The organism is Microcoleus sp. B5-D4, from assembly GCF_036705145.1.
Lineage (GTDB): Bacteria > Cyanobacteriota > Cyanobacteriia > Cyanobacteriales > Microcoleaceae > Microcoleus.
Window position 1 is genome coordinate 73183 of record NZ_JAUBTV010000006.1, and the last position, 57671, is coordinate 130853.

The following is a 57671-nucleotide window of genomic DNA, read 5'->3' on the forward strand; positions in this document are numbered from 1 at the left end:
GTTTATAGCTTCTCAGGAGCAATCAGCGGAAAAACCGTAACATTTGATTATCAAAAGGGTCAAGCTTTAAAAGTCACTTATAAGGGAGACCTGTCTATCGCTGACCTGCTGAAAACTGTTGGAGTGACCGACACCGAAACCCAAGGGATTGCGATATTAACCACCTCTATAACCGCTCCCAGCTTCACAGTGGACACCAGCAAGCCAAATTCCGCTTATAGCTTCTCAGGAAAAGTCAGCGGAAAAGACATAACATTCAAGTATCAAAAAGGTCAAGAGTTAAAAATTACCTATGAGGGAGAGACCTCGCTAGTTGATATCTTCAAAGGAGTTCCTAGTGTAGAAACAATTGCGACAGCATTATCCGTACCTATAACCAATCCCAGCTTCGGAATAGGGAAACTTGATACCCCCAATAAAACTTATGAAATCTCTGGACTTGCCAACTTTAACAAGAGCACAGAGGGTATCGGAAAATTCATTAACGATAAACTGGGAATTCAACAATTAGACCTAACCACAAAGGTAGATTCAAACGGAGCCAGCCTCAAAGGAAAGTTTACAACTGATATTTCGCTTTTTGGAGATAAAAACTCGCAGACAGACTTCAGTGCCACCCTCACCGGCGCCGCCTTGGGATTAGGGGTTGACAAAAAGGCGAAACCCAGTTTTGGTATTGAGGGAAATATCCTCCTCAAAAACTACGATCCTTTCCAAAAAGATGAACCAGACTTAACGCTTAAAGGCGGACTTAATTTAGATCCAAAGTCACTCACAGCAAGCTTTCAACTAGGTTCAGGTACGCCTTGGAAAGACCCGTTTGGTTTGCGTAACTCAGAAGTCAGAAATTTATCGTTTCAGCTTGGCGGCACTTATGTAGTGCCCTACATAGATAATATTGGACTCCTTGCAGATATCAAAGTTGGCGGCTTGGATGTCAAGTCTGTTTTATTCATGGCTCCCAAAGAACCAGATAAATTTGGGATGGAATTAACCGTCTATCAACCAATTGGCTTAGTGGACATTTTGTCCGTGCCCCTTAGTGTTGCAGGAGTTGATAACTCAGGTTTTGTCGAAAAAACCAAGAAATTTTTGAAAGAGACCTTAGATGTCACCATTGTATCTATCGATGGCCCAGATGCAGGTACCGAGCTCGATCCCCTCCTCAAGTTTGTGCCGGTGACAACCACGTTTGGGAAGACTACCTTAACGCAAGGAATTGCAGTCAATGGCAAAATAAATCTTTGGGGTAAAGAAGCCAGTATAAATTTGGCAGCAAATCCATTCTCTACCGATCCCAGCTTAAGCGCAACTTTGAAGATTCCTGAAATTGACTTAGGATTTTTGAAAATCACCAGCGGCAAAAATTCTACAGGCAAAGATTCTACATTAGGTGTAGACCTGAAATTAAACTCGAAAGAGCAATCATTAAAAGCCGATGCCGGGTTAGAAATTTTTGGCAAAAAAGTAGCTAACTTCGATTTGAGTCTTAGCCCAAAAGAAATCAGCCTCAAAAACTTTCAGTTGGGTTTTTCAGACGTTCTAGCAATTAAGTTAGATAAATTTACCTTGAATCCCTCAGACCTGAGCGGGTCAGCATCCGGTGGAATTAAGCTGTTTGGCATGGATCTAGCCAGTGCAAGCTTCTCTCTTAACAACGGCAATCTTTCTATATCCGGTAAGCTAGGGGTTAGTGTAGCAGGCTACAACCTTGGTATTGATGTTGGGCTCACTTTAGGAAAAGAAAATCGCATTCGTATGGATGTAGATTTCTTGAAAGATCGGTACAATATCGTTGATTTATCGGTAGATCCCTTTGTTAATGAGTTTAAAAGTCTCGGTAGTTTAACGACTAAAGTTAAAGACAAACTCTTGGGGGCTGTCGGCGACGTTGTTGGCTATGCAAAAGACCTTTTAAAAGAAGGTTTAGGTGGAGTTAGCAAAGTAGGAAGTTATGTTGTTGATGTTGCTTCAGATTTGTATAAAAGCGCTGAGAATTTTGTCTCTGGTTTGTTTACCAGCAAACCTGGGAGGTTTTTTGGGGGTGATGGGAATGACTCTAAAGATGGAAATGATAACAACGATTTTCTCTTTGGTAATGGAGGTGATGACTACCTACACGGTCGTCTTCGTTCTGACGTAATTGATGGGGGTACTGGCAACGATCAACTTTATGGCGGAAACGACCCAGATACTATCTCTGGTGGCGATGGTAATGACCGGATATACGGACAAGGACACAGCGATAAGCTCTACGGCGGGGCCGGTAACGACTACATTGATGGAGAAGGAGATGACAACCAGCGGGATTGGGGAGATGATGAAATTTACGGCGGATTGGGTAACGATACCGCCTATGGAGGACACGCCAAGGATCGTATCTTTGGGGATGGTGGCGACGATCTGCTTGATGGTAACGGTGGGGAAGACTACGTTGCAGGCAATGATGGAAACGATAAACTTTATGGTTCGGATGGAAACGACACCCTCGTAGGAGCTGATGGAAACGACGAGCTACACGGCTGGACTGAAGCCGATAAGCTTTTTGGTGACGACGGAAATGATACCCTCTATGGTGAGCAACACAACGACGAGCTTGACGGCTGGAATGGCAATGATTTGCTTTTTGGTGGTGACGGAAATGATGTCCTCAAGGGTCAGGAAGACAACGACACTCTTTCTGGTGGAAGTGGCTATAATTTGCTTATTGGAGGAGACGGAAGCGATTGGGCCGACTATAGCTCTTTGAATAGCGGGGGTGTTACAGTTCAAGAAACAAGCTCCAACGAATCCCCCCTATTCGCCAGTTTTTCTGGTGGTGCTGATAACATTAGATCCATCGAAAATGTAATCGGTTCAAGTGGAAATGACCAAATCACCGGCGATAGTCTAAATAACATTCTTTCTGGTGGTAAAGGTGGCAACGATCGCCTTTCGGGTAATGCCGGTGATGATTCGCTCTATGGTGGCGTTGATGGTAAGGATTCGCTCTATGGTGGCAACGGCAATGATACGCTCAACGGAGGGCCAAAAAGTGGGTTAGATTTAGATTTTCTTGATGGAGGAGATGGGAGCGATTTTGCCGACTATAGCTATCTGATGACTAGTGGTATTCAAGCTAATTTATCCCAGAAAAAACTCACTTTCTCAGGAACCAGTGCTGAAGAGCAGTTAGTTTCAATTGAAAACGTCATTGGTGGAAATGGTTACGACAGGTTCGATGGCGCTTATGAAAAGAACATCTTTTTTGGGAATGCCGGCAACGATACCCTCTATGGTGAGCAGGGCGATGATTCGCTCTATGGTGGCGATGGCAACGATTTCCTCAACGGCGGTCAAGGCTACGATCTGCTGGATGGAGGAGCCGATAACGATACGGTTGACTATAGCTTTTGGGATGGTGGAATTGTCGCTAATTTAGCTCAACAAAAACTCACTTTTCCCGGTAACAGCGGCGAAGAAAAGTTAGTTTCAATTGAACAAATTATTGGTTCCACTGGCAACGACTCAATCATAGGCGATGCTCAAAGTAACTCATTAGAAGGTGGAGTGGGTAATGATTCGCTCTTTGGTGAGGATGGCGATGATTTCATTTTGGGACAAGCCGGCAATGATTTTATCCAAGGCGGAAATGGAAAAGATTTATTGGGAGGTATGGAGGGAAATGACGACATCGCAGGTAATGCGGGTAATGATTACATTGCAGGTGACGAAGGCGATGATAAGCTTTCTGGTGATGGCGGCAACGATGAAATTCATGGGTTTAGTGGTAATGACACTCTCTCTGGTGGCGAAGGCAATGATTTCTTAGATGGCGGGATTGGGGACGATATCTTAAGAAGTGGCAGCTTAGAGTTTGGCGATTTAGATAACGATACCATCGATGGAAATTCTGGTAACGATACCTTAATTTTGAGGGGTAATAAGGATGACTATACCTTTACCAAGACAGGAGATAGAACGTGGAGAATTACTCGTCAAAATAGTGACAAAATGGTCAGCGATGTTGAGAATTTTGAGTTTGATAATTCGGTGCAAGTTCTGAACCCAAGTAGTTTTGCCGGCACTTCAGGTAGCAATTCAGGCAGCAATTCAGGCAGCAATTCAGGCAGCAATTCAGGCAGCAATTCAGGCAGCAATTCAGGCAGCAACTCAGGAAGTAACTCAGGAAGTAACTCAGGAAGTAACTCAGGTAGCAATTCAGGTAGCAATTCAGGTAGCAACTCAGGTAGCAACTCAGGTAGCAACTCAGGTAGCAACTCAGGTAGCAACTCACGAACCAACGTACAAAATATCTCTTTTGACCCTGTTTTAGAGAAGGCCTTTCGCAGTCTCTTTCGCCGTTTCTCCAACGGCCCGTTAGCAGGCGCCACAGTATTCATAGATACCAACGGCAACTTCAAACCGGATGAAGGCGAACTGCAAACCACCACCGACAACAACGGAGAATACAACTTTGACGAGTCGAAAATTGCCGCATTAGATATCAATAAAGACGGAGAAGTTGACTCGAAAGAAGGACAAATTGTAGGAATTGGCGGCATCGACACAACCACCGGCTTGCCTGCAACATTACCCCTAATTTCTCAAGTCGGTTCGGGAACAGAAGGGACAACCACGACACCCTTAACCACCCTCCAAGCAGTTCTTTCAAGCCAAGGAATTGCGGCGGAAGAAGTCGAAACTTTGCTGGAAAAAATCTCAGGACTTCCCTTAGCTTCCCTGACTCAACCCTTAGAAAACTTTGACCCCTACGCCGCTATTGGAAAAGACGACACCACCGGCATTAACATCGCCTCCGGTCACATCAAAGTAATGAACTTGTTGCTCAATGGCACAGCATTCCTGAAAGTGGCAAAATATCAAGGTTCAGATGCGGAAATTCAGGTGATTGTTGCCCTCGGTGAAGTCTTGCAAAAGGTTGACACCTTTGACTTGAGCAAGGGCGATGACCTGCAAAAACTCTTTACTCAATTAACCGAAAAACACAATCTCTCTATTGCCAGCGAACCTGTAAAAGCAGTCGCCGAATTAGTTGCCCAAAGCAACCACTTAGTTGACGACTTAGTAAGACAGGCGCTGACTCGTTCTGTTTCAGACGTTCTACCAAGTATCAGCCCAATCAAAAAAGCCGTCTATAGCACCCTACCCGAAGTCACTCAACAGCTAATCGAAGGAAAAATTACCGCCCAAGAATCCCAAACTAAACTCCAAGAATTATTGAAGGCAGACACCTTCTTAGTGCAGTACGCACTGAACGAAAAGCGTACTGTGAAAGTAACCGCCAGCCCAACCATCACCGAAGGCGATAGCAACAGCCAAGGAAAATTTACCATCACTCTGGGTGAAGCAGCCCCCGCTCAAGGGCTGAAAATCCTCTACACCCTCTCCGGTACTGCCTCTCTGGGACAAGATTACAGCAGCAATGGCGGTCAATTTGGGGAAATTAACATCGCACCTGGAGAAACTGAAGCTGTTATCGACCTCTCGGTGTTAGACGATACCCTCCCAGAAAAGCCGGAAGCCTTAACCCTCAACCTCAAATATGTCGGCACTGGCTACGCCCTCGACCCGCTGTATCAAACCGCTGTCCTGAAAATTGCCGATAACGACCAACAGAACAGCGCTAATAGCCAAAACGGGACGCCCCAAACCGGAACCTTCGGCAACGATACCCTCACCGGAACCGAAGGCGACGATAATCTCTCTGGCAATGAGGGTAACGATGTTCTGCAAGGACTCGCTGGTAACGACCAACTGAGCGGCGGTGCAAGCGATGATAGCCTGCTCGGAGGAGAAGGCAGCGACAAATTAGAAGGAAACTTCGGTGCAGACATCCTCCAAGGCAACGCCGGAGATGATGTGATGGCAGGCGGTGCAGAAAACGACACCCTGGAAGGAAACGAAGGAAACGACCAACTGCAAGGAAATGCCGGACATGACCAACTGAAAGGAAACACCGGAAACGACTTACTAGCAGGCGGTCTCGGCAACGATACCCTCGAAGGCAACGAAGAAAACGATTGGTTAGTGGGTGACGCGGGACAAGACATCCTCATCGGCGGTGCGGGTGTGGACTTACTCAATGGCGGAGACAGTGCCGATGTCTTCTACTTCAACGCACCCTCCGACGGCGGCGACTTAATCCTCGACTTTGACCCCACCCAAGGAGATAAAATTCAAATCTCCGCCACTGGGTTTAATACTAAATCCCTAGCCGACTTTAGCGTCCTCGCTGGGACTCTGGAATTCAAAGGACAAGAAATCGCGCTGATTCAAAACAACGGGCAAACCTACAATAACTTTCCTAACTTAGGTGAAATCCTTGAAATTGTAGACGCACCCACAGCCCAGCCTGCCCCGACTGCCGGTGAAGTTTCCGCTCAAACCACCCCCAGTGTTGCCAATCCCGATTTAGTAAAAAAACCAGAAAAGACGATTCTTGATGACATTATCAAGCGGGGTCAGATTAAACTCGGCACCTCTTCTTCTGGGTCAGAATTTGACTTTGAATTTGTCCGTACTTTGGCAGCAGCGTTATTTGGGGATGCTAGCAAAGTAGAACGGGTAACAACCACGTTTGAAGAAGCCTTTGAACAGGTAGCGGATGGGACTGTAGACATCGCTGCCCAACGCTCTACCCACCAGCTAGAAGCGGATGCAGAGGGGAACATCGATTTCAGTCCAATTTATTTCTACGATTACCAAGCGGTCGTCGTTCGCAAAGATAGCGGCATTGAGAATGCTTTAGACCTCCAGGACCGTACCATTGGCATTATTGAAGGCACTAACTCATTAGACGATTTACAAAATCAATTAAGCCCTGAAGGGGTTAAGTTTACACCCAAATTGTTTGACACCCTTGAAGAAGTTGTTGCCGCCTACGAGCGAGGTGAAATTGATGCCTACGCCACTGACCGCGCCCTGATTCTGGAGCGCCTCGCTGACCCGGAAAATCACCGTCTGTTAGACGTAGAATTCTCCAAAGAACCTATTGCCCTGGCCTTACCCGAAAATGACTCGCAATGGGTCGATGTGGTGCGTTGGGTTAATTACGTCCCGATTCAAGCGGAAGAATTTGGGATTAGCTCTGAAAACATTGACGAAATTATTGCGGCTAATACCGATAAGAATCCGAATAATGACTCCCGTCCTGCGATTCGTCGTTTCCTGGGCTTAGAAGGCGATTTAGGAGCTTCTCTGGGGCTTCCCAAGGACTTCGCCGTAAACGTTATCAAACAAGTGGGCAACTACGCAGAAATATACGATCGGCACTTCCCTGGGGTAGAGCGCGATCGCAACCTCCTCTGGAATGAGGGAGGTTTGTTGTATTCTCCACCTTTCTCTGGTACTAAGGTTGATGCGACTTTAATTGATAACGACGATCGCACTTTGCTGGCAGATGTTTTGCAGCGCGGCACCCTAAAACTAGGACTTCCCGGTAACAACCCCGGCTTTGCCGTGAAGCAAGCGAATGGCGAATATGTGGGCTTTGACGTTGACTTAGGACGTGCTATTGCTGCGGCTTTATTTGGCGATCCTACTAAGCTTGAAATTGAGGTTCAGTCGTTTAAGGATAGTTTCGCCAATACTGCTAATGGTGTGGTTGATGTCTCAGCAATGGGAATAACTCAAAACCTGGTGCGCGATGCGAGTTTGGGTGTTGATTTTAGTCCGACTTATCTTTACACCGGTCAAGGTGTTTTAGTCAGAGATAATACCGGTATAAGCGTTTTACCGGCTCTCAATGGTCGCCTAGTTGGTATTTTGGAAGGAGCAACTTCTTTACAAAATCTCCAAGATGCTTTAAGCAAATACGGGGGTACGTTTATCCCTGTTAAGTTTGCAACAAATGATGAAATGTTTGCAGCTTACGACAAAGGAGAAATAGATGCTGTCTCAACTGACCTGACTATTCTCAGTGCCCGAATTCCTACCTTATCCAATCCCGCACAGCATCGGATTCTCGATGAAGTTCTTTCTAAAGAACCTTTGGGCTTAATAACTGACGAAAATCAATCCAAGTGGGCAGATGTAGTACGTTGGGTTTATAACACCTTAGTTCAAGCAGAAGAATATGGCATTACTTCAGGCAATATTGAGGATTTGATCACCCAGAATACTGACTCTAACTCCGCGAATGACTCTAACTCCGCCATTCGCCAATTCTTAGGCTTGGAAGGGAATATAGGTGAAGCGCTAGGTTTGCCAAAGGACTTTACTGTGAAGGCGATCGAAGCAGTAGGGAACTATGGAGAAATGTACGATCGACATTTCAATTCCAACGTTCTCCGTCGCGACAGTAACGCACTTGCTGCCGACTTTGGCTTGCAGTATTCGCCACCTTTTTCTGGTACGACTGGGAACAATACAGTGGTGGGCACTGAAGGCAATGACTTACTCAATGGCAACTCCGGCGACAATTTCCTCAATGGTAATCAAGGGAACGATACTCTCTATGGCGGTCAAGGCAATGATACCGTTTGGGGCGGCAAAGGCAATGACTTTGTTTCTGGTAGCAAAGGCAATGACATTCTCTTTGGCGGCAAAGGCAGTGATACTCTCAATGGAGATGCCGATGACGACTTGCTCAATGGTGGCAAAGGCAAGGACATTCTCTTTGGCGGTAAAGGCAATGATATTCTCAATGGAGGTGCGGGTGACGACTTGCTCAATGGTGGCAAAGGACGCGATACTTTTGTTTTAACGCCGGGAAATGGAACTGATACGATCGCAGATTTTACTATTGGCCAAGACTTATTAGAATTAGCAGGCGGCCTCAAATTTGAGCAGTTAACTATTACCCAAGGTACAGGCACTCAAGCCCGGGATACCCTGCTCCGTCTTGTTAGCACTGGGGCAGTTTTAGCATCTCTGACTGACTCATCAGCTAGTTCTATCACTCCGGCAATGTTCACCTTAAACTAATAACGAACTTTCATAAAAAAGAAGGAACAAATTATTTAATCTTTGTTCCTTCTTTCCGAGTTTTCGATAAGTCAATCTACAGCTTGACTTCGATATCTACGCCGGCTGGCAAATCCAGTTTCATCAAAGCGTCAATTGTTTTAGCCGATGGCTGGTGAATGTCGATGATGCGGCGGTGCGTGCGGGTTTCAAAGTGTTCGCGAGAATCTTTGTCTACGTGGGGCGATCGCAGCAAGCAGTAAATCCGCCGTTTTGTCGGTAGGGGAATCGGGCCGATCGCTGTGGCTGCTGTCCGATTTGCTGTATCTACAATCTTTTCGCAGGATGCGTCTAGAATTCGGCGATCGAAAGCTTTGAGGCGAATGCGAATTTTTTGCTGTTGAATTGTTGCCATTTTTGTTTCTTTAATTTTCTAGGTTCAGTTTATTTTTAGTCATTAGTTATTAGTTATTCGTCATTAGTTATTAGTCATTAGTTATTTAATCGTTAACTACTAACCGCTGACTGCTGACTGATGACTACTGACTGATGACTGCTGACTACTCACTAAATAGCAGAAAAGCCTGATTAAATTTGGCGGCTTTTCTGCTATTTAAGCTGTTATCGGAGTCCTACTTGAGGATTTTGGAAACAACGCCAGCGCCGACGGTGCGGCCGCCTTCGCGGATAGCGAAGCGCATTCCTTGTTCGATCGCGATCGGGTGAATCAACTCAACAGTCATTTTGATCCGGTCACCTGGCATCACCATTTCTGCTTCACTACCGTCATCAGCGGTGAACTGGTTGATCGTGCCGGTCACGTCAGTGGTACGGACGTAGAATTGAGGGCGATATCCAGAGAAAAAGGGCGTGTGCCGGCCGCCTTCTTCCTTCTTGAGGATGTACACTTCAGATTCAAACTGAGTGTGAGGACTGATGGATTTGGGCTTGGCAATTACCATGCCTCTTTCAATATCCGCCTTTAAAATCCCCCGCAGCAGTAGACCCACGTTGTCGCCAGCAATGCCTTCATCCAACGACTTGGTGAACATTTCCACACCAGTCACCGTAGTGCTGCGAGTGTCCTTAATGCCAATCACTTCTACTGTTTCGCCGACTTTGATTGTGCCGCGCTCAATCCGACCAGTAGCAACAGTACCCCGACCAGTAATCGAGAATACGTCTTCAACTGCCATCAAGAAAGGCTTGTCAACTTCGCGTTCTGGTGTGGGGATGTAAGAATCTACTTCTTCCATCAGCTTGTAGATTTTGTCAACCCACTCATTTTCGCCCTTGACAGTCTTGGGATTAGCAAGCATCGCTTCGAGAGCTTTCAATCCCGAACCTGTGACGATGGGGATGTCATCGCCCGGAAAATCGTAAGAGCTCAAAAGTTCGCGAACTTCTAGTTCTACCAATTCCAACAGTTCAGCATCATCCACCATGTCTTCTTTGTTCAAGAAGACAACCAGGCTAGGAACGCCAACTTGCTTAGCTAGCAGGATGTGTTCGCGAGTTTGAGGCATGGGGCCGTCTGCTGCTGACACTACTAGGATGCCGCCGTCCATTTGAGCTGCACCGGTGATCATGTTTTTCACATAGTCAGCGTGTCCGGGGCAATCTACGTGGGCATAGTGCCGAGTTGTGGTTTCGTATTCCACGTGAGCAGTATTAATCGTAATACCCCGTGCTTTTTCTTCAGGCGCAGCGTCGATGTCGGCGTAGTTCTTAGCCTTTGCTTGACCTAGTGCAGAGAGAGTCATCGTAATCGCGGCGGTCAAAGTTGTTTTGCCGTGGTCAACGTGACCGATCGTGCCGATGTTTACGTGGGGTTTATTCCGTTCAAATTTTGCGCGTGCCATTCTTGATTTGTTCCTTGTTTCTTTTAGCGATTTTAGACTTGAGATTTTAGATTCTAGACTTTGGATTCAATCCAAAATCCAAAATCTAAAATCCAAAATCATTAGTTCCCTTTGTTCTTAGCGATAATGGCTTCAGCCACGTTTCGCGGCACTTCTTCGTAATGGCTGAATTCCATTGTGAAGATGCCTCGACCTTGGGTTTTCGAGCGGATGTCGGTGGCGTAACCAAACATTTCTGCTAGTGGAACTTTTACAGAAACTTTGGCTATCCCCTGATCCGTCTCTTGACCTTCGATCTGACCCCGACGCGAGTTGAGGTCTCCGATGACGTTCCCGATGTAATCTTCGGGAACTTCAACCTCTACTTTCATCATAGGCTCTAGCAGCACTGGCGACGCCTTCATCACGGCTTCTTTGATCGCCATTGAACCGGCGATCTTAAATGCCATTTCTGAGGAGTCTACGTCGTGGAAAGACCCGTCTACCATAGTAGCTTTGAGGTCAATCACGGGATACCCTGCTACAATACCTGATTCGCAGGCTTCTTTCATCCCTTGTTCTGCAGGGCCGATGTACTCTTTGGGTACAGTGCCACCAACAATTTTGGAGACAAATTCAAAGCCGCTTCCGACTTCGGTGGGTTCTAGTTCGATCACAACGTGACCGTACTGACCTTTACCGCCACTTTGGCGGATAAATTTACCTTCGGCGCGGACGGATTTGCGAATGGTTTCACGGTAGGCTACTTGTGGCTGACCCACGTTGGCTTCTACTTTGAATTCCCGCAGCATCCTGTCTACCAGGATTTCCAGGTGCAGTTCGCCCATGCCGGCGATGACTGTCTGGTTGGTTTCTGGGTCAACGTTGACTCGGAAGGTGGGGTCTTCTTCCGAGAGTGACTGGAGGGCTTTGGAGAGCTTCTCCATGTCTTGTTTGGTTTTGGGTTCGACAGCCACGGAGATGACTGGCTCTGGAATAAACAGAGATTCCAGAATCACTGGTGCTCCTTCTTCGCAGAGGGTGTCGCCGGTGAAGGTGTCTTTCAAACCCAAGGCTGCTCCCAAGTCTCCGGCTCGGAGTTCCTCAACTTCTATCCGATCGTCCGCTTTGAGTACAATTAGGCGAGAAACCCGCTCTTTTTTGTCTTTGGTGGAGTTGAGGACGTAGGTTCCTTTTTTGAGGATACCGGAGTAGACGCGAACAAAGGTCAGGCGACCGTAGGGGTCAGCCATGATTTTGAATGCCAGGGCTGACAGGGGGGCGTTGTCGTCGGCAAACCGCTCTGCTGTGTCGCCGTTGGGTAGGAGTCCTTGAATTGGAGGAACTTCCAAGGGCGACGGCAGATAGTCGATGACTGCATCCAACAACAACTGAACGCCTTTGTTTTTGAAGGCCGAACCGCACAACATGGGGACGATCGTACCTTCGACAGTGCCATGACGCAGGGCCAAGCGGATTTCGTCTTCCGTTAACTCTTCGCCTTCGAGGTATTTCTCCGTGAGGGCGTCGCTGGTTTCTGCTACGGACTCTATCAGCTTGGTGCGGTATTCTACGGCTAGATCCTTTACTTCATCGGGGATTTCTACTTCCTCGATATCGGTGCCGGTGTTGTTGTTGTAGATGTAGGCTTTCATTTGCACTAAATCTACAATTCCCCGGAAGTTTTCTTCGCTGCCGATCGGGATTTGGATGGGTACGGCGTTCGCTCTCATTCGATCGCGAATTTGGCCGTAGACTTTGTAGAAGTTTGCCCCCATCCGATCCATTTTATTGACGAACACGATCCTCGGTACTTTGTACCGATCAGCCTGTCGCCAAACTGTTTCGGATTGCGGCTGCACTCCCCCTACCGAGCAGAACACTGCGATCACTCCGTCGAGCACTCGCATCGAGCGTTCGACTTCGATCGTGAAGTCTACGTGTCCGGGAGTGTCGATGATGTTGATTTTGTAATCTTTCCAACTGGTGGTGATAGCAGCGGCAGTAATCGTAATTCCCCGCTCCCGCTCTTGCTCCATCCAGTCAGTGACTGCTGTTCCCTCGTGCACTTCACCCATTTTGTGAACCATGCCTGAATAGAACAGAATTCTTTCAGTTGTTGTTGTTTTGCCCGCGTCTATGTGGGCTGCGATGCCGATGTTGCGAGTTTTTTCTAGCGGGACGGTACGTGCCACAGCTACCTCCTTAATCTTGTGTTGCTGTTATAATACTATTATACTACACAGTAACCCTATTTTGCACTCCCCAGTGACTTACAAAAGTCTCTGGAGCTTATTGTTACATTTTAATATTTTTTGCAAGATTTGTTTACAAAAATATTAAGGATGCGACATGGAGGATTCAGAGAGTGCATGAATTTTGAGTGCATGAATTTTGATTTTGAGAGTTTTGAGTTTGCTTCACGAATCGCAAGTGCGCCAAGAGAAGCAATCTCAACACTCAAAACTTACACTTTCCAATTTCTCACCCGATGCTTTTATACCGCACGATCGCGCCCTTCTCCATGCCCGTTGTTGCAGTTAGTAGCGGTAGTGAGCAAAAGCCTTGTTAGCTTCAGCCATCCTGTGAGTTTCTTCGCGCTTGCGAATAGCACTCCCTGTTTCGTTAGCTGCATCCATCAGTTCGTTGGCTAGCTTGGCTGCCATCGAGCGGCCGGTGCGGGCGCGGGCAAATCTGATCAGCCAGCGGAGGGCGAGGGTTGTACCGCGATCGGAACGCACTTCCATTGGCACTTGGTAGGTGGCGCCACCTACCCGGCGGGCTTTGACTTCGACCAGGGGTGTCGCGTTTTTGACTGCTTTTTCAAACAAGTCTAACGGTTCAGCCCCTGTGCGTTCTTGGATGGTTTTGAGGGCGTCGTAGACGATGCTGGAGGCAACGGATTTTTTGCCGTGCTGCATGATCCGTCTCACCATCATGCTTACCAACCTGCTGTTGTAGGTTGGATCTGGTGGAACTGGACGTTTTTGAATAACTGTGCGGCGAGACATAGTTCTATTTGGGATTTTTGATTTTGAATGATTGAGTTTGGGGTTTTGGGATCACATCTCGATTTATGACGATCGAGCGTGCAATTGAGCGGCGCGATCGGATTTATTTTTGCTTCCCAACCCCGACGATCGGGCGAGTTCCGTGTTATTTTTTCTCTTTAGGACGCTTGGCCCCGTATTTGGAACGACCCTGCTTGCGGTCTTTCACCCCAGCGGTGTCTAATGTACCCCGAATGATGTGGTATCTAACTCCGGGCAGATCTTTTACCCGACCGCCCCGGATCATTACTACCGAGTGTTCTTGCAAGTTGTGACCGATCCCTGGGATGTAGGCGGTGACTTCAAAACCAGAGGTCAGCCGTACCCGAGCCACCTTCCGCAGCGCCGAGTTGGGTTTTTTCGGGGTGGTCGTGTACACTCTGGTGCAAACTCCGCGGCGCTGCGGGCAACTCTTGAGAGCTGGCGATTTGGTTTTTTTCTGCGTTTGTTCCCGTGCTGAACGGATGAGTTGCTGAATAGTGGGCATGAGTTACGGCATTTCTAGCTTTTTGCTGAATATAGTGATTTGGCTGTATCCGCACTGAAAGTCCCTTCCCCTCTGGGGGGACGGGATGAATGAAAATAATTATGGGTAAGTGAGGATACCAGACTCTGTATTGTACACGACGCGAGTTTCTTTGGCAAGAAATTTGCGCGATCCGCGATCGAACTTTCTTCCTTGCTGCAAGTTGGGAGGGGGCGAGCGCAACGGGCGAATGGTATGTGACATCCTATAATTTAGGCGCAACTATGATGATTTTCACAGCCGTCAGCAAAATTTATGACGATCGCAATATCGCGCTTTTGCGATCGAATTACCATTGTGAGGAGAGGCGCATTAACTCTAGCCTGCGATCGCATCACAGTCTATAGCCGATCTACATCACATAAAGTTATCTAAAATTGCCCGACAATAAGAAATATACATTGAGTTGACGGCAGATGACAACCAAAGCTTATATTCCTGAATATAAAATTTCCGAACTTTACTTGAATATTTGGAAATCCGGTAAGATCGATCGGACTGTGTTCCAGCAAATTCAATACGCAATTAATTCTCACAGTTTAAAAAGTTCAGACGATCGAAAAATTGTCAGCAGGCTGCTGTATGCAGTACGGCGGGGATGGGTGTCAGTGACGGACTGAGTTGCTTGGGACTTTTGAGTCGGGGCGCGAGATTGCTTCGTGACTCCCCGGGCGTAGCTGCGTCACTGAGTTGTGAGATTGCCACCCATTTGCCGCCCACAGAGCACCCCGCGTGCGTTGTGCAGGAGTTGTGAACTAAAATCTCATCCATAAAATTAGAGGACTCCCCAATAGATGCACCGCTCTTAAAAGGAAATATTAAGGTAAAAGGACACGGTATGTTTAATTCTACAGAACTGCTGATAGAGGCTTTCATCCAACAACTTCAGAACGGGTACAGCCGCACTTACGGAGGCTACAAATCAGACTATGCTGACATTATTGCCTGGGTGGGGGCAATGGCGTTAGAAAACATCGCTAACAGCGACGCTCTTTATCACAATGTAGAACACGCCATTTGCATTAGCTTAGTCGGTCAAGAAATCTTGCGGGGAAAACACATTCGCAAGGGCGGAGTTTCCTGCGAAGATTGGCTGCACTTCATCATTTCGTTGCTGTGCCAAGACATCGGATATGTCAAAGGAGTTTGCCGGCAAGACCAAGAATCAGAAGGATTGTATGCTACGGGAAAAGATGGCATGAGAATTGCACTTGCTCCCGGTGCAACAGCGGCCAGCCTAGCTCCTTACCGAGTTGACCGAGCTAAATTGTTTATTGACGAGCGCTTCGGCAACCACAAGCTAATTAATGCTGAGATAATTAAGCAGAACATAGAACAGACTCGTTTCTCGGTGCTTGACGGCAACACTGACGAGGATGCAGTTAATTACTCTAGTTTAGTTCGCGGTGCTGACTTGATAGGTCAGCTCAGCAACCCGCAATATTTGCAGAAAATTGGCGCGCTGTTTTACGAGTTGGAAGAAAGCGGTGCTACTAAAGTTTTGGGCTATCGACATCCGGGCGACTTGCTGCAAAGCTACTCTAAGTTTTACTGGAGCGGGATTTATCCTCACATCAGTGAATCTCTCGGTTACTTGCAGTTGACGCAGGAAGGCAAACAGATTGTGGCTAGTTTGTACGCTAACATATTTCGGATGGAACACCAACGTTGCGATTCTGACGTTGCTTAAGGGCAGGGGAAGGGAAAGGCGGCAAGTTGTGAATGCGTGAGATTGCTTTCATAATAATTGCTTCGTTAACATTCCTTGCAACGGTATTAAAGAGAAGGGAAAGACGGCGAGTTTTGAAGGCGTGAGATTGCTATCCTAAGAATCACTTTGCTCGCATTCCTTGCAGCGCCATTACCGGACCTGAGTTAAAGAATTAGCAATTACCAATTACTAATTTACCCTGGTCGAAATATATTTCATCCAACTCAACTAATTTCCTCCTCAATCTCAACTAATTTCCTCCTCAATTTCTGAATGATATCTCGGACACAACCAATTGCTGGGCACCAAAGAAGGCCATCCCTCGCGCAGCGCTTCCAAACAAACAGCACGCACAGTTAATTGACAGTCAAGCAGTTCTACACCAGCTTTTTCAACTTGCTTTTTGCCAATCTTTAAAATTGATTCATCGCTAAATTCAAAGGTTTTGTGACACTGAATACAAACCAGATGGTGGTGGTGGTGTAATTCCGGCAAATTCAGTTCGTAATGTTTGTGTCCTTCTGCTAATTCTAGTTCACGCAAAATCCCAATTCTGGCTAATAAATGCAGGGTTCGGTAGACAGTAGACAACCCAATTCGTTCTCCTTTATTCTGCAAAGTCTTGTATAATTCTTCCGCACTTAAATGATTGCCTTGCCGCAGATTTTGAAAGACACTCAAAATAGTTTCTCGCTGGGGAGTCAGGCGGCAGCCTCTCTGGTTTAGTTCGACTTTGAGTGAGTTAGCGCTGTATAGATTCATGTCGGTAAAAAATCAAAAAATTGAAGGGGGATTTTGCTGGATTATCTGTTATTTGTTCGCGCTCCTTTTTCGATTGTCCTAAAGTGTATTTTGCGGGAAAATCAATCTAAGTTTAGACTCACTCTGCTAGCCACCTATCCCCCTTGCTCAAGGTGGAACTGAATCAGTGGTAGTCGGTATTTGTGCGTAATTTTTGTGAAGTTTAGAGCACTGTTGCCGATCGCCACTGGCAAAACAAGTCTTAGGTTCAAAGTCGGTGCAAGCGCTCGCTTCCTCTGTACAAGCAACCCACGGCCACACTGTACATTTGAGGCGGTAGTCATTAATTTTCCCTCCGGCACCAACGCCCAAGCCGAGTCTGGCTAGGTTGGGCAACAGGATTAAGCCTTGTTCGTACATGGGCAATTCTGGGTTGAAGCGGGAAAGCTCAAATAGGGTATAGGCTCCCGCCCAGAGGACGATGAGGCAAGCATGGGCGACGTGGGTACCGAGCAAACGGCCGTCCAGGTTTGTTAAGCGGGCTTTGCCGGCCCACCGGGAAAAAAATTCTCCTTCGGCTGGGAAGGATTTTTTTGCCATGCTAGTCACGGCGATTTACCTCTGGAGAAAGATGTCAGTGGAGTTTTAAGCGATCGCAGCTTATTGATATAAATAATCAACAATTTTAGTAGTTTAGTCAAGGGGTATTTGAGAAAAATTTTCACTGATTTGAGTTCAGGTATGTAAATCAGTAGGAAAAAACATCGCTATATCAGGATTATGACTGTTTTTGGCGCTTGAGCGGAGTTTGGTCTCTCGTTAGCCAAAATAGCAGCTAAAGGAATATTTCTAAATTTATTGATAAATAATATTATTAAAAAGTATTATGGCTAGAGTATTGTTCAAGTAGCTATCCAATCCTCTCGGAAAAGACAAGGTGGAAAAAGAAATCCGGTACTTTCCTATGGACAAGCTTCTCTAAAAGTACGGTTAGAGGGGGGCGCGGGATTGTTTTTTTCCGACTCCAGAGAGTTAATGCCTACTTCTTGACCGAAAATTTGGGTCTCAAGCCTTCAGTGGCCGGCTTTATGTTATAATTTAATTGGTTGAAATACCCACCTAAGATTGCAGCGATATATACTCATTCTGAGTTGAAACCGGGACTGATCCAGTAATAGGGAAAGACTGAAGGGCAATGGTTAAAATCCAACCTGGAAGCAAAATAAAAAGTATTGTTAATGTTTTTCAAACAAAACGATACATATAGTCGGGATAGGGCATTGCCACGACTTAAAATGAACATGGAGACTCAGTAAAACTACTTCGGTAGTATTGGTCGATGAAGTGTTAAGAATCCCCGCACATGAAAGGTCGGGGAGTATGTCAAATATTCATCTCAAACTCCAAACAACAAAGCCTGATAGCCAATGCTCTCAGGCTTTATCTAGCAGGATTTTTAACTGCTTGTTGCATTTGGCGCGCTAGCTCAAGCAGAGGATTTGGTTTCTTCAGCTACTTGCTCGTTGTTGGGCAACTCCAGGCAATAACCGGCTCCGTATACGGTTTTGATGTACCGAGGATGGCGGGGATCGGGTTCCATCTTGGTTCTCAGGTGTCTGATGTGTACACGAATAGTTTCGATGTCGTCGTCGGGGTCGTAACCCCACACTTCTTTGAGAATTTCGCTGGGAGAGACTGTCTGACCGTGGCGCTGAAGCAAGCAGTGCAGCAACTCAAACTCTAGGTGGGTCAGTTTGACTGTCTGAGCGTACCAAACAGCTTCAAACCTTTCGGGGACAAGGGTCAGCGGGCCGTAATTCAGGATTTCGGAGTGTTTGGCCGCTTGGGGGATGCGGTCTGTGCGTCTTAGTAGAGCTCGCACTCGGGCTAGCATCTCTTCTAGTTCAAAGGGTTTGGTCAGGTAGTCGTCGGCGCCGGAGTTGAAGCCTTCTACTTTGTCTTGAGTTTGACTTAAGGCTGTCAACATCAAGACGGGAATGTCTGAGGTGCGCTCGTCACGCCGCAAACGCTGACATACGGTAAATCCGTCTACTCTAGGCAGCATGAGGTCTAGCATGATCAGGTCGGGGAGCAGTTGTATGGCTAATGCCTGACCTTTGATGCCGTCTTCTGCCTGGGTGACTTCGTAGCCAGCCATTTCTAGGTTGACGGCTACAAGTTCGGCGATCGCCGCGTCATCATCAATAACAAGTATCCGAGGCATCATTATTTATCTCACCGCTAACCGAATGGCAGATCCTACAGCCTTCTGGGGGTTCCAGGTAACTTTAACGAACAATTTTTTAATTTTAAGCTTCATTAAGGATTATAAGGTTGATTAAGAACTTTCGGGGCTCTGTAAATATTCTTGTACTAATTATAAGCCATAAGAACACATATCAGAAAACTGTTTGCCCCAAATCTTGCTGGGGGCAGATTTTTGGTCGCCCCGAACAGCCTTAAGTTTTGCAGGGTGCGCCTGGGGCTTCACAGAATAGCCCTAACGGTAGTCCGCCTCTTCCATGACCCTATTAACCTTTAACTGTAAATTTTTTCACTTAGCTAATTTTGCTTATAAAATTTTTGTGTTTTTTGAGGGGGTAGGGCTTGCTTTTTTGGGGTATTGACGGTATTATTAAATAATATCAATATAAGTATTTATCAAAAAAAGAATCAATATATCCATTATTTAATGGTATCATATAAAAGTCAAATAATCAATCCCGCAACCTGACAATTTTTGGCCATTTTTTTGCCTGTGGGGCTAATTTTTTTCTCGCCCTGGAATCCGCAAAACAACCGATAAAAACTGCTTGCATACCTACTGAGGGCGAGTTTCCGATCGAGCTGGCTGAGTATTTTGCTTGGGAAGAGTCGGCTTAGAGCCTAATTTTTGGAAATAAAGACCGCCGATGGTGGCTAAGAATATTGTGTAAGCGGCTGCTTGGACGAGATAAAGTAGATCTCTGTATCCAAACAGTGCTTTGAGAAGCACTCCTGGAAATTGTCGATCGGGCAAAATTTCCGCTGCATTCCACACCATCGGGCCTAAAATACAAGAGTGGACTGGTGCGAGGCGATCGGAATAAAAACAAATCGCTGCATACTTGCTATTCATCTGCGACAAAATCCCAGCGGCTTGGTCAAAATGTTTGAGTGCAGATACTGCCAAACCTGCCACGATTAACAGCAACAAAATCCCCATAAACTTGAAAAACAGGCGGATATCAATTTTTACGCCCCACTTGAACAGTAGCGCGCCAATGATTGCCGCCCCAGTCAAACCGCCCAAAGCACCTAAAGCAGGAGTTAAACCTTGTTGAAATTGAGCGCTGACAAATATAACTGTTTCAAAACCTTCGCGCAGTACCGCAATAAAAATTAAGCCAAATACGCCCCAGCCGGCATGGGTATTTTCTGTCAAAGCTGCTGTAACTGCTCCTTCAACTTCTGCTTTGAGAAAGCGCGCTTGCTGAGTCATCCAAATTAGCATCCAGCTTAGCATTGCGATCGCCACAATGCCCAACACGCCCTCTAATAGCTGTTTAATGACTGGTGCGTAAGGCTGCTCAGATGTTGATAGTGCTGCGAGCAATCCATTGAATAAAACACCCACAATACCGCTAGCACCAATGCCGGCGGCGACACCTGCATAAACCCAAGAATTGAGGTGGCTTTGCTCGGCTTTTTTGAGGCAAGCTAGTACAATTCCGACGACTAAGGCGGCTTCTACGCCTTCGCGCAGGGTAATTACAAAAGTTGGTATGGCTTCACTAAAATTCATTTTTTATAATCATGGGGCATGGGCATGAGGCATGGGTTATTGGTCATTGGAAATAACCAATAACCAATTACCAATAACAATTAACTAATGATTAAATCAACTATAATCCCGCAGCATTTTTTTCAATTCTACTTGGTGCAATTCTTCTTGTCCAATCAGATTGCGGGCATATTCTTCCAAATAAACGCTGGAGTCAGTCACAACTTCAAGTAAAGATTTATACTTTTTAAGCGCTTTTTTCTCGTGATTTAAACTTTCTTCTAACAAGTCTTTCACCGAGTGTTTGTATGTTTCTTCGATGGGAGCAATTTTCTGACTGGGATGCCCCTCTAAACCGGTGAGAATTTCTCCTGCTTGTTGGGCGTGGAGTAGGGATTCCGTGGCTTGTGCTTTAAAAAACTGCACGATGGGAATCCGGTTTGGCCCTGTCACCATTAGTGAATAGTGGGTATAGCGCACGACACCTGCAAGTTCCCATTCCATGATGGTGCATAGCAGTTCCTGGGTTTTTTTCTCGTCAAGTTCTTTCATTTGTTGTTTTAGAGGTAGAATGCCTTAGAGGGCGCTGTTTATAATAGCACATTTAAGTTAAAAAGGAAAAGTAAGGTGCTGATGGCGTGCCTTACCGGAGAGATGTTGTATGTGAGCTAGGGGTTAACTTCTAAGGTTCCAGTAGGAGCAAACACTACAGTAAACTTAGCGACTGGTGCTGCACTGTTACGGCTGCTAGTTTCGGAAGATTTCAGCAGATTTGGCAAAGGAGTTTCTTTGGTGTAATCCTTGGCGGGTTGATTGAGCGGCTCGAAATTGTCGTAGCTTGCGGGGCGGAACGCCATCGCCCCATCTTGACTTGTACTGACTCGATAGACTAGATTTTGATGAAAAGTAGGGCTAGTTTGCCAACTTCGATCGATGCGATCGTAGACTTTTAGAGCTAACTCATCTAGTTTGACGCGATCCGTAATTTCTGCTGTCTGATTTGTTCCATCCACCGCCTGAACGTCCTGCTGGCCTGCTGATACAGGTACAGCTTGGACAGTCTTATCTGTACGGCTAGTGGCAATAGCCGTTTCAGTAGACGTATTAGTGAAAGGTACAACCTCTGGAGACTTGTCAGGCAGTTGTTTTTGGGTGTCAACAGCTAAACTGGAATTATTTGCAGCCGGAAGCGCACTGTTACTCGCAATAGCTGGTTAGGCACCCCCTTGGCAACAGCATTAGCGGGATTTGACCCCTCGATTGTCAAAGACTTGACCTGAAAACCGCGAAACTTTTCTTTTTGGCTAACGCGCCACATTGCGATGGGAAAAGTCAATCGATTTTAGATTTGAGATTTGAGATTTTAGATTAAAGCATTGACTTGCGCGAGATAAATTCGGGGGCTCCTTTATCGGATACAGGTTTTTTATTTATCCGTCCTGAGTCTGCGCGTTGGAATGAATCCGGTTTGGAGTTGAATCTGTAAACAAATATTGATAATTGTTATCAAAAAGCTTCAAGGTGAGGGTAGTCGGTAAAATATCCGAATAATTCTTCAGGATTATTTAATGTAAAATTTCTCATCCTCAAAATTCTGCCCATGAGGCGGTAATCTATATCCCATAAGCGATCGCCCGCCCCCAATCCCCCGATCGCGCGATCGCACAAATACCCCCACAGGGGATGGTAAATTTTTGTAAAAAATAGTTGACTAAAGGGCTGGAACTTCTCTCGTTTGGGATACATCAATGCACATACCTGATGGTTTTCTTTCACCGCCAGTAGCCGTTGCCACCGGCATAGCAAGTGCAGCAGTAATTGCAGTTGCCCTAAATCGAACCCGCGCGAGTCTTGGACTCCGACAAGCCCCAATCATGGGCTTAACCACAGCTTTCGTATTTGCAGCCCAGATGATCAACTTTCCCGTAGCCGGCGGTACCAGCGGCCACTTGTTGGGAGGGGCGCTGGCATCTGTGGTTTTGGGGAACCCTTGGGCGGCAACTTTAGCGATGAGTACAGTTTTTATAATTCAGAGCGTCTTGTTTGCCGACGGGGGCATCACCGCCCTGGGAGCCAATATTTTTAACATGGGGCTAGTTGGCATTTGGGTGGGCTGGTGGCTGTTGCAGCCATTGCAGCAACTTTTGGGAGGTTCCAGAAATCGTTTGCCCCTAGCCGCGGGCATCGCCGCTGGCCTCAGCGTCGTGGCTGCTTCGATTTGTGTGGCGATCGAACTGGCAATTTCTGGTACAGTAGGGCTCAATATCGCATTGCCAGGAATGGTAGGCGTACATATTTTAATTGGCATTGGCGAAGGGGTAATCACAGCCGGCGTTTTAACTTATCTCGTCAAAGTGCGGCCGGATTTACTGCCGGGACAACAGCCACAACTGCAGAAATGGGTAGTGCCAGTAATCGGAGTTTTATTAATTTCCGGGGTGCTTTCACTGTTCGCATCAAGTTGGCCTGACGGGTTAGAAGCGGTAGCCGAAAAATACGGCTTTAAAGATAAAGAAGCTGTGGCGATCGAAAATCCCACTCCTTTAGCAGATTACACAGTTAAAGGATTAGAAGAACAGCCTATTGGTACTAGCATTGCTGGACTTTTAGGGTCTGCCTTCAGCTTCGGCGCGGCTTTTGGGATTGCTCAGTTGGTGGTAAAACCTAAAGATGTCTAAACTCTCCATACCTTTTCGATTGCGAGTGTCTCTCACAATTGTGATTGGCATGGGTTTTCTGAAGACAGGCGCTTGGCTGTGGCTGGGAATTTATGGGGCGATCGCACTTTTTTGGTCGTTTTGGCTCCGGGCGCCGGCGCGAACCCTAGCGCAACTGTTGGGAGCAGAATTGATTTTTCTCTCCTTATTAGTGCTGCCCCAAGGTTGGGAACGAGCCAGTTTTCTGTTGCTGCGTTCCCTAATTTGCCTGCTAATTATGAACAGCTTCCTGCTAACTTTGCCACCCCACAGTTTCGGAATCGCCCTCAAAGGATTACCCCTACCAGCAGGTTTGCAAGAGATTGTACTTTTAACAGGACAATACTTAGAAATCCTGCTGTCCGAAGTCAACCGCATGAAAAGATCAGCCCAACTCCGGGGCTTGTCCGGTACCGGAGGATGGCTGCGCTACGCCAGTGCTTCCATGATCGGAGCGCTTTATTTGCGAAGTCTCGATCGGGCAGAAAGAGTACACGCAGCCATGCTAATTCGGGGATATCAAGGAGCTTTACCTGCCGACTCAAAATCAACACCAAAAGAGCGACTGTGGCTGACACTAGCAATTGTAATAGCAGCCGGATTAACAATAGCTTCTTACGGTTATTCGTAATTGGGCATTGGGCATTTAACTGGTTCCCAGGCAGAGCCTGGGAATCCATATCCAGAGGCTCTGCCTCCCTTCTTGCGGAGGAAAATTGGAGGCAGAGCCTCCCGATCTGCGTTCCCCGGCAGAGCCTGTGAGCGAGTAGAATTGGTAATTGATTAATTCATTCCTCTACCTTTTGCCTTCTCCCTTCCCCTCTCTGCGCCCTCTGCGCTCTCTGCGGTTAAACACTCTTAATCCTAAAATAGAGGAAAATAAAACTTGAGTAGACTAAAATCCGTGCCAACAATCGAAGTAGAAAATTTAGTATTTGGCTATCCCGATCAAAAGCCAGTATTGCGGGGAATTTCTTTTACTTTGCAACCGGGAGAAAGAGTTGCTCTACTCGGCCTGACAGGTGCTGGTAAAAGCACTTTGCTCGAAAACTTGATCGGATTAAAAATGCCTCAAGCGGGCGAGATTAGAGTGCAGGGAAAAAAGTTGGAAGAGGCGACTTTATCGCAAGCGCGCAGGCAGATTGGATTTTGCTTTCAAGATGCTAACGACCAGCTATTCATGCCGACTATTTTAGAGGATGTCATGTTCGGGCCGCGCAATTACGGAGTGCCGCCGGGAGTTGCGCGCGATCGAGCTTTATCACTATTAGACGAATTTGGTTTAGTAGAATTTGCCAACCGTTCGGCCCACGAACTTTCGGGAGGTCAAAGAAGATTAGCAGCCTTGGCAGCAATTTTAGCATTAGAGCCGGCAATTTTAATCTTAGACGAGCCGACCAACGGACTAGATCCCTCGTGGCGGCGTCACTTGGCGTCTGTTTTGTCCCAATTGCCGATCGAGGTAATTTTGATCGCTTCTCATAATTTGAATTGGATCGGAAAAACGACTCAAAGGGCGTTAGTTTTGGCGGATGGTGAGATTAAAATTGACAGGAAAACTAAAGAGTTGCTGGCAGATAAATCAACTCTCGAATATTACAATTTGCCGCCCGATTGGTAATAAAAAATTGGTCATTAGTCATGACCAAAAGCAGTCATAACTAACCACAAGCGATGGTAAGGATTGGGGGGCAATTACAGGCAATATATATCTGTAGTTAAAGCTCGAATTTGCGGACGGTCTCATTGTACAAATGAATAGCTAAATCGCGCAGGATTTGTTCATTTTGAAACTCACTTCCTAACTTTTGTTTTGCCATTTGAACACACAATTTCATCAACTCTGATGAAGTTTCGAGATGAAGTGCGATCGCCCTTTGCTTTTGTTCAAACCCGGCCTCGATTTCCGCCAGCCTTTTTACCGATTGACAATTCGCAAATTCCTCTGAATTTTCAGCTTTTTTTTCCTGCTTTCTCTTTTGGACTTCCTCGGAAAAACCCCCAGCAATTATCCCTGCCGGTAACGCAAAAATTCCAATTCCCAAAAAGGCTAACATGGCTCCTAACAATTTTCCTAAAGGAGTGATGGGATAAATATCGCCGTAACCAACAGTAGTTAATGTCACAACTCCCCACCACATTGCATCGGGGATGCTGCCAAAAGCTTTGGGATGTGCCTCGTATTCAACAAAATACATGATGCTAGAGGCAAATATTAACAGAATAAAAACTGCAAATGCAGTGGCAATCAACTCCTCTTTTTTAGCGTACAACACTGCTCCCAGAGTTCGGACTGACTCTGAATAACGGCTCATTTTTAGCAAGCGCAACAATCGCAGAACACGAATTAAGTTAACGAAGTTTAAACTAGGAAATAACAGCAATAAGTAAAAAGGTAAGATGGAAATTAAATCTATCAAACTTAGGGGTGTCAGAGCATATGTCAATCTTCCCCAAAGCGGGTGGCTGTATCTGCGATCGACTGTAGACACCCATAGCCTCAAAATATATTCTATTGTAAATACTAAGGAGGAAACAATTTCGATATTTGCCAAAAGCGATGTGTGTTCTGGCGACAATGTGGGCGAAGTAGAAGCAATAAAAGCTGCGACATTGATCAGGATTAAACAAGTTATGACAACATCATCGGCTAAACTGTATAAATTGCTAGAGTCTGAGGTTTCTAAAATTTCATAAATTAAAGTCGGGATTTTTTTACGCATCTGAGTTTGTCCTAAAAACTTAGCAATTAACGCTGGCGGTTGACTACAGTCTAAGCAATTAAATTCAAAAAAATCAGCAGGAGTTGCCCTAAAGCTAAAAAAATGGTTTCTTCAAAGAGGCTCTTGTTGCCAAACTCAATATTTCTCATGGAAAGTGGGTTGTTTGGGGCAACGGCGCTCTAGTAAAATTTAGAGTTAATCTGGAAAGAATTCCCAACTATTACTGGATTTGCAGGCAAAAATCATGAAGGTAGCCGTATTCAGCACCAAATCCTACGATCGCACATTTCTGGAAGCAGCGAATGTCGGCGGCAAACACGATTTAGTTTTTTTTGAACCGCGTCTGAACCTGGAAACCAGCGTTTTGGCTGCTGGATTTCCGGCTGTTTGCGCGTTCGTGAACGACTGCTTGGACGCGAAAACGCTCGGGGCGATCGCCGAAAAAGGAGTCCGCTTGCTGGCCCTGAGATCGGCCGGATTCAATCACGTCGATTTAGCAGCAGCGAGGGATTTAGATCTAACTCTGCTGCGAGTTCCTGCTTATTCTCCCTACGCAGTGGCAGAACACGCAGTCGCTTTGATTTTGTCCCTCAACCGCAGAATCCATCGGGCCTACAACCGCGTCCGCGAAGGCAATTTCGCCCTAGATGGCTTGTTGGGTTTTGACCTCCACGGCAAAACGGTGGGAATCGTCGGAACAGGCAGAATTGGCGCAATTACTGCCCAAATTCTGCGCGGATTCGGGTGTCACTTGCTGGGATACGATGTTTACCACAACCCAGATTGCCTCGCCCTAGGCATGGAATACGTCGCACTCCCGGAACTGTTCGCCGCCTCTGATATTGTCAGCCTGCACTGTCCGCTGATACCGGAAACTTACCATTTAATCGGTGCAGAGGCGATCGAGCAAATGAAACCAGGGATGATGCTGATCAATACCAGCCGCGGTCAGTTGATTGACACTAAAGCTGTCACCAAAGCACTGAAATCTGGTATAATTGGGTACCTCGGATTAGATGTTTACGAACAAGAGACGGATCTGTTTTTTGAGGATTTGTCAAATCACGTTATTCAAGACGACGTATTTCAGCGCTTGCTGACTTTTCCAAACGTCCTGATTACCGGACACCAAGCTTTTTTCACCGAGGAAGCTTTGAAAAATATCGCCGAAACCACGATCGGCAATATCACCGACTTTGAACAAGGACGCCCTTGCCCGAATCAAATCGACCTCGATCAAGTGAAAAAATGAGTCAAAAGAGCGATTTGGCAGCGAAGGCAATTGTTTAAAATCAAGTCATATCGTTATTTTTGCTTGCAATTTGTGAAACTCTGCCTTAGTCTCATCAATTAGTCCCTGCAGCGCGGATGCTGTGCTAATTGCCGGAGAATTATACTGGCAGCAATTCACAGCCTGCAATTTTACCTGACAACGGAGGAAGTATCCAATGACACAAGCTAACTTTTCGGACGACGCACAAACAGTCACTGAAATCGTCACAGTAGATCTGGTGGAGGACAAACCGGGAGTCATGACTACAGTGACAACCACAGAAACAACGGCAAGCCAGTTCCAAGATATTAAAGACCAAGTTATTACAATTTTGTCGGAACTCCCAGCCTATCTATCCAATTTTTTTGCTGACTACCAAAAGCCCCTCATAACTGTTGGTTTAATTCTGGCAGGCGGTATTAGTATTAAGGTAATGCTGGGAGTGTTAGGAGCTCTTAATGATGTCCCTTTGGTAGCTCCAGTTTTTGAGTTGATTGGCATGGGATATACGGGTTGGTTTGTTTACCGCTATCTGCTCAAGGCTTCTAATCGCCAAGAGTTGTTAACGGAAATTGATTCTTTAAAAGAACAAGTTGTAGGTAAAGATTCTTAGAGGAAGGAAGGCACAACACGGATTTTGACACGGATACACGGATGAATTTAACTGTTTTTCTTTTTGTCTCCCGCTCTCTCAGCAGGACTAAGGAAAAAAAATGATTCGATCCGCTATTGTTAGTGGTAAGGTGCGCGGCCCGGCGCACCCTACGGATACAGTGTATGCGTCCAGGACTGTCTCTATGTCTCCCGCTCTCAATTTGGATGGCAAACTTGTTGTAAAGTGGCGGTAAAGTCGGGGTAGGAAATGGCAGCAGCTTCTGCCCGGTGAATGTTAGTAATACCTGTGGCGTTGAGGGCTGCGATCGCCAAACTCATCGCTATTCTGTGGTCGGTGTAGCTGTCAACATCCGCGCCGGTCAAAGGAGTTCCCCCGGTAATTTCTAAACCGTCGGGTAACTCGGAAATTTGGGCTCCCATGCGGTTGAGTTCGGCAGCAGTCACGGCCAGCCGATCGCTCTCTTTGACTCGCAACTCGGCCGCATCTCGAATTATTGTAGTACCCGACGCAAAGATCGCCGCTACGGCCAAAATCGGGATTTCGTCAATCAGTCGGGGAATTAAGTCGCCCGCAATGGTGCATCCCCGCAATTGGCCGGAACTGCGAACCAAAATATCCGCTACCGGTTCCCCGGCCGCCTCTCGCTGATTTTGCAGTTCAATGTCGGCCCCCATCATTTCCAAAGCTTCCAAAATGCCTGTACGAGTTGGGTTGACGCCGACATTTTCGACTACGAGTTCCGAACCCGGAACGATCGCCCCAGCAACTAGCCAAAATGCCGCCGAACTAATATCCCCCGGTACAATCACATTCTGCCCTTGCAGTTGTGTCGGCCCAGTGACTGTCACGCTACAAGTTTCTGGATCGACGCTCAATTGGGCTCCAAACGCTCGCAGCATCCGCTCGCTGTGATCCCGCGACAGAGCGGGTTCTGTGACTGTAGTTTCTCCGCTTGCCATCAAACCGGCGAGCAAAATGCAAGATTTAACTTGAGCCGAGGCGATCGGAGAATGGTAGTGAATCGGTTTTAACTGCTGTCCGAGTATCCCTAAAGGAGCTAAAGAATTACTTTTTCGGCCCCAAATTTGCGCTCCCATTTGTTGCAGCGGTTTAATGACGCGCGACATGGGGCGCGATCGCAAAGAACTGTCACCCGTTACCGCAAAAAAACGCCCCGGATGAGAGGCTAAAATTCCCAACATCAGCCGCATCGTCGTGCCGGAATTACCCGCGTCCAAGACTTCTACAGGCTCCTCTAACTCGCCAATTCCAACGCCCCGGACTGTCACCCGTTCTGCATTGAGTTCCGAAACTTTGGCTCCCAGGAGCGAGAAACATTTAGCCGTGCTGCGGGGGTCTTCTCCTAGGAGTAGTCCCTCAATAGTAGTTTCACCTTGGGCGATCGCACCCAACATCAAAGCTCGGTGAGAAATCGACTTATCGCCGGGAACTCGAATCCTCCCCACCAGCGACAAGCCCGAGGCCGGTTTTTGAATGCTTAAAGTTTGGCTTTTGTCAAGAAGCGTAGTAGTTATAATGTCAGCTTGCATTGAGATAAACTAGGATTAGATGGCGTTAGCTATCCTACCTTTTTCTCAGTCCTAAGTTAGTCGTCTTTTGTACGGCCTGCGGGTTTTTTCCCAATGTGTCCGGTTAACTTAAAGGCTGATTAAACTCGCCCGGAGACTCCGCTGTCAGTTCTCGATGACACGGGAGTGCGGACGCAACGGCACGGATTTCACATTAATTTCACAAATATTATCCGTGTATCTGCTTAGATTTCATCTCCAGCTCTCAGTTATCGACCAGATGATTGAAGTTTGACTGAACAATTTTAGATTTTCGATTGCGAGTTGTAGATTTTTCATTTTTTTAAGCAAAAGCTCCGGAATTTGGAACCCAGCCAATCTAAAATCTAAAGTCTAAAATCTCAAATCTCAAACCGCCCGATCCACAACAACCCCTAAACTTTTATTTATGCTGACCCATCACCGCAAGCCAGTAAGTTTATCGCTCGTCTCCACAGATTTACCTTTGTGGTCAGTCGTTGAAACCGCTGCTACCCTTTATCAAAAAGACCGGGATCGCTTTCACTTGTTGTTACACGAACCAGCAATAATCGATCGCGAATTTTCCGACGGTTCCAACGAATCTGCCGAGCAAGTTACAATCTTACCCCCAACTACAAAACCCCGGTTGCTCTGGCTAGAAGTTTCGCCCTATCGAGTCATTATGACGATGCAAGGAAACGGTAAATACAGTTACCGCCACTGCTGGGAACGAGGAATGTACGGCCTGAGCCGTTATTGGCTTCAGGGCGAATCGCTGGCGACTCCCGAACAGTTGCGACTCCGCAACTTCACTCGCAACTTGACGCTGACAGGAAAGCCGGAACCGGATCACTTGCAGTTAGAATACGAGTTGTGGTCGGAGAAAGTGCAACTCGGTCGCTATATTTTGAATCTAGAAATTCATCACTAAATTGGGTAATTGCAAAGGGGTAGATAGTAAGTGAAGGCGACGCATTCCTCAAATTCATTCACCCCCCGTGGGTTGTTGGGGTTCGCGTGGCCATCTCAAAACTCCAAACTCTTAGCCTTTAGCGATCGCCCTTACAATAATTAATCAGTTTGCTAGTCAAAGCGTCTTGATTTGCGGCTGCTTGATTCGCCTGTTGACCGGCTCTGATAATATCTGCTTGAGCTGTTTGTATTTGCTCTCGACCTTCTATACTTGTAGAAGCGAGATTTGCAGCCTGAAGACTTTTGCTTATGTCGCCGAGTGCTTGACTAATTTCCTGGAAGGATTTAACCGATGGCTCCTGAATTTCTTTGAGGGTTGGATCTGTTATTCGCAGTTCCTCAAGTTCATTCGCTATCAGGTTCAAATTTTTAGCTAAATTGTCGGTAGTTGCAGCATCGTTGCTGTCTTTATCAACATCAATGAGAGCGTTGCCTTTGTTGACAATTTCAGTAAATTTAGTACACTGGATAGTTCGGCTATCGCTGCAACTAATCGTCAGCGTACAGCAAGCAACAACTATCAGCAAGATGGCAATCTGTTTGCGAAAAAAGTACATGAACCCTCGGTTGCAAAAAAGTAGATTCTGGGATTTTGTCGTAGAGTGCGTCACTCGATTTTCGATTTTCGATTTTCGATTTTCGATTTACTTGCGACATTGAATCAAAGGAGCTGGAACTTTGGTCTAAAATTAGGGATTGTCCACAAGGCGAGTGTACGCGGCACAGTATCCGTTTTTGGGTGTGTCAGCGGGCCGATCGATATATCGACTGTCGAAAAACTTTCGCGACATTGAGACACGCTCTACTAAGCTAAACTACGTACCTGTTTAGGAACTATGGTCAAAAACAGCAATAACCTAAAGAAGGGAAGCATTTGGGGATATCTTACCCTGCTTTTGCCTATTTCCTTGACGGCGGTTGCCAGTTTCGAGTCGGGAAGGATGTTTTGGGCGATCGCCACCACAGCGGGCATTGCTTGGGCTTACAAGCTCTACCACCAGCAACAAAAACACAAACTCGCTCATTTAGACTCGGTTTTCTATAAGTTGATCAAGGAAAATCAAGGGCGAGTTACGGCGTTGGATTTGGCGATGAATGCAAAACTCCCCGGAGAAAAGGTTCAAGAGTATCTCGACGAACGAGCCTCTGAGTTTGCAGCGGATTTTGAGGTGACGGAACAAGGCGGAATTTTGTATTATTTTCAAATAGCTCCAACTGTCAATCAAAGCGAAACAGCTAATGTGGCAATAGCTGTTCAAGAGCCTCCCACAAATCGGGAAAAAGCACAAGATAAAAAACCAAATTTATTCCCCATTGCTCAAACCAAGACTCCTCAAAAGCCCAAAATCTCTTTTACCCAGACGGAACTCTCCCGCAGGTTCAAAGTTCACGCAAGTACGATCGGCAAGTGGAAACTTAAGCCGGAGTTTGCTCAGTGGAGCCGCGAAAAAGACCCAGAGGATCTCGCCTGGGAATATTCTACAGAAAACAAGCGATTTTATCCCAAAGATTGAGTGCCTCCGGTATTTGCCAAAATATCTCTATAAACCCGGTTTATACGACGCTCTGCGGTTGGTAACGAATAATTTGGCAACAAACCTGGTTTCTGAGAATTGAGCGCGTCCTGGGCTGATTTTACTGCGATTGACCGAAAGCATCCAGGATACCCGCCACGTGATTCATTCCGAAAGCAGACTCAGAACCCAGAAATAAAAAACCTGTATCCGATGAAACTTGCCGAACGTATTTATCTCGCGCAAGTCAATGCTGCAATTCTTTAATCTAAAATCTAAAATCTAAAATCTAAAATCGATTGACCGCTCGATCTCTTTAGGTTATTTTAAGTAAAATCGTCTTTTGCTGAGTTTGCCAAGTAAAAATCGGTAAATTCGATCGTCCTATCTGTGACTTTTTTCTCCTATGTCCAAAACAACCTTGCGAGTAGTCGCCCGCCTCGCTGCCTTTCCCGACAAAGTAGCAGAACTTAAATCTCTGCTGCTGAGCATTATAGAACCCACTCGCAAAGAAAAAGGCTGCATCAAATACGAACTCCTGCAAAATCAAGCCGATCCCACAGATTTTACCTATGTTGAAGAGTGGGAAAGTGCTGATTTGCTCGAACTACATCTCGGTTCAAGTCACATTCAAGACGCCGTGCAGAAATTAGACGGTTTGGCCGTTGGGCCTCCAGATATCCGCCGCTATGAGTTGCTAGCTTAATCGGGTTTTTATAGCAATTTGATTAAGGTTTTTGAATTAGCTTCGACCCCCCTAGCCCCCCTTAGTAAGGGGGGGGACAAGAGTGAGAGTTAAAATTGTAGTAACTTCCTAAAAATTATGATACCTGCAACAATAAAACAGTTATTTATTTATCCAATTAAAGGGCTGACACCCCAAGCAATGTCGGAGTTTGCTTTAACAGCCGGGCACGGAATTAAGGGCGATCGAGCTTTTGCCTTAATGTTTGCAGATAATCTTGAAGCTGCAAAGATGCCTGCTGACAATGTGCCTTGGATGAGCAAAAAACATTTTGCCGTCCAAAACGATTGGCCTTTGTTAGCAGCTTTAGAATGTCATTATCAACCGGAAACTGCCGTTTTAACAGTCCAGCGTGAAGGAGTTGCAGTGTTATCCGCAGAAACGAACACAGCAGCGGGGCGCGATCGCATCGGCGCTTTTTTCACAGAATATTTGGCGGCAATTGAACCGACAAAAGAAGCGAGACACCCGCAGTTTGCCCCTTTGCAATTAGTCGGCGACACCAGCGGCGAAACTCGTTATCCCGATCGAGAACCCGTACACATTTCTTTACTCAGCCAAGCCACATTAGACCAATTAACAGAAATTGCTGTTCAAAACATTGACGTGGGCCGATTTCGCCCGAACATTGTGCTAGAAGGTATGGCAGCTTGGTCAGAATTTGAGTTGATCGGAAAACAGTTTCAATTAGGCACAGCGCGCATAGAAGTTACAGCACGAATCGGTCGCTGTGTCAATATAGAAGTGAATCCAGAAACAGGCGATCGGGATATTTCCCTACTCAGTTTACTGCAACAGGAATTCGGTCACGCACAAACAGGAGTTTTAGCCAAAATTATCAACAGTGGCACAGTTAAAATCGGCGATGTTTTGACTGCTGTAAAATAGTAGGACTTACGGGCGGGCAGGATGCCCAACCCCTACTCCCCACAAGAAAACTCATTCTTTGTGGAACAGGCATCTTGCCTGTTCAGGAGAATATCTTGCCTGTTCATGAGAATGGTGCAAGATGTGAGATGCACCCTACAAGTCAATAGTCTCTTAATAAAAAGCGACATTAAGATTGTGAATGCTGGCTAACTTCCTCTACAGATAAACCGAGTGCTTCTGCCACTTGCTCTGTATTCAATCCCATTGCCAACAACCGAGGGATGGCATCCCGCCGCGCTTGGGCTTCTGCACTCAAAGCCTGCTCTGCTAAGGAAGCTCGTTCTGTACCTGTCAGCAGCAAATTACCCTCGCTATCCCACCACCGCAGCCACAGCATTGTCTGGTTTTGATAACTGCCTTCCCACAGTCCTAATTCTACGCCCATTGGCGCGATCGGATAATGAGCGCGATCGTTCGGAAGCAACTGCTGGTAAAACCCATTGTTCAGGCTGTAAACCTCCAGCCTGCCACTATTGATTTCATAGATGCCATAATACGGAATCCGCATGATCCGCTCATATACCCAAAACTTCCCAGGCCTTTGCGCCGCTCCAACTTCCGAGTACGATAGTGGCGTTGTGTCCCGCTCTTCTGAACCGTCTCCCGATGCGAACTCCAAAGCAATCATCGGAGCCATGAATTCGCGCCACAGCACGTAAGAGCGACGAATCTGATTTCCTAGTGTTGGTGGCACGTTCGGCACGTAGAACCAATCAGGAGCTTCTGCTCCCTTTTCAAGTGGGTCTGTTTCTCGCCAGTAGATGCCACAGTCTTGCCCTATAGCATATTGCCCATCGGGATGAAGCCCTTGCAATACCGACCCGATAGAATCAGTCAAAATAATGCTCTGAGGATGCTCCTGAAAATTCTTCACAAAAGTGCCGTCTTCCTCTGGCAGTTGAGTGTGGTCGGGGAAGGGAGAGGGAAGGACAATCTTTTCGGTTGCCGGGGTCATGCTACCTCTCAAGTATTGCAGCTTACCTGAATATCTTAACTCATCCTGCTTCCGGCACTCTCACCTTATTACCAATCAAATTCAGAAAACTCGCTCCAAAATGTTGAATCTCCAAAAAATTAGCATAAGCAGGAGTTGACTTGTAAACTCTAAAAGTCCGCATAATTCCTAAAGTTGCCGCGCTTTCCAGCGGGCCGATAAAGCTAGTATCCCTATCCAAAAAATGAGACTGCTTAGCCCAGTGTGCCATCTGTTCCGCATTCAAAAAATAGCAGCCGGAATGAGGATTCAACGCCCGCTCAAAAGCGATTTTTTGTTCCATGATTTTTCCCGTTAACTGCCGCTGCTCCTCTACATTTTGAAACGCAGAAGTCGCTGAGTCTGCTAAATTACCATCAACATATGCTTTAAAAACCGCGCCTTTAGGCGCTATTTCATAGCGATTAGGTTGCAGCAAATTCCCATTTCCTCCGTGATGCGTAAACCACTTTAATTTACTAAAAAACCACGGATCATGCAGAACTAAATCATCTTCCAAATAACAGAAATAATCGTATTTGTTAAGACACGCTCGCAAAACTGCTTGACACTCAAACCCCAACAGCAGCGGTTCGCATTTGGTAGCATGGTGCATAAAACATCTGGGCTGCACTGGCAGTTGAGGCAACAGATGATAACCTTGAGTAGTGCAAACAACAATGTCAATTTCGTGCTGTTGAGATTGATTTGCTGGGATAGTTGCACATTCGCGAATGTCAATCATGGACTGAGATTTGCCGTACAAAGCTTGCAGCGATGTCACGCAAGCGGTTAAAGCATTTAGTCGTGGTTGCGGATCATTTCGCTGGGAAGCGTGTTTCCCGTCGCCGCTGGGATTGTAAAAGTGAGCAATAGTGAATAGAATTCGCATTGGTGTGGAGTAACAATTAGAAATTAAACAATAAAACAGAACGATCGCACAATAACCCTATAAATCTTACCGCACTTAGTCACCAAATAACTCCGGCAGGCGATCGCGCAACTCAGCATTTAAACGTGGCAACTCGTCGCGCATCTGTAAGTACCAATCTCGGCGTTGCCGGTAGTGCCCGCACAGCAAGCGGTTGTCCCGCACCCATTCGTAAGCATTCGCGGCTATTTTCCGGCGTCGAGAAGTGTCAGAAATCAGCGAATTTAGTTTTGTTTCAAACTCTTTTTCATATCTATAAATCAATCCTGTTTCACCTTCGACTATCGAATCTTCGTACACAGTGGGACTTGCCAGCACCGCTACTCCCCGCGCTGCACATTCAATAAATTTTAAGTCGGATTTTGTTTCGTTAACCGGGTTGGAAACAAGCGGGAGCAAAGCTATATCGCAACTGTACATAATTTCTTGATACCGTTCGTAACTGCAAAATGGTTCAAATTCTTTTTGCTGTATTTTCAAGGATTCAAAAAATTTTCGGTCGTGGATTACTTTAACTCGAATCCGGTGCTTGTGTGCGACTAAAACTCGATTGAGTGCTGCCATAATCGGCTGCCAATCTTTTTCGCGGTTGAGTGCACCAAAAAAGATTGTGACTGTCTCTTCTGCGGGATAAACTCGCGGCGGAGGTAGATAAGCTAATTGATTGGGAAATACAGTAACATTAGGATTGTAAGACCGCAAAATTTTTGCTAGCGGTTCCGTAGAAGTTTGAACGCAGTGACAGCCGCGATAGCTGAGGTAATTATTGTCGGCGTATTCGCGGCGGCGAATGGGGTTGTCGTCAATTTCAGCTACTATTAAATAGCCTTGTTGCAACAGTTCTTTGAGTTGGGGAATATAGCCGGGATATTGCATGATTGTCCGCTGCCAAATGAAGACTTTTTCTTCTTCCGGTAGGGGGGGAATTAATCCTGCTGTTTTCACGCCGGATACGGTGCGGACACCGGGAATTGTGGCGCTAAATTTGTCCGGTTCCAAAACTCGCACACGATCGCACCCTGTAGGAGCCATAATGATAGTCTGAATCAGCAGTCTGCGCGCAGGTACGGTCGATTTGGTCGATCGCACGATATAATATTCAGCACCGGTTTCCGTAGCAAAACTGCTCGATGTTAGCTCTAAAGCCTGTACCATTGGATGCAGCAATTGCTGAAACTGGACAAAATTTTCGGTTTTGTGTCCCTTCCCTTGAAATTCATAAACCTGCAATCCGGCTTGAGCAAATAGTGATTTAATACTTTCTAGGGTAAACCAGTGCTGCATCTTGTTGTCGGGATTTTCCCACTGTCCCCGCAACAGATTGACAATTCGCCGCCAGTATTGAACATTAGGGATTCTGGCGAGAATTTGCCCCTCTGGATTCAGCAAACCACTGTACTGCTTGAGCACTTCCCAAGGGTTTTTGAGATAGGGTAGCAAGTCGCCAAAAACCAAACAATCGACGGTTCCTGGGGCGATGTCGAGACTTTCGAGAGCAATTTCTTCAATATCGGCTACCGTCACCCAGTTTAGCCGATCGACTGCAATTTTAGCTTTTTCTCGATCGCATTCAATGCCAATATACTGACAATGGGGATTGATCAGCTTGTACTGTTCGCCCGTCGAACCCGTACCGCAGCCAATTTCAACAATGACTTTAGCATCCGGCGGTAGCAGCTTCAAGAGGTCGTGGTTGACGCGATCGATCACTTTCTCTAAAATTCCTGATTAGTTTATCGTAAAATACAACAGAGCCACCCATGCCGACAGACAACCAGCCGAAGGTTAGCATTGCGATGCCAGTATACAATGGCGATCGGCACATTTGTCAAGCACCAAATTTTCTGTTGCCAACTCTTTCTCTTCCCTCTCTTCTCTTCCTCTGCGTTCTCGGCGCCCTCTGCGGTTCATTTAATCTTTTTCACCCATCCTGCAATGATTGTTATATCTTAGCAAATATTGAGCAAATTTATAATTTATTCTTAACCCCTATCCTCATTTAACGCGATTGAGGAGTTCCATTAATTCTGCTTTTTTTCCAAAAATCAACACAACAATTTGCTAAATACATTAGAAACTATGAAGCCTAATCTAGGAATGAACATCGCCGGCTACATCAACGGCGAATTTGGCATAGGAGAAGGTGTCAGAGCCAACATCAGAGCCGCAGAAGCCACCAACATTCCCTTCGTCATCAACAATTTTACCCGCAGTCCTCACCGCAAGAAAGACACCACCTATCAAAATTTTAGCCAAGATAATCCCTATCCTGTAAACTTAATTCAAGTCAACGCCGATGAAGTTGCAACCTTTATCAAACATACAGGTTCCACCTATTTTGAAAACAAATACAATATCGGCTTTTGGGCTTGGGAACTTCCCGCATTTCCCCCAGAATGGCAGCCAGCATTTAATCACTTTCAGGAAATATGGACTTACAGCAACTATTGCGCCGAGGCAATTTCCGCAGTCTCGCCAATTCCGGTTATCAAAATCATGCCCAGTATTGCTCTCCCCGCACCTTCCCTGAAAAGAGAAGCACTGAATTTACCGAAAAATAAATTTATTTTCTTGTTTGTCTTCGACTTTTCTAGCCGCATAGAGCGCAAAAATACTTTGGCGACAATTCAAGCATTTAAGCAAGCTTTTGGGGAAGATAACAGCGTATTATTGGTCATCAAATCTTCTAATTCCCACAAATTTTCAGCGGCGCAAGCATCCTTAAACTCAGCCATAGCAAATAATTCAAATATCAAACATCTAGACGGATATTTGTCCAAAAATAAACTTAACGGCTTGCTCTATAATTGCGACTGTTATGTATCGCTGCACCGCTGCGAAGGATTTGGCTTAACAATGGCTGAAGCCATGTTTTACGGGAAACCCGTAATTGCCACCGGCTATTCATCCAATACAGAATTTATGAATGTCGGCAATAGCTATTTAGTCAAGTATAAGTTAATCCCAATAGAGAAAGATTGCGGGCCTTACAAAAAAGGCAATGTTTGGGCCGAACCGGATGTCGAACACGCTGCGGATTTAATGCGTCATGTCTTCAACAATTACCGGGAAGCTCAGCAAGTTGGAAGAATAGCGGCTGATGAAATTAAGACTTTACTGAATCCGCCAACAGTCGGGATAAAAATTCAAAACCGTCTTGAATATATTGCCGGAATTACAGATAATTTCAAAAGCTTGGAGGGCGGAATACGGAAAAAGTCCTCTCAGGGGGCGACAGTAAAAAATGCACAACCTTTAGTTAGTATTTGTATTCCGACATACAACGGAGTGGCATTTATTGGCGAAGCGATTCAAAGTGCTTTGGCCCAAACTTACCCTAACATAGAGCTGATTATATCCGATGACGGCTCCACAGACGAAACAGTTGCGATCGCCCAATCATTCCAATCACAAACCTCAGTCGATTTCCGCATCATACTGCACCGCAACTACGGCTTATCACAAAACTGGAATTTTTGCATATCCCAAGCAAAAGGTCAATACATTAAATTTCTCTTTCAAGACGATTTACTCGCCCCAGAATGTATTGAAAAAATGGTCGCACTCGCCCAAGAAAACCCCAAAATAGGTATGGTTTTCTCCCCGCGCGGCATCACCATAGCTGAAGATGAATCTAACCCAATTTTGCGGAGAGCTTCCCAATCAATTAAAGATTTGCATAAAAGTTGGTCGAATTTAAAATCTATTCAGCCCGGAAAAGAATTACTGGCAGATACTAGCTGCTTGAATAACCCGATAAACAAAATTGGCGAACCTAGTACCGTCTTAATTGCTGCGCGAGTCTTTGAAGAAATAGGATTATTTGATTCGGGATTATCTCAGTATGTAGACTTAGATATGTGGTGGCGAATCATGGGGAACTATCATATCGGATTTGTAGACGAAAAACTGTCCTCACTGCGGATTCATCCCGAACAACAAACTTGGAAAAACTTCGCCGCTGGGGAAAACCATAAAGATGTAGTCAGATTTTACAAAAAACTACTAAATAGTCCTGATTACAGTTTCCTGGATCAACAAATCAAACAGACAATTCGCCAAAAGTTGGCATTGAGAACCCAGCCGAGTTTATCTGAATTGTCAGCACTGCTTGAGCAATACAATAAATTGCCATCAAAACAGCCTATTCTCGCGCAACTCCGCCAATACCGCCAACAGCTAGCGGAATATTGGCTGAATTTGCCAGCGCAAAAATTAGAAACGGCTTACTCGCAAGACGCGGGAAAAGCTCATAAATTGCTACTAGATAGCACGCTCAAAAATGAAAGTTTAACCGAGTCAGAACAAAGTTTGATCCAGCAGTTATCCTCGAAACTTGCTGAAGGAGGGGAAATTGCCGAGAAGATGCAATATCTCCTCGCAGCGATGCTGTACCGCGACGCTTATCAGTTGCCACTTGAGTATAAAAATGCAGCGATTCCCCAGTGGTTTTTTGAGGATTTTCTGAAATTTATATTTCAGTCTCCCGGTTATTTTAAACAAAACTGGGAAGTAGAAAGTTACTCTGAATATTTCCAGCAGTTAATCAAGTACGTCGCTGCTAATATCGCCAGTTTTCCCGATTCAGAAGTTTGGCGTTATTTGGCGGCTTTTATTGCGAAAAATGTTAGCTTCCAAGCTGTGTATTTGAGCGAGATTAATCTGCTCAATATATTGAGTCAGCGAGCTGATATTCTGGAATTTTATTTGAAAAATATCGGCTGTCAAATAGAATGGAATTTTTCTCTGATAGAACCTGAAAGAACTAAAATCCGAGTTGGCTTTTTGCTTGATAAAATTAGTGATGAATCCGAGACTCGTGCTGCAATTGGGAGTTTGGAATATTTAGACAGAAGCAAGTTTGAAATTATCGTGTACTATTTCCAGGTACAAGACGAGCGACTGGGGAAATATTGCGAAAATTGCGCTGACAAACTGGTGCAACTGTCAGAAGATTTGCCCAATCAAGTCCGAGAAATGCGATCGCACGATTTAGATATTCTGCTAATCTGCACCAATACTACCGACACTTCTCAACCAAGCGCGCTGCTGTGCCTGCACCGACTAGCGCGGGTGCAAATAGCTACTGCTGCATCAACCCCCGCAACCACCGGCGCCCGAAATATTGATTATTTCATTGCCGGAGATTTGACATTGCCTGCAGGTGCAGCCGCAGAGTATCGCGAAAAATTAATTAGTTTAGAAGGTTCGGGAGTTTGTTTAAGCTATACTGTAGGATCAGCACCTGGCAGAGTTGAACCGACTCGCAGGAGTTGGGGAGCCACCGACGAATCTGTAGTGTTCATGTCCGGCGCTCCAGCTTTGACAATTATCCCAGAATTGAGAGAAACTTGGGCAAAAATTATTGCTGCCGTACCAAATTCTATTTTAGTTTTGTATCCCTTTAGTTCCCGCTCAGAAAACTATCCGACGGTGCCTTTTTACAACCAAATTCGATCGCTCTTTGCCGAATTTGGGATTGACAAAAAGCGCTTAGTTGTGATTAAAGCGCTGCCATCTCGCGCCGATTGCATAAAATGTCTGGAATTGGCTGATATATATTTAGACTCCTATCCATACAGCAGTGCCTGCTCCTTAGCAGAACCCCTGTTGGCCGGATTACCTGTAGTGGTAAGAAAAGGGCAAACAACTCGATCGCGACAATCAGCCGCAGTGCTCGAAGAACTACTACTTCCGGAACTGGTAGCAAACAGCGAGAACTCTTATTTAGAGCTGAGCACAGCACTGGGAACCAACCCAGAACTGCGTCGGCACTACCGCGAGCGAATCCACCAAAAAATGGCGGCAAACCCGAAATATCTCGACAGTCGCGCTTGCTCGACCCAACTCGGAACACTCTTTGAAAGACTATTGCGAGAGTGAAGGAAGAAGGAAGTTCAGCAACTAAGCAGTGTACGGGATTTAACGGATGGATGTTGAGGCAAGAAGGAAGATGGCAGAAGTAAAGATTTTCCAACTCTCCAACTCTCGCATCCCGCTACCATTATGAGACCCGCGGGGAACCCCTCGCTAGGCAGAACGTCAAGAAATAGACAGCAATAGCGCTAGCCCACTGACGGTCTGCTATCATCGGGGAATCGAGGGGTTAGTGGTTGTCGCTCTTTTCCTGCCACAGCTAAATTAAAAGGGGAAGCGCAAGTCAGTTGGAGATAAAAAAATGACAGGACTTTTTCAAATAGGCGATAAATTACTGCAAGCTCAGGATATGCCATCGCTCCTGAAGCGGTATCAGTTGATGCCACAATTCTTGCGGGGTGTAATAGTAGACCAAGCGATCGCATCCTTTACTTGCAGCGACGAAGAACGAAAATCCGCCGTGGAGAACTTTCTGGCACAACACCAACTGACAGCCCCGGAAGCCAAAGAAGCTTGGCTGCGCGGCCAAAATATGACGGAAGAAGAACTTCAAGAGATGGCCGTTAGGCCCTTGCTGATCGAAAAATTTAAGCAAGCCACTTGGAGACCTAAAGTAGATAATTATTTTTTAACCCGCAAAGCCAGCCTAGACCACGTAGTTTATTCCCTGGTACGCACCAAAAATCCAGCACTGGCAAACGAACTTTACTTTCGCATCCTCGAAGGGGAACAAACCTTTGCTGAAGTGGCCCGCGACTATTCCGAAGGGCCGGAGTCCAAGTCAGGTGGCTTGTTGGGTCCAGTACCCCTCAGCCAGCCCCACCCGGCAATCAGCAAACTTTTGTCCGTCAGCCAGCCAAATCAACTCTGGACGCCGCGTCCTCTGGCAGAATGGATGGTAATTATTCGACTAGAAAAGTTCATGCCGGCCCAACTCGATGAATCGATGCGGCTGCACTTGATTAACGAACTCTTTGAAAGCTGGCTCGCCGAACAGATATCGCAAATAGGCCCGCTACAGCCCCTCTCCTCTGTGTCTTCAATTTCATGACAATCAAGCAATTGGGTCAGGGGCCCCCGGATTTATCCGTGGAGACTTGAAAAAGCGTAGCATCCTGACAAAAACCCCCTGGATTCATCTGTGGATTCAATCTAAAATCTAAAATCTAAAATCTAAAATTGGATGACTTCTTCCGCTGTTTCCCTCTCCCAAATTCAGGATTTCCTAGCTCAAACACCTCCCTTTGACCGACTGTCAGAGACGGCTCTGACAGCCTTGGTGGCTAAATGCCAACTCCTTGGCTACCGGACGGGGCAACCCCTGTTTGAACGGGAAAAAATGCCGACTCAGGTGGCAATTATCTATCAAGGCCAGGCGCGGCTGCTGGGCTTTGACCAGCGCTCGCAGCGCCACGTAAGTTTACGGTTGGTGCAGTCGAAGGAAATCCTGGGCTGGGCTGGCTTGCTCAGGGGAGTTCCCTGCGAAACGGCGATCGCCTCTACAGATGTGATCGCGATCGTCCTACCCGCCGAAGATTTCCTGAGCGTACTGGAAAAACAGCCGACCTTTGGAGAAGCCTTTCGCGAACACTGTTCCTTGAGCGAAGTATTTGAACTGTTGAGCCTGGAATTGCAACGCCAAGCCGACGGCACTTCCAATCTCAAGGAACTCACCCTGCAAGCTTGGCAAGATGCGACAGTTGTCAACGTACCAAACGGCAACAAAAAAACTCAAGACATCGCCAAAGAGCTAGATGCCGATCGAATTTGGCTCGTCAGCAGCGGCGTCTTGGGCGACTTTCCCACCGGCAGCCGCTTCTCTGTGGAAAACGCAGCCAAATCCTTAAAAGTAGAAGGCCGCCTCGGCGCTCGCTTGGTCGGCTTCCGGGAACCCCCCGAACCCCAACCCGAAACAGACTCATTAAATGGCACGACAGAGACAGGAGGCTCTGGGCAGAATCCGCCCAACGGAACCTCGATCGCGGTTATAGACGCCCCAGATCGTCCCCCAGAACCCAAAACCGACCAACCAAAGGATGCCGGGAGATACCCAGTTTTCCGCGCCAAAGGGCAGATTGAGGCCCCGCTTGCTTGCTTCCAGATGTTGAGCAAGTATTTCGGCCTCAAGTTTCGTCGAGATATCATCCGCAAAGTTCTAGAAAATCAGTTAAAAACCGCCGGTTCTATCAGTATGCAAGCCTGCGGGGCGATCGCCCAAAGCATCGGCCTCACGCCCCAATTGGCGCAAGTGCCTGCAGAAGCCATCAACCGCATCAAAGCGCCCGTAATGATTAAATGGGAAACCAGCTTTGCCATTATTTACAGCATTACCGAGCAAGAATTAGTGCTGGCGACACCCGAAAAAGGGTTAATGCGGAAGCGGATACCTCAGTTTAAAGAAATCTGGGGAGAATCAGGAGAAGTCCTGCTGCTGCAAGCTCCGCAAGTTGAACAAAAAGAGCAGTTCAGCTTCTGGTGGTTTGTGCCCGCACTGATGGAACACAAGACAGTGTTTTTTGAGGTGTTGCTCGCTTCGTTTTTTGTACAGTTATTTGGTCTTGCCAACCCATTAATCAGCCAAGTAATTATTGATAAAGTATTAGGTCAGCGCAGCATTGACACCTTGGATATTTTGGGGGCGTTTCTGTTAGGTGTTGCCCTGTTTGAAGGACTGCTCAACGGTTTGCGTACCTTTTTGTTTATAGATACCTCAAACCGCATCGATGTCAAATTGAGTGCGGAGGTAATCGACCACTTGCTCCGGCTGCCCCAGAATTACTTTGACAATCGGCGCGTCGGAGATCTGGTTTACAAATTCAGCATGATGGGCCAGATTCGGGAATTCATGACGAGTACAGCTCTGACAGTGGTTCTTGATGCGGTATTTTCGGTGGTTTACGTCGCCGTGATGCTCTCCTACAGTGTGCAGCTAACGGCAGTATCTTTGGCAGTGGTACCGATACTGGGGCTGATGATTGTTCTAATCAATCCGCTGGTGCTGCGCCTGATAAAACAGAGAAATATGCGTTTTGCTGACTCTCAATCTTATTTAGTGGAAGTAGTCAGCGGGATTCAAACTGTTAAGGCTCAAAATATTGAATTGAAATCCCGATGGGAGTGGTCGAGCCGCTACGCAAAATACATTACAGCCAGTTTTAAAACAATTATCACGGGGACTACTGCCGGTACGATTAGCGGCTTTTTAAACCAGGTGGGTAACTTAGCTCAGTTGTGGGTGGGAGCTTATTTGGTACTGGGAAATGAGATTACTTTGGGTCAGTTGATTGCTTTCCGAATTATTTCCGGGAACGTGACTGGTTCGCTGCTGCGTTTTGTGAGCGTCTGGCAGAGTTTCCAAGAAGTCTCGATGTCGATCGATATGCTTAAGGATGTGGTCGATACGCCGACGGAAACCAGCGATGAAGACCGGAGCAATATCCCGCTGCCGGCAATTCAAGGGCAGGTTACCTATGAGGAGGTTTCCTTCCGATTTCTGGAGAGCGGCGCACTGCAATTGGCTAATGTTAATTTGGAATTTCCCCCTGGGAGTTTTGTGGGAATTGTGGGGGGAAGCGGTTCCGGTAAAAGTACGGCGATGAAGCTGTTGCAGCGTCTTTATCCGCCGTTGTCGGGCCGGATTTTTATTGACGGCTATGACATTGCCAAGGTGGAATTATATTCGCTCCGCAGCCAACTTGGGGTGGTGCTGCAAGATACTTTGCTGTTTAACTGCTCGGTACAGGAAAATATTGCTCTGAGCAATCCCGATGCGAGTACGGATGAGATTGTGCGAGCAGCAAAATTAGCGGTAGCTCACGATTTTATTATGGGCTTGCCTGCTGGCTACAATACGATAGTCGGAGAGCGGGGTTCGTCGCTTTCTGGGGGTCAAAGGCAGCGTTTGGCGATCGCCCGGACGATTTTGCAAAACCCGAAACTGCTGATTTTGGACGAAGCTACAAGCGCCCTCGACTACCATTCCGAACGCCAAGTTTGCAATAACTTAGCAGAAGCTTTTGCTGGCCGCACGGTGTTTTTCATTACTCACCGCCTGACTACCATCCAAAACGCTGATGTAATTATTATGATGGATCAAGGCTCTGTAGTCGAGCGGGGAACTCATAAAGAATTAATGGCTCTTAAAGGGCGTTACTACTGCCTCTTCCAACAACAAGAGTCATCGAATACCTGATATCTAACAACTCACAACTGATCACTAACGCTTAACAACTGAGAACTAACAAATGGCTATGAAATCGTTAATACTTTCTGAGCAACCAGTCATTCTCGAAAAACCAGCGATTTGGTCGCACTTGTTTTTGTGGATGATCATGCTGATGACCACTTCTGCTGTAGTGTGGGCTTATTTTGCTAGCGTAGAGCAAGCTGTCCCCGCTGTGGGCCAATTGGAGCTCAAAGATGGTGCTAGAGACATCCAAGCACCTGCTACGGGCGCTGTGGTGAGACTTCACGTTGAAAATGGCGATCGTGTGGAAAAGAACCAGCCTCTGCTCACTTTCAACCCCCTTGCACCCAGTGCCGATTTAACATCGATACAGAAAACTAAAGAAGCTCTGGAAAAGGAAAATAAATTTTATGAAGATGTTGTCAGCGGCAAAATTCAAGGCCCTGTTCCTTCTAATCTAGAATCAACAATCAGGGACAGACAGAGCCTCACGGCACAAAATCAAGTGCTGCAAGCTTTGATTGACGAGCTGTACCTCAACAGGGGAGCAAGCGGAAATTTTGATGCTGCTCAGCAAGGACTTTATGTTAATTATCGATCGGAATTTCTGTCTCGCGTAGCTGCTGCTCAAGGCCAAGTTCAGGAGTTGGAAAAACAACTGAAGCAAGCTCAGGATGCTGAGAAAGCCGCCGGCGATCAAATGACAGTGGCACAGCAACAATTGGGTTTTGCCCAGAACCAATTAAATTATGCTCAGCAGCAGTTAAGTTCTTCGCAAGAGCAAGTAAAATCAGCCCTGGCTCAGAGAGATTTGGCCCAAGAACAGTTAGCGAAATCCCAACAAGTATTGAAGTCGAACCAAAACATTCTAGGCAGACTCGCCCCCCTTGTGGAGGAAGGAGCCATCGCTGAACTGCAAAAAGAACGTCAAGAGCAAGATGTTTTCAGAGGCCAAAGCGACGTTCTCAAACAGCAAGATCAAATCAAGCAGCGCGAAGGTGAAATCAACTCTCGCAAAGGCGAAATTAACACGCGCCTCGGTGAAATCAATACGCGCCGAGGCGAAATTAACGCGCGTCAAGGTGACATCCAAAAAATTAGTGCTGACATACAGCGCCAGCAAGGAGAGCAAGCACGCATTCAGGAGTCCATCGCCCGCGCCCAAGAACAGTTAAAAAACACCAAGGATACCTGGGCGAAAGAACTTTATACCAAAATTGCTGAAAACGAGAAACAAATTGCCAGCAGCGATTCTCAACTAAGCCGCTTCAAAGTGGAAAACCTGAAAAAGTTGTCCGAGGTGAACGCTCAGCTAGAAAAGGCTCAACAAAACCGCGACACTCAAGTGATGAAAGCTCCCGTATCGGGTGTAATCTTTGATTTGAAGCCTTCTACCAAGGAGAAAGCTAAGTTGGATATGGCGAAAGATCCGATATGCCAATCCATTATTAATTCGGTGGTGAAACCGGGCGAACCGCGCCCAGCACGCTGCGAAGAAGCTTATTACGAAGCGCAGCAAACTGAAAAGCTGCTCAAGGTTTTGGATGACGACAACGGTCTGCAAGCAGTGGTTTACCTGGAAAACAGCAATGTGGCTCTGGTATTGGATGCTTTGAGACAGAAGCGGGCAAAATTGGAGCAGTATCACGGCAAGCAATTAGACGGAGAAAAGGTTGACTGCGAAATAGGTAAAAGTTGCGTTTGTCCAGAGAAGGAAGTTAACAGAGAGAAACTGGGTTTAACGAAATACCAATGCGTGCCTGTGGAAGTGAATGTAGAAGCTTTCCCGGCGCTGGAGTTTGGTACTGCTGAGGGTGAAGTGATAGAGATTAGCAGCGATGCAGAGCCTCCTACTGAACTGCGGAAATACTACGCTTTCAAAACCAAAATTAAGCTCAAAAATCAGAAGTTCGTTTTGAACAAGGGCAAGGCAAATGAAGTGGAGGTGAACTTGCAGTCGGGAATGTCCGTGAGTTCTAATATCAATATTGGCAAGCGGAGTGTTTTGCAGATGTTTATCAACCGATTTACTGGGAAAATGGATACGTTCAAGACTATTAAGTAGCGAACAGTTGACGGTTGACGGTTTACTGTTGACGGTTTACTGTTGACGGTTTACTGTTGATGGTTGACGGTTGATTGTCAGTCGAAAAGCTGATGATATCATGTCCGTTCGAGCGATCGCGATTTTTGTAGGGGCGAGTTCAGCAACAATACTTGCGAATAATTGACACTCTCAAAAACCCGCCCCGACCGGGATATTATGGTTAATCGATCGGACATGATATGACTAGATTTTACAATTCCGATGCTACCGGATTGGATATTAATGAAAAAAATCATATTATTTACTTTATATCTAATTCCTGTCCTCTTATTAATCGGATTTGTAGCGAATTTTAGCGTTAACGTTCCCGTTGATGACGAGTGGAGGTTAGCTAGCCTTTTTGAAAAAATAGCTGCGGGAAATGTAACTTTTAACGATTTTTGGGCTTTGCACAGCAACCACCGTATACTTTTCCCTAAAATAATTATTGCGGTGCTGGCTTTTGCTTCCCGATGGAATATTAATTATCAGTTGTGTCTCAGCATAGGTTTGGCTGCGATAACTTTTATCGCTATGTATAAATTATCCTCGATGCAAGTTAAGAAGATCGCGGATGATTTGTGGCCTTTAGCTAATATTTTAACTTGTATTTTGCTTTTCTCTCTAGTTCAGTACGAAAACTGGCTTTGGGGATTTCAATTAGCGTGGTTTTTCGTAAATTTGTGTTTTGTCGCTGCGGTTTATGCGCTGGTTTCACCTCACAAATTATTGCCTAATATAGCGGTTTTTAATCGGATGAAACAGAGATGTTGCACCACGATTAATAAGCTATTTAGGAACGGGCAAGATGCCCGTTCCACAAGAAGATTGAATTTTTGTGGGACGGGCATCTTGCCCGTTCTGGAGAATGATGCAACACCTCAGATCGAACAGAGTAGGGACACGGCACTGTCGTGTCCCTACGATATTCAAATATCGATTGCGGCTGGATTCTGCTTTATTGCCAGTTTTTCCCTGGCGCAAGGCTTGCTTTCTTGGTTGGCTGCAATTCCGGCTGTGGTGGCTGTAGAAGGAAATGCGGCGCAGAAAAGAAAAAGACTTATTGTCTGGATGCTGCTGTTTGCGACAACTTGTGCTGTTTACTCAATTGATTATCATCCCAGTCGGAAAACAAGTATTATTTCATTGTTGAATAAGCCGTTTGTGGTGATTGATTACTTTTTAAGTTTGCTGGGTTCGCCAATTGTGCGATCGCCTGGAATTTCAGCATTAGTTGGATTGCTAATAGTTGCAAGTTTCTTATTTTTGGTATTCTATTTCTTTGTCATTGGGAACCCTGCGAAGCTATCTCCCGCCCCTGCGATTCCTTCGCCCCAGGCAATGACAGATAGGAATGATATTGCTGAAAGCTATAGCAATCCCAACTCAGTTATGAACGTGGTTCAGGCTGCGACGCTGGACGGGCAAGATGCCCATCCCACAATTCATTTAGGATTACGGCAAGATACTCATTCCAATATTGATTTAGGAGTGCCATATCAGGCTTTACCTTGGCTGTCAATAGGTTTTTTTTCGGTTTTATCGGCTCTGTTTATTACGGCGGGAAGGGCTGAATTTGGGGCAATTCAGGCGCTAGAATCGTCTAGATATACGACTAATTCTATTTTGCTATTAATTGCTGTGGTTCAGCTAGGGCAATTGTTTGTTAGAGGTAATTATCAAGAAACAAAAGCAACGTTAAGACGTAATTATAAATTTATTTATCGGGTAGTTGCAGGGCTGTTAATTGCTACAATTATTGTTAACTCTCAACAGGCGATCGCCCAATCTAGATCGGCACTTATTTACAAACAAGGTGCTCAAGATTGTTTGCACTTAATTAACTATCTGGAACCCTCGGATTTTTTCAAAAATTCGCAGGAAAGCTGTTTGAGGGTGCTGAGCAAAAAAACTTGGCTGGTGAGAGAAGGCGCTGCAATAATCGACAAAATAGGTTGGATAAAGTTCGCGAAAAATGTAGAGTTTATTTCTAATACCGAGAAAGTTTACGGTTATTTAGACAAACCTCAAACTAGCGATAAATCCTTGACTGTTAAGCAAAATGATGCTGTCAAGGCTGCTGGTTGGGCGGTTTTGCCAGAAAAATTGAAACAGCCGAATATTGTACTGCTATCTGTCGGCGATAAACAATCTTTTTTTGCTAACGCTTATGTAAATTTGGACAGTCCCGACATTGCTGAGAGTTTAAAATCTGAGTTATACAATAATGCCAGGTGGGCTGTTGATTTGTCGGATAATAATTTGCCGATCGCCCAAACTGAAATTAAAGCTTGGGTGTATAATCCTGTTGACAACCAGTTTGTCCAGTTGCGCGGAGGATGAGGAGTGAAAATTTCTGTGATTATACCAGCTCACAATGAGGAGGGCTGTTTGTACGGTACTGTGCGGGCGATCGCCCAGATGCTCGAATTAGAAGGCATTCCGCACGAAATTTTGATTGTGAATGACAACAGTGTCGATCGAACAATTGATATTTGCCAGGAGTTGTCAGAGACTTTTCCCACAGTTAGATACATCAACAATCAACCTCCCAACGGTTTCGGATTTGCTGTGCGCCGGGGATTGGCGGAATTTGACGGAGATGCTGCGGCAATTGTGATGGCGGATGCTTCCGACGATCCGATGGATTTGGTAGCAGGATACCGCAAGTTGCAAGAAGGATATGATTGCGTTTTCGGTTCCCGCTTTATCAAAGGTGGTGTTATAGTTGATTATCCAATTCACAAGTTAGCAATTAACCGCTTAGCAAACTGGTTTGTCAAAAGTATTTTCGGCTTGCGGTACAGCGATGTCACCAATGCTTTTAAAATTTACCGCCGAGAAGTAATTGAAGGCGTACAACCAATTTTGAGCCATCATTTTAATTTGACAGTGGAACTGCCTTTAAAAGCAATTGTTCGGGGTTTTTCCTATACGGTGATTCCTCTCAGGTGGTACAATCGGACTGCTGGTATTTCTAAGCTGAAAATCAAAGAGATGGGCAGTCGATATTTGTTTATTGTCTTGTATGTCTGGCTCGAAAAACATCTGTCTCGCGGCGACTACCACCGGACTAGAAAGATAGCAAAATTAAAAGTGAATGCCTGAGAGAATTTTAATTGTTGGTGGTGCGGGTTTTATCGGCAGTTGTTTGGCAATTGGCCTGAAGAAACTGCACCCAGAATGGCAAATAATTTGTTTAGATAACCTGCGTCGCCGGGGCTCGGAATTGAATCTGCCTCGGCTTAAAAGTTGCGGGATTCAGTTTGTTTACGGGGATATTCGCACAGCGGCGGATTTAGATCCAGTTGCACTCAATGCTGACTGCATTATAGATTGTGCTGCGGAGCCTTCTGTGCTGGCTGGTTTTAGTTCGCCTCAGTACGTTTTGCAGACGAATTTACTGGGCACTGTAAATGTTTTGGAGTTGGCGAGACAAACGGGTGCGAGTTTGCTGTTTTTGTCTACGAGTCGGGTTTATCCGATCGCCAGTGTCAAGTCTGTTAAACTGTTGGAATTGCCGAATAGATTTGCGATCGCCCCTGAGCAAACTTTACCCGGTATATCTGAGTTGGGCATATCAGAAGACTTCCCATTAAAAGGACACCGTTCGCTTTACGGAGCAACTAAATTAGCTTCGGAATTGCTGATTGAGGAATACAGGGAAGCATACAATGTGCCGGCAATTATTAACCGTTGCGGGTTAATTACCGGTGCTTGGCAAATGGGTAAAGTAGATCAGGGAGTTTGCGGTTTGTGGGTGGCGGCTCACTATTTTCAAAAGTCGCTGAGTTATATCGGTTTTGGCGGCAGCGGGAAGCAAGTTAGGGATTTGCTGCACGTTGAAGATTTGTTGAGGTTAGTTAATTATCAATTAGAACATTTTGCGGAATTTGACGGCGAAGTTTTTAATGTTGGCGGCGGTTTGAGCAACAGTCTTTCTTTGGTTGAGACAACTGATTTGTGTCAAAAGATTACGGGGAAATCGATTCCGATTCCTCCTGTTTTGGAGGAACGCGCGGGGGATATTCCGATTTTTATTACTGATTCTTCTAGGGTGATGGAGAAAACAGGATGGCGGCCTGTTATTGGGCCGGAAGCAGCTTTGCAGGATATTTATAATTGGATTGCTGCTAATGAGGTGGTTTTAAGTTCGATTTTGTAGGGATCTTTTAACTACAGATGCACGCTGGCCAGACGCCTGTGCCGCAATAATAGCCTTCATCCCCAAACTTCTGTCAAATCCAAAACAAACCCCGGCAACACATCTTCACCCGACAAAGTTTCAGGATTTTCCAGCACTTCTACATCTTGACTTTGCCTGTAAATCTCCACTTTTCTGTTTTTCCTATCTATCAACCAACCTAAACGAACCTGGTTTTCCATGTATTCTTTCATTTTCTCTCGCAGTGGCTTCATATTGTCACTTTTAGAACGAAGTTCTACCACAAAATCAGGACTTAAGGGAAGAAAGCCTTCTTTTTGTTCTGGGGTGAGTGCGTCCCACCTTTCTTGACGCACCCAAGACGCATCAGGAGAGCGATCTGCCCCATTTGGCAGGTGAAAACCAGTAGAAGAATTAAATGCTTTACCGAGTCTAGTCCGCCGATTCCACAGCCAGAGTTGCCCTTCTATATCCAGATTTCGATATCCTGTTTCGCCTCCGGTTGGTGGGTTCACGATTAATTCTCCTGTTGCTGTGCGTTCTAATTGTAACTCTCGATTGGCGATGGTCAATTCAACGAACTGTTCGCGGGTAACGGTGAGTGTTAGTGTTAGTGGAATATTGAGTGCAAGGGCGGCGGATGATTGAGTTTGTGTCATCATTTTTGTCCTCAAAGTGATGCTTTAATGGCAGATTCATCCTAATTGGGCTAAGCCCGAAATGCGGGATACTTTGTAACTTTTATGATAACACTTAAAAGTGCCATCTACAAAGTGCGATCGGCCTTTTGTCAACCAAAGGTCGATCGCATCTGGTATCATAGAAAAAAAGTTCCCCGCCCCGACGCAAAAACATGATAACTTCTACAGTTGTTGCCCCATCGAAAGTCTATTCTCTAGAAGCATGGATGGAAAGTCCACCGGATCTGCAAGAGTGGGTTGATGGCGAATTATTGGAGAAAAATGGCATGACTCTCAAGCATAGCGAAGTACAGGGAAATCTTTACTTTTGTTGGAGAAACTACAAAGACTCCAGCGGACAGGGAGGAAAAGTTTATACCGATGTTCCCTGCCGCACAAACAAGCAGGGGCGCTATCCTGATGTTGCCTACCTTCCCCCGGAATTAGCAGCACAATTTGGCAATCTCAAAGTGCTGCCGCAAAGTTTTCCTCTATGTGCTGAAATTGTTTCGCCAACAGATTTGGCGGAAGATGTAATTGCTAAAGCTACAGAATATTTAGAATCGGGAAGTGAGGAAGTTTGGCTGGTATATCCTGAAAACCAATGGATTATTGTAGTAACAAAACAAAGCAGAAGCATCTTTATTGCTGGGGAATCTGTTACCACTCAAATTGTTTTACCGGGTTTTAGCATTCCAGTAGATGAGTTATTAAAATGAGCGCTTTCCCTACATTCTCATTTTCAGCCTCCGACGGCAAGTGTCGATATTGAGGAAGATACTCAATTGTTTGGTTTCGCTGCTTTAACAAACATTTGCCCTCCCAAAAAACGCCACAAAAAAGGCAATTTCAAGTAAATTTTTAACAGCAAGGGCGAGGCCGGTCTGCCTTTCGTCGAAAAGGGTAAAAATCTCGGTACAATCAGGTCAATTTCAAACCCGACAGTTTGTAAAAGCTCTTGCAGCGATAAATGCGTTATCGGTAATTGATGGTCGATAAAATCGTAGTATTCCTTGTAGGAATATTTAAAATTAGGCTGAATTACCAATAGAGAACCGCTAGGCTTGAGGGCCTCGAAGCAAAAAGAGATAATTTCTACAAGTTCCTCTTTGTTGCGGAGGTGTTCAAAAAAATTTGATATAAAAATACTATCGAACTGTTCGGTAAAAGATGTGTAATCTTCCAAATTAAACACATCAATATTAACCACATTTACATCAGCATTAGCAAATAACTTTGAATCGGGATTAAGATCAATTAGATATTTTTTTTTAGCCCGAATTTGATTGATAAACTCGCAGTAACCGCCGCCAATATCTAAAACTGCTGATTCGGGAGGAACATAATATTGTAAAAATTCGTCAATTAAAACTTTCCAGAGTGCCACCTTGGCTTGCAGTTGTCGGGAATCAAATCGGTTGGCATACAACTTTTTGAGATATGTGTCAGTTTTCATAGTAAAATAGCCTAGACTGAGTATGAGTTTATCACGCGATACAGCCAACTATGAATGTTATATCTACTGAAATACCGGAAGTTCTGATTATTGAGCCGAAAATTTTCGGAGACGATCGCGGTTTCTTTTTTGAGAGTTTCAATCACAAAGCTTTTGTCGAAAAAACAGGCGTGACGGCCGAATTTGTGCAAGACAATCATTCCAAATCCTCTAAAAATGTGCTGCGCGGTTTGCACTACCAACTGCAGCAGCCTCAAGGCAAATTGCTACGGGTAGTTGCTGGCGAAATATTTGATGTAGCGGTGGATATTAGACAAAGTTCGCCGAATTTTGGAAAGTGGGTGGGGTGTTTGCTGAGTGCAGAAAATAAACGGCAATTTTGGGTGCCGGCGGGATTTGCTCACGGTTTTTTAGTGGTTTCCCAGACTGCTGAAGTTTTGTACAAAACTACAGATTATTATGCACCGGCACACGAGCGGTGTATCCTGTGGAATGACCCGGATTTGGCGATCGACTGGCCGCTAGATGGTGCCCAACCAATCTTATCAGCTAAAGACCAAGCTGGACAAACGTTGAAAACAGCTCAAGTGTTTTGATTATGAAAATTTTACTCGCAGGCGGCAGCGGACAGCTAGCTCAAGAATTGCAGCCGATTTTATTATCTTCGGGAGAGGTTATTGCGGTCGATCGCACTCGCCTCGACTTATCCCAACCGGAAAGCATCCGTCAAGCAATGGCTGAAATTCAACCGGATTTAGTCGTCAATGGGGGTGCTTACACTGCGGTAGACAAAGCAGAAAGCGAACCGGAATTAGCAAACGCCATCAACGGTATTGCACCCGGAATTCTCGCAGAAGAATGCGAAAAACTGGGAGCAAGTTTGATTCACTTTTCCACTGATTATGTATTTGACGGCAGCCACGGTTCTCCTTATCTGGAAACAGATTCTACTAACCCGCTAGGAAGTTACGGCAAATCTAAATTAGCAGGCGAGGAAGCAATTCGGCAAGCGGGAAACCGACATATTATTATTAGAACCGCGTGGGTTTACGGCAATGGTGGCAAAGGTAATTTTGTCAAAACCATGCTGAGGTTGGGAAAGGAAAGGGAAGAAATTCGAGTAGTAGCAGATCAGATCGGAAGCCCTACTTGGACGGGCGATTTAAGTGCGGCGACTTCGCAAATTATTCCTCTCCTTGGGCCAGAAAGTTTTGGGACTTATCAGTACACTAACAGCGGTGTTTGTAGTTGGTACGATTTTGCGATCGCCATTTTTGAGGAAGCAGCACAACTCGGCTTACCCCTAAAAGTTCAGCGCGTAATTCCCATCACCACCGCCGAATATCCGACACCCGCAAAACGTCCGGCTTTTTCTGTCCTCTCTACGGTAAAAATATCAGCACTTCTAGGCACGTATCCTCCCCACTGGCGGCAAGGGCTCAGACAAATGCTGGCAAGAGAAGTCAGTCGATTTTAGATTTTAGATTTTAGATTTTAGATTTACTTGCAGCATTGAATCTGGGAGTTTGAACTTTAGTCTAAAATTTAGGGATTCAGGACAATAGGACTTATCCACAGGTGGCCAGAAACCGGGTTTTTTACGAAAATCCTTCGCTGTAGCCTAGAGATTAAATAAAAAACCCGGTTTCTTTGTCGGGAGTGCATCGCTAAACCTGCCCCATTAATTAAAAATACCCCATGTCTGAATCCATGAAAATCAAGCAACAATATATTTTAATTGCCGCATCAGTTCTCGGCATTCTAATACCAGCTTCATATATTTTGTACTTGATATCGCAAGCGGGAGACTTGTCTAATTTTGATTATTGGTGGATGACGTGGAATTTTTATTCAGTAGACGGTTTGTCTACAAATCCTTTTAATTGGATATTTCGGGCGAACGAGCATTTTGTCTTGATTCCGGCAATTATTTATGGCTTGAATATAGTTGTCACCCAAGGTTCAAATATTGGTTTGTGTTTAGTTGCCTGGTTCTTGGCTTGGATTCAGTGCCACGTATTAATTGCTCTGCTGCCGTTAAATTTGAGGCGTTTTCCGCTGCAATTTATCTCGCTACTCCTTTGCATTTCTATTTTTAATTTTACTCCGGCGGCGGCTCACAATTGGATGCGGGGATTCAGTGGCGTTCACTGGATAATTGCTAATTTATTTGTGATTTGTTCGATATTTTGTTTGCAATCCTATGTGACGCTTTTGTCAAGAAAGAGGGACGCGGAGCCTCTGGCTCTTCATTCCCAGGCAGAGCCTGGTAACGAAGGATGGAAACAAAATAAGTGGGTAATTGGCAGCATTGTTTTTGGCGTTTTAGGCTGTATTAGTTACAGCACTCCTTTAGCTTTGTGGCCGATATTGTGTGCTGCTGCTGTTGTGCTGCGGTTTCCTCGGCGAATAACTTATTTGTATTTCATTGCTTCGATTGCAGTGATTGGGATTTATTTTTTAACTTATAAAACTCCCTCTCATCACCCTTCTTTAACTAAAATTAACCCGCTGAAAACTCTCGAATATATTCCCATTTATCTCGGCGGAATTTTTAGCGAAAATATTATTGTTGCTTCAATTATTGGTATAATTGGTTTGATTGCAACGACGGGTTTTGTGGGTTATTGGCTATTTGTAAAAAAGGTCGCTCGCCCGGATTGGCTGCCTTGGCTATCAATCCAACTTTACACGCTGCAAACGGCGTTAATGGCCGCGGTTAGTCGATCGGGATTTGGCGTCGAACAAGCCACCGCTTCCCGTTACGCCACACTCCCAGCCTTGTTTTGGATGAGCACAATTGTGCTGACAGTATTGTGGGTGCGCGAGTTGCAGCCAACACCAAGAATTCAAGGGCGTTGGCTGACACCGCTGTTTGCAGTCGCCACAGTCGCGATTATTTTAATGTATGGGGTGGGAGGCGAAACTGCAATGGCGATCGCCCGCAGAGCAACCTATCAGCCGTTAGTAGCATTATCACTGCAATTAGGCATCACCGACGTAACGCTAATTAAAGACCGCGTAGGCAACAAACCCGCCGCTTTTGTCGGGTTAATCGACGCCTTAAAAACTAACAACTTAGTGCCATTTAACCGAGACATCAAAAAACACAATTTTTGTGCAGCATTAGACACAAAAATCGACGCAAATTTACTGTCAGCGCCCAAAGACGGAGTACCCGGATATTTTGATACAGTAACTAAACTCGCACCCGCCGCCTCCAGAGTAATTGGCTGGGTAGGAGACCCCGAAAACAATGTAAAATGTATTGCCATTCTCAACCAAGAAAATGTCGTCCGAGGTTTCGCCATGTCAGGATTTCCCCGCCCAGATTTAGTTAAATTGTTTGGCCCTTCCTACGAATTTGCAGCTTGGAGAGGATATATTCAAACATCACCAACAGATAAATTATTGACAGCCTATGCCTCCTTTAAAAACCGCCAAAGTTGGGTAGCCTTGCGAAACTCCCAAGTTATCAATAAAAACTAAAAAACCTCTCTTTCTCCTCCTCTGCGCCCTCTGCGCCCTCTGCGGTTAATAAAAAAATCTCATTGACAACACAAATGAAATAGAATAGCCCTATGCCAAAACATCTCAGCTTCGTAATCCCAGTTCACAACGAAGAAGCCACCATAAAATTGCTGTTTGACAAAATCCAAATTGTCATGTTCCAAACAGCAATTGACAGTTACGAAGTCATTTTCATAGATGACGGTAGCCGCGATTATTCCTGGCAAGAAATCACAGATTTAGCCAACA

Annotated in this window: 47 protein-coding genes (1 of these 47 running past the window's edge); 25 read left to right on the plus strand and 22 right to left on the minus strand. The window is 45.8% G+C overall.

The genetic code is table 11. The annotated features are described in order from the left end of the window. Positions 1–123 precede the first annotated feature (123 nt). The gene (locus QUB10_RS04695; protein WP_333199991.1) at positions 124–8928 is read left to right on the plus strand and encodes a transporter substrate-binding domain-containing protein; all 8805 of its coding nucleotides are present in this window, start codon (positions 124–126) and stop codon (positions 8926–8928) included. A gap of 76 nt (positions 8929–9004) precedes the next feature. Here the strand turns inward: QUB10_RS04695 and rpsJ are convergent, their stop codons facing one another. The 6 genes from rpsJ to QUB10_RS04725 form a co-directional block, all read right to left on the minus strand. Beyond that, a complete protein-coding gene (rpsJ, locus tag QUB10_RS04700; RefSeq protein WP_006632193.1) occupies positions 9005–9322 on the minus strand; it encodes a 30S ribosomal protein S10 in 318 nt (105 codons plus the stop codon). Positions 9323–9539: 217 nt separating this feature from the next. Further along, positions 9540–10769 (minus strand): elongation factor Tu, encoded by a 1230-nt coding sequence (gene tuf / locus QUB10_RS04705; RefSeq protein WP_333199993.1) that lies wholly within the window; start codon positions 10767–10769, stop codon positions 9540–9542. Positions 10770–10870: 101 nt separating this feature from the next. Further along, positions 10871–12943 (minus strand): elongation factor G, encoded by a 2073-nt coding sequence (gene fusA / locus QUB10_RS04710; RefSeq protein ID WP_333199995.1) that lies wholly within the window; start codon positions 12941–12943, stop codon positions 10871–10873. A gap of 345 nt (positions 12944–13288) precedes the next feature. Continuing rightward, positions 13289–13759, minus strand: a complete 471-nt coding sequence (rpsG, locus tag QUB10_RS04715; protein ID WP_006632196.1) for a 30S ribosomal protein S7 — start codon at positions 13757–13759, stop codon at positions 13289–13291. 145 nt (positions 13760–13904) lie between these two features. Then, positions 13905–14285 carry a 30S ribosomal protein S12 gene (rpsL, locus tag QUB10_RS04720; RefSeq protein WP_006632197.1) on the minus strand — a complete coding sequence of 127 codons (381 nt, stop codon included), beginning with the start codon at positions 14283–14285 and terminating at the stop codon, positions 13905–13907. Positions 14286–14384: 99 nt separating this feature from the next. Next, positions 14385–14528, minus strand: coding sequence for a hypothetical protein (locus tag QUB10_RS04725; RefSeq protein WP_333199997.1), 144 nt, complete (start codon positions 14526–14528; stop codon positions 14385–14387). A gap of 20 nt (positions 14529–14548) precedes the next feature. Between QUB10_RS04725 and QUB10_RS04730 the strand changes: the two genes are divergently transcribed. The 3 genes from QUB10_RS04730 to QUB10_RS04740 all read left to right on the plus strand — a co-directional run bounded on the left by QUB10_RS04730 (position 14549) and on the right by QUB10_RS04740 (position 16014). Beyond that, positions 14549–14671, plus strand: coding sequence for a hypothetical protein (locus QUB10_RS04730; RefSeq protein ID WP_333153294.1), 123 nt, complete (start codon positions 14549–14551; stop codon positions 14669–14671). A gap of 69 nt (positions 14672–14740) precedes the next feature. After that, on the plus strand, positions 14741–14944 hold the full coding sequence (locus QUB10_RS04735) for a hypothetical protein (protein ID WP_333109740.1): 204 nt from the start codon (positions 14741–14743) through the stop codon (positions 14942–14944). 218 nt (positions 14945–15162) lie between these two features. Beyond that, on the plus strand, positions 15163–16014 hold the full coding sequence (locus QUB10_RS04740) for an Npun_R2479 family HD domain-containing metalloprotein (RefSeq protein WP_333200000.1): 852 nt from the start codon (positions 15163–15165) through the stop codon (positions 16012–16014). Positions 16015–16281: 267 nt separating this feature from the next. Here the strand turns inward: QUB10_RS04740 and QUB10_RS04745 are convergent, their stop codons facing one another. The 8 genes from QUB10_RS04745 to QUB10_RS04780 all read right to left on the minus strand — a co-directional run bounded on the left by QUB10_RS04745 (position 16282) and on the right by QUB10_RS04780 (position 22288). After that, positions 16282–16797: a transcriptional repressor gene (locus QUB10_RS04745; RefSeq protein WP_333200002.1), complete on the minus strand. Its 516-nt coding sequence runs from the start codon at positions 16795–16797 to the stop codon at positions 16282–16284. Between the two features lie 147 nt (positions 16798–16944). Then, entirely contained in the window at positions 16945–17376 is a 432-nt protein-coding gene (locus QUB10_RS04750) for a hypothetical protein (protein WP_333200112.1), read from the minus strand. A gap of 886 nt (positions 17377–18262) precedes the next feature. Next, positions 18263–19000 carry a response regulator transcription factor gene (locus QUB10_RS04755; protein WP_039886887.1) on the minus strand — a complete coding sequence of 246 codons (738 nt, stop codon included), beginning with the start codon at positions 18998–19000 and terminating at the stop codon, positions 18263–18265. A 597-nt stretch (positions 19001–19597) separates the two neighbouring features. After that, positions 19598–20560, minus strand: coding sequence for an FTR1 family protein (locus QUB10_RS04760; protein ID WP_333200004.1), 963 nt, complete (start codon positions 20558–20560; stop codon positions 19598–19600). Positions 20561–20656: 96 nt separating this feature from the next. Next, complete coding sequence (locus tag QUB10_RS04765) at positions 20657–21091, minus strand: ferritin-like domain-containing protein (RefSeq protein WP_332954961.1); 435 nt, start codon at positions 21089–21091, stop codon at positions 20657–20659. Between the two features lie 116 nt (positions 21092–21207). Continuing rightward, on the minus strand, positions 21208–21552 hold the full coding sequence (locus tag QUB10_RS04770; RefSeq protein ID WP_333200006.1) for a hypothetical protein: 345 nt from the start codon (positions 21550–21552) through the stop codon (positions 21208–21210). A gap of 149 nt (positions 21553–21701) precedes the next feature. Further along, positions 21702–21875: a hypothetical protein gene (locus QUB10_RS04775; protein ID WP_333200008.1), complete on the minus strand. Its 174-nt coding sequence runs from the start codon at positions 21873–21875 to the stop codon at positions 21702–21704. Positions 21876–22045: 170 nt separating this feature from the next. Continuing rightward, positions 22046–22288, minus strand: a complete 243-nt coding sequence (locus QUB10_RS04780; protein ID WP_333200009.1) for a hypothetical protein — start codon at positions 22286–22288, stop codon at positions 22046–22048. Here QUB10_RS04780 and QUB10_RS04785 point away from each other — a divergent pair. The 3 genes from QUB10_RS04785 to QUB10_RS04795 all read left to right on the plus strand — a co-directional run bounded on the left by QUB10_RS04785 (position 22288) and on the right by QUB10_RS04795 (position 24856). Then, positions 22288–23217: an energy-coupling factor ABC transporter permease gene (locus QUB10_RS04785; RefSeq protein ID WP_333200010.1), complete on the plus strand. Its 930-nt coding sequence runs from the start codon at positions 22288–22290 to the stop codon at positions 23215–23217. The genes QUB10_RS04780 and QUB10_RS04785 overlap by 1 nt on opposite strands. Next, positions 23210–23866, plus strand: a complete 657-nt coding sequence (locus QUB10_RS04790; protein ID WP_333200013.1) for an energy-coupling factor transporter transmembrane component T — start codon at positions 23210–23212, stop codon at positions 23864–23866. The genes QUB10_RS04785 and QUB10_RS04790 overlap by 8 nt, the downstream gene beginning before the upstream one ends. A 255-nt stretch (positions 23867–24121) precedes the next feature. Further along, positions 24122–24856, plus strand: coding sequence for an ABC transporter ATP-binding protein (locus QUB10_RS04795; RefSeq protein ID WP_333153286.1), 735 nt, complete (start codon positions 24122–24124; stop codon positions 24854–24856). Between the two features lie 97 nt (positions 24857–24953). Here QUB10_RS04795 and QUB10_RS04800 read toward each other — a convergent pair whose 3' ends face one another. Next, positions 24954–25958 (minus strand): ion transporter, encoded by a 1005-nt coding sequence (locus QUB10_RS04800; protein ID WP_333200015.1) that lies wholly within the window; start codon positions 25956–25958, stop codon positions 24954–24956. 244 nt (positions 25959–26202) lie between these two features. On the opposite strand from QUB10_RS04800, the gene QUB10_RS04805 reads away from it, so the two are divergent. Continuing rightward, positions 26203–27210, plus strand: coding sequence for a 2-hydroxyacid dehydrogenase (locus tag QUB10_RS04805; protein WP_333200017.1), 1008 nt, complete (start codon positions 26203–26205; stop codon positions 27208–27210). A 196-nt stretch (positions 27211–27406) separates the two neighbouring features. Beyond that, positions 27407–27844 (plus strand): CAAD domain-containing protein, encoded by a 438-nt coding sequence (locus QUB10_RS04810; protein ID WP_333200019.1) that lies wholly within the window; start codon positions 27407–27409, stop codon positions 27842–27844. A gap of 197 nt (positions 27845–28041) precedes the next feature. On the opposite strand, the gene aroA is transcribed toward QUB10_RS04810, so the two are convergent. Continuing rightward, positions 28042–29397 (minus strand): 3-phosphoshikimate 1-carboxyvinyltransferase, encoded by a 1356-nt coding sequence (gene aroA / locus QUB10_RS04815; RefSeq protein WP_333200020.1) that lies wholly within the window; start codon positions 29395–29397, stop codon positions 28042–28044. A 427-nt stretch (positions 29398–29824) separates the two neighbouring features. Here aroA and QUB10_RS04820 point away from each other — a divergent pair, with 427 nt between their 5' ends. Then, the gene (locus tag QUB10_RS04820; RefSeq protein ID WP_333200022.1) at positions 29825–30328 is read left to right on the plus strand and encodes a hypothetical protein; all 504 of its coding nucleotides are present in this window, start codon (positions 29825–29827) and stop codon (positions 30326–30328) included. Between the two features lie 118 nt (positions 30329–30446). Here the strand turns inward: QUB10_RS04820 and QUB10_RS04825 are convergent, their stop codons facing one another. Continuing rightward, complete coding sequence (locus tag QUB10_RS04825; RefSeq protein ID WP_333200024.1) at positions 30447–30926, minus strand: hypothetical protein; 480 nt, start codon at positions 30924–30926, stop codon at positions 30447–30449. A gap of 279 nt (positions 30927–31205) precedes the next feature. On the opposite strand from QUB10_RS04825, the gene QUB10_RS04830 reads away from it, so the two are divergent. The 3 genes from QUB10_RS04830 to QUB10_RS04840 all read left to right on the plus strand — a co-directional run bounded on the left by QUB10_RS04830 (position 31206) and on the right by QUB10_RS04840 (position 33516). Further along, complete coding sequence (locus tag QUB10_RS04830) at positions 31206–31883, plus strand: hypothetical protein (protein WP_333200026.1); 678 nt, start codon at positions 31206–31208, stop codon at positions 31881–31883. 406 nt (positions 31884–32289) lie between these two features. Further along, positions 32290–32589, plus strand: coding sequence for a putative quinol monooxygenase (locus QUB10_RS04835; RefSeq protein ID WP_333153279.1), 300 nt, complete (start codon positions 32290–32292; stop codon positions 32587–32589). Positions 32590–32706: 117 nt separating this feature from the next. Beyond that, on the plus strand, positions 32707–33516 hold the full coding sequence (locus QUB10_RS04840) for an MOSC domain-containing protein (protein ID WP_333200028.1): 810 nt from the start codon (positions 32707–32709) through the stop codon (positions 33514–33516). 169 nt (positions 33517–33685) lie between these two features. Here the strand turns inward: QUB10_RS04840 and QUB10_RS04845 are convergent, their stop codons facing one another. The 3 genes from QUB10_RS04845 to QUB10_RS04855 form a co-directional block, all read right to left on the minus strand. Further along, complete coding sequence (locus tag QUB10_RS04845) at positions 33686–34513, minus strand: Uma2 family endonuclease (protein WP_333200030.1); 828 nt, start codon at positions 34511–34513, stop codon at positions 33686–33688. Between the two features lie 40 nt (positions 34514–34553). Then, on the minus strand, positions 34554–35423 hold the full coding sequence (locus QUB10_RS04850) for a calcium-binding protein (protein ID WP_333200032.1): 870 nt from the start codon (positions 35421–35423) through the stop codon (positions 34554–34556). Between the two features lie 75 nt (positions 35424–35498). Continuing rightward, positions 35499–37172 carry a methyltransferase domain-containing protein gene (locus QUB10_RS04855; protein WP_333200034.1) on the minus strand — a complete coding sequence of 558 codons (1674 nt, stop codon included), beginning with the start codon at positions 37170–37172 and terminating at the stop codon, positions 35499–35501. A 369-nt stretch (positions 37173–37541) separates the two neighbouring features. On the opposite strand from QUB10_RS04855, the gene QUB10_RS04860 reads away from it, so the two are divergent. The 7 genes from QUB10_RS04860 to QUB10_RS04890 all read left to right on the plus strand — a co-directional run bounded on the left by QUB10_RS04860 (position 37542) and on the right by QUB10_RS04890 (position 51776). Beyond that, a complete protein-coding gene (locus QUB10_RS04860; RefSeq protein ID WP_333200036.1) occupies positions 37542–41345 on the plus strand; it encodes a glycosyltransferase in 3804 nt (1267 codons plus the stop codon). A 295-nt stretch (positions 41346–41640) separates the two neighbouring features. Then, positions 41641–42390 carry a peptidylprolyl isomerase gene (locus QUB10_RS04865; RefSeq protein ID WP_333200038.1) on the plus strand — a complete coding sequence of 250 codons (750 nt, stop codon included), beginning with the start codon at positions 41641–41643 and terminating at the stop codon, positions 42388–42390. 132 nt (positions 42391–42522) lie between these two features. Then, positions 42523–45531 carry a peptidase domain-containing ABC transporter gene (locus QUB10_RS04870; RefSeq protein WP_333200040.1) on the plus strand — a complete coding sequence of 1003 codons (3009 nt, stop codon included), beginning with the start codon at positions 42523–42525 and terminating at the stop codon, positions 45529–45531. Positions 45532–45583: 52 nt separating this feature from the next. Next, positions 45584–47590, plus strand: coding sequence for a chromosome partitioning protein ParA (locus QUB10_RS04875; protein ID WP_333200042.1), 2007 nt, complete (start codon positions 45584–45586; stop codon positions 47588–47590). A gap of 264 nt (positions 47591–47854) precedes the next feature. Continuing rightward, on the plus strand, positions 47855–49954 hold the full coding sequence (locus QUB10_RS04880; RefSeq protein WP_333200044.1) for a hypothetical protein: 2100 nt from the start codon (positions 47855–47857) through the stop codon (positions 49952–49954). A gap of 3 nt (positions 49955–49957) precedes the next feature. Continuing rightward, positions 49958–50719, plus strand: coding sequence for a glycosyltransferase family 2 protein (locus QUB10_RS04885; RefSeq protein WP_333200046.1), 762 nt, complete (start codon positions 49958–49960; stop codon positions 50717–50719). Then, a complete protein-coding gene (locus QUB10_RS04890) occupies positions 50712–51776 on the plus strand; it encodes an NAD-dependent epimerase/dehydratase family protein (RefSeq protein ID WP_333200048.1) in 1065 nt (354 codons plus the stop codon). Before QUB10_RS04885 ends, QUB10_RS04890 begins: the two co-directional genes overlap by 8 nt. 56 nt (positions 51777–51832) lie before the next feature. On the opposite strand, the gene QUB10_RS04895 is transcribed toward QUB10_RS04890, so the two are convergent. Then, entirely contained in the window at positions 51833–52438 is a 606-nt protein-coding gene (locus QUB10_RS04895; RefSeq protein WP_333256352.1) for a Uma2 family endonuclease, read from the minus strand. A 191-nt stretch (positions 52439–52629) separates the two neighbouring features. On the opposite strand from QUB10_RS04895, the gene QUB10_RS04900 reads away from it, so the two are divergent. Further along, positions 52630–53175, plus strand: coding sequence for a Uma2 family endonuclease (locus QUB10_RS04900; protein WP_333200053.1), 546 nt, complete (start codon positions 52630–52632; stop codon positions 53173–53175). A gap of 62 nt (positions 53176–53237) precedes the next feature. Here the strand turns inward: QUB10_RS04900 and QUB10_RS04905 are convergent, their stop codons facing one another. After that, a complete protein-coding gene (locus QUB10_RS04905) occupies positions 53238–53912 on the minus strand; it encodes a methyltransferase domain-containing protein (RefSeq protein ID WP_333200055.1) in 675 nt (224 codons plus the stop codon). 50 nt (positions 53913–53962) lie between these two features. On the opposite strand from QUB10_RS04905, the gene rfbC reads away from it, so the two are divergent. From rfbC to QUB10_RS04925, 4 genes are all read left to right on the plus strand, one after another. Further along, complete coding sequence (gene rfbC, locus QUB10_RS04910) at positions 53963–54508, plus strand: dTDP-4-dehydrorhamnose 3,5-epimerase (RefSeq protein ID WP_333142708.1); 546 nt, start codon at positions 53963–53965, stop codon at positions 54506–54508. A gap of 2 nt (positions 54509–54510) precedes the next feature. After that, positions 54511–55389, plus strand: a complete 879-nt coding sequence (gene rfbD / locus QUB10_RS04915) for a dTDP-4-dehydrorhamnose reductase (RefSeq protein ID WP_333200057.1) — start codon at positions 54511–54513, stop codon at positions 55387–55389. Positions 55390–55610: 221 nt separating this feature from the next. Beyond that, entirely contained in the window at positions 55611–57401 is a 1791-nt protein-coding gene (locus tag QUB10_RS04920; RefSeq protein WP_333200059.1) for a hypothetical protein, read from the plus strand. 92 nt (positions 57402–57493) lie between these two features. Beyond that, on the plus strand, positions 57494–57671 hold the 5' end (the start) of the coding sequence (locus QUB10_RS04925) for a glycosyltransferase family 2 protein (protein WP_333200060.1). 797 nt of this gene lie beyond the right edge of the window; the window shows 178 of its 975 coding nt (coding positions 1–178); it begins with the start codon at positions 57494–57496; its stop codon lies off the right edge, out of view.

Excerpts from the sequence above, each read along its gene's own strand:
- rpsJ (WP_006632193.1), bottom strand. The coding sequence starts at position 9,322 with ATGGCAACAATTCAACAGCAAAAAATTCGCATTCGCCTCAAAGCTTTC.
- tuf (WP_333199993.1), bottom strand. The coding sequence starts at position 10,769 with ATGGCACGCGCAAAATTTGAACGGAATAAACCCCACGTAAACATCGGC.
- rpsG (WP_006632196.1), bottom strand. The coding sequence starts at position 13,759 with ATGTCTCGCCGCACAGTTATTCAAAAACGTCCAGTTCCACCAGATCCA.
- rpsL (WP_006632197.1), bottom strand. The coding sequence starts at position 14,285 with ATGCCCACTATTCAGCAACTCATCCGTTCAGCACGGGAACAAACGCAG.
- QUB10_RS04725 (WP_333199997.1), bottom strand. The coding sequence starts at position 14,528 with ATGTCACATACCATTCGCCCGTTGCGCTCGCCCCCTCCCAACTTGCAG.
- QUB10_RS04730 (WP_333153294.1), top strand. The coding sequence starts at position 14,549 with ATGATGATTTTCACAGCCGTCAGCAAAATTTATGACGATCGCAATATC.
- QUB10_RS04735 (WP_333109740.1), top strand. The coding sequence starts at position 14,741 with ATGACAACCAAAGCTTATATTCCTGAATATAAAATTTCCGAACTTTAC.
- QUB10_RS04740 (WP_333200000.1), top strand. The coding sequence starts at position 15,163 with ATGTTTAATTCTACAGAACTGCTGATAGAGGCTTTCATCCAACAACTT.
- QUB10_RS04745 (WP_333200002.1), bottom strand. The coding sequence starts at position 16,797 with ATGAATCTATACAGCGCTAACTCACTCAAAGTCGAACTAAACCAGAGA.
- QUB10_RS04750 (WP_333200112.1), bottom strand. The coding sequence starts at position 17,376 with ATGGCAAAAAAATCCTTCCCAGCCGAAGGAGAATTTTTTTCCCGGTGG.
- QUB10_RS04755 (WP_039886887.1), bottom strand. The coding sequence starts at position 19,000 with ATGCCTCGGATACTTGTTATTGATGATGACGCGGCGATCGCCGAACTT.
- QUB10_RS04760 (WP_333200004.1), bottom strand. The coding sequence starts at position 20,560 with ATGAATTTTAGTGAAGCCATACCAACTTTTGTAATTACCCTGCGCGAA.
- QUB10_RS04765 (WP_332954961.1), bottom strand. The coding sequence starts at position 21,091 with ATGAAAGAACTTGACGAGAAAAAAACCCAGGAACTGCTATGCACCATC.
- QUB10_RS04785 (WP_333200010.1), top strand. The coding sequence starts at position 22,288 with ATGCACATACCTGATGGTTTTCTTTCACCGCCAGTAGCCGTTGCCACC.
- QUB10_RS04790 (WP_333200013.1), top strand. The coding sequence starts at position 23,210 with ATGTCTAAACTCTCCATACCTTTTCGATTGCGAGTGTCTCTCACAATT.
- QUB10_RS04800 (WP_333200015.1), bottom strand. The coding sequence starts at position 25,958 with ATGCGTAAAAAAATCCCGACTTTAATTTATGAAATTTTAGAAACCTCA.
- QUB10_RS04805 (WP_333200017.1), top strand. The coding sequence starts at position 26,203 with ATGAAGGTAGCCGTATTCAGCACCAAATCCTACGATCGCACATTTCTG.
- QUB10_RS04810 (WP_333200019.1), top strand. The coding sequence starts at position 27,407 with ATGACACAAGCTAACTTTTCGGACGACGCACAAACAGTCACTGAAATC.
- aroA (WP_333200020.1), bottom strand. The coding sequence starts at position 29,397 with ATGCAAGCTGACATTATAACTACTACGCTTCTTGACAAAAGCCAAACT.
- QUB10_RS04820 (WP_333200022.1), top strand. The coding sequence starts at position 29,825 with ATGCTGACCCATCACCGCAAGCCAGTAAGTTTATCGCTCGTCTCCACA.
- QUB10_RS04825 (WP_333200024.1), bottom strand. The coding sequence starts at position 30,926 with ATGTACTTTTTTCGCAAACAGATTGCCATCTTGCTGATAGTTGTTGCT.
- QUB10_RS04830 (WP_333200026.1), top strand. The coding sequence starts at position 31,206 with ATGGTCAAAAACAGCAATAACCTAAAGAAGGGAAGCATTTGGGGATAT.
- QUB10_RS04835 (WP_333153279.1), top strand. The coding sequence starts at position 32,290 with ATGTCCAAAACAACCTTGCGAGTAGTCGCCCGCCTCGCTGCCTTTCCC.
- QUB10_RS04840 (WP_333200028.1), top strand. The coding sequence starts at position 32,707 with ATGATACCTGCAACAATAAAACAGTTATTTATTTATCCAATTAAAGGG.
- QUB10_RS04845 (WP_333200030.1), bottom strand. The coding sequence starts at position 34,513 with ATGACCCCGGCAACCGAAAAGATTGTCCTTCCCTCTCCCTTCCCCGAC.
- QUB10_RS04850 (WP_333200032.1), bottom strand. The coding sequence starts at position 35,423 with ATGCGAATTCTATTCACTATTGCTCACTTTTACAATCCCAGCGGCGAC.
- QUB10_RS04860 (WP_333200036.1), top strand. The coding sequence starts at position 37,542 with ATGAAGCCTAATCTAGGAATGAACATCGCCGGCTACATCAACGGCGAA.
- QUB10_RS04865 (WP_333200038.1), top strand. The coding sequence starts at position 41,641 with ATGACAGGACTTTTTCAAATAGGCGATAAATTACTGCAAGCTCAGGAT.
- QUB10_RS04870 (WP_333200040.1), top strand. The coding sequence starts at position 42,523 with ATGACTTCTTCCGCTGTTTCCCTCTCCCAAATTCAGGATTTCCTAGCT.
- QUB10_RS04875 (WP_333200042.1), top strand. The coding sequence starts at position 45,584 with ATGGCTATGAAATCGTTAATACTTTCTGAGCAACCAGTCATTCTCGAA.
- QUB10_RS04880 (WP_333200044.1), top strand. The coding sequence starts at position 47,855 with ATGAAAAAAATCATATTATTTACTTTATATCTAATTCCTGTCCTCTTA.
- QUB10_RS04890 (WP_333200048.1), top strand. The coding sequence starts at position 50,712 with ATGCCTGAGAGAATTTTAATTGTTGGTGGTGCGGGTTTTATCGGCAGT.
- QUB10_RS04895 (WP_333256352.1), bottom strand. The coding sequence starts at position 52,438 with ATGATGACACAAACTCAATCATCCGCCGCCCTTGCACTCAATATTCCA.
- QUB10_RS04900 (WP_333200053.1), top strand. The coding sequence starts at position 52,630 with ATGATAACTTCTACAGTTGTTGCCCCATCGAAAGTCTATTCTCTAGAA.
- QUB10_RS04905 (WP_333200055.1), bottom strand. The coding sequence starts at position 53,912 with ATGAAAACTGACACATATCTCAAAAAGTTGTATGCCAACCGATTTGAT.
- rfbC (WP_333142708.1), top strand. The coding sequence starts at position 53,963 with ATGAATGTTATATCTACTGAAATACCGGAAGTTCTGATTATTGAGCCG.
- rfbD (WP_333200057.1), top strand. The coding sequence starts at position 54,511 with ATGAAAATTTTACTCGCAGGCGGCAGCGGACAGCTAGCTCAAGAATTG.
- QUB10_RS04920 (WP_333200059.1), top strand. The coding sequence starts at position 55,611 with ATGTCTGAATCCATGAAAATCAAGCAACAATATATTTTAATTGCCGCA.